Origin of the sequence: Shewanella sp. AC34-MNA-CIBAN-0136, assembly GCF_040309945.1 — a bacterium.
Taxonomy (GTDB): Bacteria; Pseudomonadota; Gammaproteobacteria; order Enterobacterales; family Shewanellaceae; genus Shewanella.
The window spans coordinates 1-57671 of sequence record NZ_JBEOPJ010000023.1; the positions used below are offsets into that span (position 1 = coordinate 1).

General features: G+C 41.8%; 61 protein-coding genes and 1 pseudogene (1 of these 62 running past the window's edge). 37 read left to right on the top strand and 25 right to left on the bottom strand.

The window, feature by feature from the left end:
- Positions 1 to 276 precede the first annotated feature (276 nt).
- The 14 genes from AAEY94_RS18350 to AAEY94_RS18415 form a co-directional block, all read right to left on the bottom strand.
- The gene (locus AAEY94_RS18350; protein ID WP_101085179.1) at positions 277 to 528 is read right to left on the bottom strand and encodes a transposase; all 252 of its coding nucleotides are present in this window, start codon (positions 526 to 528) and stop codon (positions 277 to 279) included.
- Between the two features lie 19 nt (positions 529 to 547).
- Positions 548 to 700, bottom strand: a complete 153-nt coding sequence (locus AAEY94_RS18355) for a hypothetical protein (RefSeq protein WP_157822764.1) — start codon at positions 698 to 700, stop codon at positions 548 to 550.
- 520 nt (positions 701 to 1220) lie between these two features.
- Entirely contained in the window at positions 1221 to 2585 is a 1365-nt protein-coding gene (gene mgtE, locus AAEY94_RS18360; protein ID WP_162023894.1) for a magnesium transporter, read from the bottom strand.
- A gap of 511 nt (positions 2586 to 3096) precedes the next feature.
- On the bottom strand, positions 3097 to 3372 hold the full coding sequence (locus tag AAEY94_RS18365) for an HPr family phosphocarrier protein (RefSeq protein ID WP_101085181.1): 276 nt from the start codon (positions 3370 to 3372) through the stop codon (positions 3097 to 3099).
- Positions 3373 to 3392: 20 nt separating this feature from the next.
- The gene (gene rapZ, locus AAEY94_RS18370; RefSeq protein ID WP_011638817.1) at positions 3393 to 4256 is read right to left on the bottom strand and encodes an RNase adapter RapZ; all 864 of its coding nucleotides are present in this window, start codon (positions 4254 to 4256) and stop codon (positions 3393 to 3395) included.
- Complete coding sequence (ptsN, locus tag AAEY94_RS18375) at positions 4253 to 4696, bottom strand: PTS IIA-like nitrogen regulatory protein PtsN (protein WP_011638816.1); 444 nt, start codon at positions 4694 to 4696, stop codon at positions 4253 to 4255. Before ptsN ends, rapZ begins: the two co-directional genes overlap by 4 nt.
- A gap of 2 nt (positions 4697 to 4698) precedes the next feature.
- Positions 4699 to 4986, bottom strand: a complete 288-nt coding sequence (gene hpf / locus AAEY94_RS18380) for a ribosome hibernation promoting factor (RefSeq protein ID WP_101085183.1) — start codon at positions 4984 to 4986, stop codon at positions 4699 to 4701.
- 25 nt (positions 4987 to 5011) lie between these two features.
- A complete protein-coding gene (locus tag AAEY94_RS18385) occupies positions 5012 to 6496 on the bottom strand; it encodes an RNA polymerase factor sigma-54 (RefSeq protein WP_059744680.1) in 1485 nt (494 codons plus the stop codon).
- 142 nt (positions 6497 to 6638) lie between these two features.
- The gene (lptB, locus tag AAEY94_RS18390; protein ID WP_011638813.1) at positions 6639 to 7370 is read right to left on the bottom strand and encodes an LPS export ABC transporter ATP-binding protein; all 732 of its coding nucleotides are present in this window, start codon (positions 7368 to 7370) and stop codon (positions 6639 to 6641) included.
- Positions 7367 to 7948: a lipopolysaccharide transport periplasmic protein LptA gene (gene lptA, locus AAEY94_RS18395; protein ID WP_101085184.1), complete on the bottom strand. Its 582-nt coding sequence runs from the start codon at positions 7946 to 7948 to the stop codon at positions 7367 to 7369. Before lptA ends, lptB begins: the two co-directional genes overlap by 4 nt.
- Positions 7935 to 8495, bottom strand: coding sequence for an LPS export ABC transporter periplasmic protein LptC (lptC, locus tag AAEY94_RS18400; protein WP_101085185.1), 561 nt, complete (start codon positions 8493 to 8495; stop codon positions 7935 to 7937). Before lptC ends, lptA begins: the two co-directional genes overlap by 14 nt.
- Positions 8492 to 9058, bottom strand: coding sequence for a 3-deoxy-manno-octulosonate-8-phosphatase KdsC (kdsC, locus tag AAEY94_RS18405; RefSeq protein WP_162023893.1), 567 nt, complete (start codon positions 9056 to 9058; stop codon positions 8492 to 8494). Before kdsC ends, lptC begins: the two co-directional genes overlap by 4 nt.
- A gap of 2 nt (positions 9059 to 9060) precedes the next feature.
- Complete coding sequence (locus tag AAEY94_RS18410) at positions 9061 to 10038, bottom strand: KpsF/GutQ family sugar-phosphate isomerase (RefSeq protein WP_101085187.1); 978 nt, start codon at positions 10036 to 10038, stop codon at positions 9061 to 9063.
- Positions 10039 to 10082: 44 nt separating this feature from the next.
- Positions 10083 to 11045, bottom strand: coding sequence for a calcium/sodium antiporter (locus AAEY94_RS18415; RefSeq protein ID WP_350979552.1), 963 nt, complete (start codon positions 11043 to 11045; stop codon positions 10083 to 10085).
- Between the two features lie 188 nt (positions 11046 to 11233).
- Here AAEY94_RS18415 and AAEY94_RS18420 point away from each other — a divergent pair, with 188 nt between their 5' ends.
- The 7 genes from AAEY94_RS18420 to murA are packed head-to-tail and all read left to right on the top strand — an operon-like array spanning position 11234 to position 15874.
- Positions 11234 to 12058 (top strand): ATP-binding cassette domain-containing protein, encoded by an 825-nt coding sequence (locus AAEY94_RS18420; RefSeq protein ID WP_350979554.1) that lies wholly within the window; start codon positions 11234 to 11236, stop codon positions 12056 to 12058.
- Entirely contained in the window at positions 11991 to 12830 is an 840-nt protein-coding gene (mlaE, locus tag AAEY94_RS18425; protein ID WP_194956033.1) for a lipid asymmetry maintenance ABC transporter permease subunit MlaE, read from the top strand. The genes AAEY94_RS18420 and mlaE overlap by 68 nt, the downstream gene beginning before the upstream one ends.
- A gap of 41 nt (positions 12831 to 12871) precedes the next feature.
- Entirely contained in the window at positions 12872 to 13345 is a 474-nt protein-coding gene (gene mlaD, locus AAEY94_RS18430; RefSeq protein WP_101085191.1) for an outer membrane lipid asymmetry maintenance protein MlaD, read from the top strand.
- A gap of 10 nt (positions 13346 to 13355) precedes the next feature.
- Positions 13356 to 14024 carry an MlaC/ttg2D family ABC transporter substrate-binding protein gene (locus AAEY94_RS18435; protein WP_194956034.1) on the top strand — a complete coding sequence of 223 codons (669 nt, stop codon included), beginning with the start codon at positions 13356 to 13358 and terminating at the stop codon, positions 14022 to 14024.
- Positions 14021 to 14320, top strand: a complete 300-nt coding sequence (locus tag AAEY94_RS18440; RefSeq protein WP_101085192.1) for an STAS domain-containing protein — start codon at positions 14021 to 14023, stop codon at positions 14318 to 14320. Before AAEY94_RS18435 ends, AAEY94_RS18440 begins: the two co-directional genes overlap by 4 nt.
- A gap of 27 nt (positions 14321 to 14347) precedes the next feature.
- The gene (locus AAEY94_RS18445) at positions 14348 to 14599 is read left to right on the top strand and encodes a BolA family protein (RefSeq protein WP_011638802.1); all 252 of its coding nucleotides are present in this window, start codon (positions 14348 to 14350) and stop codon (positions 14597 to 14599) included.
- A 15-nt stretch (positions 14600 to 14614) separates the two neighbouring features.
- The gene (murA, locus tag AAEY94_RS18450; RefSeq protein WP_101085193.1) at positions 14615 to 15874 is read left to right on the top strand and encodes a UDP-N-acetylglucosamine 1-carboxyvinyltransferase; all 1260 of its coding nucleotides are present in this window, start codon (positions 14615 to 14617) and stop codon (positions 15872 to 15874) included.
- Between the two features lie 113 nt (positions 15875 to 15987).
- On the opposite strand, the gene degS is transcribed toward murA, so the two are convergent.
- Entirely contained in the window at positions 15988 to 17067 is a 1080-nt protein-coding gene (gene degS, locus AAEY94_RS18455; protein WP_182743140.1) for an outer membrane-stress sensor serine endopeptidase DegS, read from the bottom strand.
- Positions 17068 to 17223: 156 nt separating this feature from the next.
- Entirely contained in the window at positions 17224 to 18573 is a 1350-nt protein-coding gene (degQ, locus tag AAEY94_RS18460; RefSeq protein ID WP_162023889.1) for a Do family serine endopeptidase DegQ, read from the bottom strand.
- 322 nt (positions 18574 to 18895) lie between these two features.
- Between degQ and zapE the strand changes: the two genes are divergently transcribed.
- From zapE to rlmB, 8 genes are all read left to right on the top strand, one after another.
- Positions 18896 to 20008 carry a cell division protein ZapE gene (gene zapE, locus AAEY94_RS18465; protein ID WP_182743142.1) on the top strand — a complete coding sequence of 371 codons (1113 nt, stop codon included), beginning with the start codon at positions 18896 to 18898 and terminating at the stop codon, positions 20006 to 20008.
- Between the two features lie 263 nt (positions 20009 to 20271).
- Positions 20272 to 20700, top strand: coding sequence for a 50S ribosomal protein L13 (gene rplM, locus AAEY94_RS18470; RefSeq protein WP_011638797.1), 429 nt, complete (start codon positions 20272 to 20274; stop codon positions 20698 to 20700).
- A 17-nt stretch (positions 20701 to 20717) separates the two neighbouring features.
- The gene (gene rpsI / locus AAEY94_RS18475) at positions 20718 to 21110 is read left to right on the top strand and encodes a 30S ribosomal protein S9 (RefSeq protein WP_011494965.1); all 393 of its coding nucleotides are present in this window, start codon (positions 20718 to 20720) and stop codon (positions 21108 to 21110) included.
- Between the two features lie 392 nt (positions 21111 to 21502).
- A complete protein-coding gene (locus AAEY94_RS18480) occupies positions 21503 to 21691 on the top strand; it encodes a DUF2065 domain-containing protein (protein ID WP_011638796.1) in 189 nt (62 codons plus the stop codon).
- Positions 21692 to 21760: 69 nt separating this feature from the next.
- Positions 21761 to 23056 (top strand): adenylosuccinate synthase, encoded by a 1296-nt coding sequence (locus tag AAEY94_RS18485; protein WP_350979561.1) that lies wholly within the window; start codon positions 21761 to 21763, stop codon positions 23054 to 23056.
- A gap of 122 nt (positions 23057 to 23178) precedes the next feature.
- Complete coding sequence (locus AAEY94_RS18490) at positions 23179 to 23796, top strand: tetratricopeptide repeat protein (protein WP_392341439.1); 618 nt, start codon at positions 23179 to 23181, stop codon at positions 23794 to 23796.
- A gap of 37 nt (positions 23797 to 23833) precedes the next feature.
- Positions 23834 to 26353, top strand: coding sequence for a ribonuclease R (gene rnr, locus AAEY94_RS18495; protein ID WP_350979563.1), 2520 nt, complete (start codon positions 23834 to 23836; stop codon positions 26351 to 26353).
- A 4-nt stretch (positions 26354 to 26357) separates the two neighbouring features.
- Positions 26358 to 27098 (top strand): 23S rRNA (guanosine(2251)-2'-O)-methyltransferase RlmB, encoded by a 741-nt coding sequence (rlmB, locus tag AAEY94_RS18500; protein WP_011638792.1) that lies wholly within the window; start codon positions 26358 to 26360, stop codon positions 27096 to 27098.
- Between the two features lie 215 nt (positions 27099 to 27313).
- Here rlmB and AAEY94_RS18505 read toward each other — a convergent pair whose 3' ends face one another.
- Both AAEY94_RS18505 and AAEY94_RS18510 read right to left on the bottom strand, forming a co-directional pair.
- Entirely contained in the window at positions 27314 to 28738 is a 1425-nt protein-coding gene (locus AAEY94_RS18505; protein ID WP_192114196.1) for an MFS transporter, read from the bottom strand.
- An 81-nt stretch (positions 28739 to 28819) separates the two neighbouring features.
- A complete protein-coding gene (locus AAEY94_RS18510; RefSeq protein ID WP_392341432.1) occupies positions 28820 to 29563 on the bottom strand; it encodes a DUF481 domain-containing protein in 744 nt (247 codons plus the stop codon).
- Positions 29564 to 29788: 225 nt separating this feature from the next.
- On the opposite strand from AAEY94_RS18510, the gene rpsF reads away from it, so the two are divergent.
- The 4 genes from rpsF to rplI are packed head-to-tail and all read left to right on the top strand — an operon-like array spanning position 29789 to position 31228.
- Positions 29789 to 30181, top strand: coding sequence for a 30S ribosomal protein S6 (rpsF, locus tag AAEY94_RS18515; RefSeq protein ID WP_011638789.1), 393 nt, complete (start codon positions 29789 to 29791; stop codon positions 30179 to 30181).
- Positions 30182 to 30202: 21 nt separating this feature from the next.
- Entirely contained in the window at positions 30203 to 30490 is a 288-nt protein-coding gene (gene priB / locus AAEY94_RS18520; protein ID WP_011638788.1) for a primosomal replication protein N, read from the top strand.
- A gap of 12 nt (positions 30491 to 30502) precedes the next feature.
- The gene (gene rpsR / locus AAEY94_RS18525) at positions 30503 to 30730 is read left to right on the top strand and encodes a 30S ribosomal protein S18 (protein WP_101085203.1); all 228 of its coding nucleotides are present in this window, start codon (positions 30503 to 30505) and stop codon (positions 30728 to 30730) included.
- A 45-nt stretch (positions 30731 to 30775) separates the two neighbouring features.
- Positions 30776 to 31228, top strand: coding sequence for a 50S ribosomal protein L9 (gene rplI / locus AAEY94_RS18530; protein WP_162023883.1), 453 nt, complete (start codon positions 30776 to 30778; stop codon positions 31226 to 31228).
- A 1033-nt stretch (positions 31229 to 32261) separates the two neighbouring features.
- On the opposite strand, the pseudogene AAEY94_RS18535 reads toward rplI, so the two are convergent.
- Positions 32262 to 34451 (bottom strand): annotated as a pseudogene (locus tag AAEY94_RS18535) (S46 family peptidase); the annotation flags it as partial.
- Between the two features lie 130 nt (positions 34452 to 34581).
- Between AAEY94_RS18535 and dnaB the strand changes: the two are divergent.
- Positions 34582 to 35988: a replicative DNA helicase gene (dnaB, locus tag AAEY94_RS18540; protein WP_101085206.1), complete on the top strand. Its 1407-nt coding sequence runs from the start codon at positions 34582 to 34584 to the stop codon at positions 35986 to 35988.
- A gap of 145 nt (positions 35989 to 36133) precedes the next feature.
- Complete coding sequence (gene alr, locus AAEY94_RS18545) at positions 36134 to 37252, top strand: alanine racemase (protein ID WP_101085207.1); 1119 nt, start codon at positions 36134 to 36136, stop codon at positions 37250 to 37252.
- A gap of 194 nt (positions 37253 to 37446) precedes the next feature.
- On the opposite strand, the gene AAEY94_RS18550 is transcribed toward alr, so the two are convergent.
- Positions 37447 to 37914 carry a chemotaxis protein CheX gene (locus AAEY94_RS18550; protein WP_101085209.1) on the bottom strand — a complete coding sequence of 156 codons (468 nt, stop codon included), beginning with the start codon at positions 37912 to 37914 and terminating at the stop codon, positions 37447 to 37449.
- A 341-nt stretch (positions 37915 to 38255) separates the two neighbouring features.
- On the opposite strand from AAEY94_RS18550, the gene AAEY94_RS18555 reads away from it, so the two are divergent.
- From AAEY94_RS18555 to AAEY94_RS18580, 6 genes are all read left to right on the top strand, one after another.
- The gene (locus tag AAEY94_RS18555; RefSeq protein WP_192114199.1) at positions 38256 to 38417 is read left to right on the top strand and encodes a hypothetical protein; all 162 of its coding nucleotides are present in this window, start codon (positions 38256 to 38258) and stop codon (positions 38415 to 38417) included.
- Positions 38418 to 38612: 195 nt separating this feature from the next.
- Positions 38613 to 39008: a cupin domain-containing protein gene (locus tag AAEY94_RS18560; RefSeq protein ID WP_182743147.1), complete on the top strand. Its 396-nt coding sequence runs from the start codon at positions 38613 to 38615 to the stop codon at positions 39006 to 39008.
- A gap of 245 nt (positions 39009 to 39253) precedes the next feature.
- Complete coding sequence (locus tag AAEY94_RS18565; RefSeq protein ID WP_350979569.1) at positions 39254 to 39769, top strand: hypothetical protein; 516 nt, start codon at positions 39254 to 39256, stop codon at positions 39767 to 39769.
- A 465-nt stretch (positions 39770 to 40234) separates the two neighbouring features.
- Entirely contained in the window at positions 40235 to 41284 is a 1050-nt protein-coding gene (dusA, locus tag AAEY94_RS18570; protein ID WP_162023880.1) for a tRNA dihydrouridine(20/20a) synthase DusA, read from the top strand.
- Between the two features lie 734 nt (positions 41285 to 42018).
- A complete protein-coding gene (locus tag AAEY94_RS18575; RefSeq protein ID WP_059744650.1) occupies positions 42019 to 42324 on the top strand; it encodes a hypothetical protein in 306 nt (101 codons plus the stop codon).
- Positions 42325 to 42505: 181 nt separating this feature from the next.
- Positions 42506 to 42706 carry a PspC domain-containing protein gene (locus AAEY94_RS18580; RefSeq protein WP_011638776.1) on the top strand — a complete coding sequence of 67 codons (201 nt, stop codon included), beginning with the start codon at positions 42506 to 42508 and terminating at the stop codon, positions 42704 to 42706.
- A 72-nt stretch (positions 42707 to 42778) separates the two neighbouring features.
- Here the strand turns inward: AAEY94_RS18580 and AAEY94_RS18585 are convergent, their stop codons facing one another.
- The gene (locus AAEY94_RS18585; protein ID WP_101085214.1) at positions 42779 to 43516 is read right to left on the bottom strand and encodes an enoyl-CoA hydratase-related protein; all 738 of its coding nucleotides are present in this window, start codon (positions 43514 to 43516) and stop codon (positions 42779 to 42781) included.
- Positions 43517 to 43551: 35 nt separating this feature from the next.
- Here AAEY94_RS18585 and AAEY94_RS18590 point away from each other — a divergent pair, with 35 nt between their 5' ends.
- The 3 genes from AAEY94_RS18590 to AAEY94_RS18600 are packed head-to-tail and all read left to right on the top strand — an operon-like array spanning position 43552 to position 45761.
- Entirely contained in the window at positions 43552 to 44040 is a 489-nt protein-coding gene (locus AAEY94_RS18590) for a copper chaperone PCu(A)C (RefSeq protein WP_011638774.1), read from the top strand.
- Between the two features lie 12 nt (positions 44041 to 44052).
- Positions 44053 to 45024 carry a DUF2333 family protein gene (locus AAEY94_RS18595; protein WP_350979573.1) on the top strand — a complete coding sequence of 324 codons (972 nt, stop codon included), beginning with the start codon at positions 44053 to 44055 and terminating at the stop codon, positions 45022 to 45024.
- Positions 45025 to 45026: 2 nt separating this feature from the next.
- Positions 45027 to 45761, top strand: a complete 735-nt coding sequence (locus AAEY94_RS18600) for a TIGR04219 family outer membrane beta-barrel protein (protein ID WP_350979575.1) — start codon at positions 45027 to 45029, stop codon at positions 45759 to 45761.
- A gap of 125 nt (positions 45762 to 45886) precedes the next feature.
- Here AAEY94_RS18600 and tolC read toward each other — a convergent pair whose 3' ends face one another.
- Complete coding sequence (gene tolC / locus AAEY94_RS18605) at positions 45887 to 47182, bottom strand: outer membrane channel protein TolC (protein WP_162023878.1); 1296 nt, start codon at positions 47180 to 47182, stop codon at positions 45887 to 45889.
- A gap of 424 nt (positions 47183 to 47606) precedes the next feature.
- Here tolC and nudF point away from each other — a divergent pair, with 424 nt between their 5' ends.
- The 7 genes from nudF to parC all read left to right on the top strand — a co-directional run bounded on the left by nudF (position 47607) and on the right by parC (position 55683).
- Positions 47607 to 48233 (top strand): ADP-ribose diphosphatase, encoded by a 627-nt coding sequence (gene nudF / locus AAEY94_RS18610; protein ID WP_101085219.1) that lies wholly within the window; start codon positions 47607 to 47609, stop codon positions 48231 to 48233.
- 39 nt (positions 48234 to 48272) lie between these two features.
- A complete protein-coding gene (locus AAEY94_RS18615) occupies positions 48273 to 48710 on the top strand; it encodes a DUF1249 domain-containing protein (protein ID WP_101085220.1) in 438 nt (145 codons plus the stop codon).
- 79 nt (positions 48711 to 48789) lie between these two features.
- Complete coding sequence (gene cpdA / locus AAEY94_RS18620; RefSeq protein ID WP_502959410.1) at positions 48790 to 49584, top strand: 3',5'-cyclic-AMP phosphodiesterase; 795 nt, start codon at positions 48790 to 48792, stop codon at positions 49582 to 49584.
- A gap of 64 nt (positions 49585 to 49648) precedes the next feature.
- A complete protein-coding gene (locus AAEY94_RS18625) occupies positions 49649 to 50221 on the top strand; it encodes a YqiA/YcfP family alpha/beta fold hydrolase (protein WP_162023876.1) in 573 nt (190 codons plus the stop codon).
- 70 nt (positions 50222 to 50291) lie between these two features.
- Complete coding sequence (gene parE, locus AAEY94_RS18630) at positions 50292 to 52178, top strand: DNA topoisomerase IV subunit B (protein WP_101085223.1); 1887 nt, start codon at positions 50292 to 50294, stop codon at positions 52176 to 52178.
- 108 nt (positions 52179 to 52286) lie between these two features.
- Positions 52287 to 53387: a PQQ-dependent sugar dehydrogenase gene (locus AAEY94_RS18635; protein WP_242445087.1), complete on the top strand. Its 1101-nt coding sequence runs from the start codon at positions 52287 to 52289 to the stop codon at positions 53385 to 53387.
- On the top strand, positions 53380 to 55683 hold the full coding sequence (gene parC / locus AAEY94_RS18640; protein ID WP_101085225.1) for a DNA topoisomerase IV subunit A: 2304 nt from the start codon (positions 53380 to 53382) through the stop codon (positions 55681 to 55683). The genes AAEY94_RS18635 and parC overlap by 8 nt, the downstream gene beginning before the upstream one ends.
- Before the next feature lie 93 nt (positions 55684 to 55776).
- Here the strand turns inward: parC and AAEY94_RS18645 are convergent, their stop codons facing one another.
- The 3 genes from AAEY94_RS18645 to AAEY94_RS18655 all read right to left on the bottom strand — a co-directional run.
- Positions 55777 to 55968: a bacterioferritin-associated ferredoxin gene (locus tag AAEY94_RS18645; protein ID WP_011638763.1), complete on the bottom strand. Its 192-nt coding sequence runs from the start codon at positions 55966 to 55968 to the stop codon at positions 55777 to 55779.
- A gap of 354 nt (positions 55969 to 56322) precedes the next feature.
- Positions 56323 to 57276, bottom strand: coding sequence for a D-2-hydroxyacid dehydrogenase (locus tag AAEY94_RS18650; protein WP_101085226.1), 954 nt, complete (start codon positions 57274 to 57276; stop codon positions 56323 to 56325).
- 33 nt (positions 57277 to 57309) lie between these two features.
- Positions 57310 to 57671, bottom strand: partial view of a glycerophosphodiester phosphodiesterase gene (locus AAEY94_RS18655; protein ID WP_101085227.1) — the final stretch only. The gene runs 373 nt beyond the window's last position; the window shows 362 of its 735 coding nt (coding positions 374–735); its start codon lies off the right edge, out of view — the gene reads right to left on this strand; it ends in the stop codon at positions 57310 to 57312.

Genomic DNA, 57671 nt, shown 5'->3' on the forward strand with positions numbered 1-57671 from the left:
GGTCAAACATCCTTGCCAAAACGGTTTTGATATTTAGATCCGTAAAACACCTTAATAAAAATGACGTTATTGGATTATAGAGTCTGGGGACCCAATAACGCCTGAACTGTTATGTTAGCTGTCTTCCTTAACGGCTAACGGTAGAGCGATAAAGCGGCAAGGATGCAAGATATTTTGCGCTTATTTTTTATTAGAATGTTTGTTGCTGTGTTATCAACTTGCTGGGGGACGAGTTGTTAATACGATCAAACATCCTTGCCAAAACGGTTAATGTTACTAACTTGCCATTGTTTGTAATTGTTGACTTAACTGGGCAATCTTTTGTTGTAAATAGGCTATTTCTGATACGATCGCGCCCTTGCTTTCAGTTTGGCGACTATCGTTACTTCTCACCCATTGATAAACCGTTTTAGCCGACACGCCATATTGTTTTGCTACGTCGGATAATAATCGATTATGGTTTTTAACCTCATTAATCACTTGTCTTTGTAAGTCGATTGGATACTGTCTTGCATTTGACATATTCATCAAATAATTTCCTTCCGATTTATCTATGTTTACCTGAGCGAGTTTCAACTTCATCCCACTGACTGCAACCGAGATGTGCTAAGAAAAAAATGTTTTGGCGGCATTGTGCAATGACATTATTGACCATGACATTTATCGATATAATGCTACGTGTTACGGTTATTTTATTCATCGCTATCTCCTACAATTACAATGGACTGCTTAAAAAATAAACTACTACTTAGTAGGTACGTATTTCTTATATGGAAAGCTTGTGCCAACTTTGATAAATATTTTTAGTTGTTATTTATCAGTACATTACCTATTACCTGTAGTTTTGTTATTTTTGCGTCGCCAACCAGATTGGTGCAATTGCACTAATGTGGTGAGCATGTGCTGCCGGCAACACATTACGGTTGTGATTGTCGTAGCGCAGTATGGATGACAAATATGGCAAAAAAAGGTCACCTTAATGACAAGATGAAGGCAAGGTTTTCACCGAATGAGTTGTTGCCAGTTGATGGTTTGAAAAACGTTAACAAAGTGAGGCTGCAGACATAGCTGCAAAAGTGATCAGAGTACTAAGCGCTTGGTAAATGAGCTTATGTGTGAAAAAGACTTATGTGTATAGAGACGCCGCCGACGTCCGTAAAATTGCACTAGATAGCGCAATTTCGTTGGACGACATGATATGTACGATTTAAATCAATGATTTAGTGCATTAAAAATAATGTGGCTAGGCCCAAAAATGCAAATAATCCAACGACATCTGTTACCGTCGTTAACACCATACCCCCCGCCAACGCAGGATCGATATTTAGCTTTTTTAACATTATGGGGATAGTGGCGCCAGCAAAGCCTGCTACCGTCATATTAATCAGCATGGCACTGCCAATTAATCCACCTAATGCGATGTCGTCTTTCCAAAGCCATACCGCAAAAAAGACCAATACAGACCACATTAAACCGTTCAATAATCCGATGCTTAATTCCTTACCAATTAACCATCGTGAGTTACTTTGGCCAATATGCCCAAGTGCAATCCCGCGGATGACGAGTGCTAGGGTTTGATTACCCGCAACACCTCCCATACTCGGTACAATGGTCATTAAAATTGCGATGGTGGCGAATTGCTCTAAGGTACCTTCAAACATGTTACTGACAGATGAGGCTAGTAATGCTGCAAATAGATTGATGGTTAGCCATAGAGAGCGTCTTAGAGTGCTTTTGAGCACTGGCCCAAAGGTATCTTCATCATCATCCATACCAGCCATTCCCATCATTGAATGTTCGGCATCCTCGCGGATGACATCAATAACGTCATCGATAGTAATTCGACCAAGCAATTTTGCTTGGCTGTCGACGACTGGGGCAGATATCCAATCCATCCGTTCAAATTTTTGCGCCACATCTTTATCGGACATCTCTACAGGAATACTTTCTAATTCTGTGTCCATAATACTGCGGACCGTTACGCTTGGATCGCATGTGAGTAAATCAGCTAATCTTACTCCGCCTAAAACATGATCATGGCGATCCACAACATATAAAGTATCAGTCGTATCAGGTAAATTTCCCCGTTGACGTAAATAGCGTAATACCACTTCGATATTGACATCTGGTCTTAGGGTGACGGTATCAGTATTCATGATACTGCCGGCAGTATCATCTGGGTAACGCAATGCTTGCTCTACCCTATCCCGGTCTTGGCTTCGCATTGATTTGAGCACTTTCTTGTAAACATCATCGGGTAAACTGCGAAGAATATAGGCCATGTCATCTGTATCCATGCCTATTGTGGCCTGGGCAAGCTTCTCTGGTGTCATGCTGCTAATAAGTGAATCTTTAAGCTCTTCACCTAATTCGTCAAGAATTTCCCCTGCATATTGTTGGTCAATGAGTTGCCATAACACCTGACGATTTTTGGGCGGTGATGATTCGAGAATAAGGGCGACATCGTTAGGTGACATGGTATGTAGCATGTTACGGGCATGGACAAACAGACCACTGTCTAGTGCTTGAACAAGTTGATTGAGACGTTGTTCTGTTATCTCATTGTCTAGGTACTCTTTACCCATATATCTACTTCCTATTCGTCATACTTATATTATTCAGTATGTCATTATTCTGGGTTTCTCAGGTTGTACAGTTCAAGGCGTATAAATGCAGAAATAGCTGTCTTTACGTAAGACAATGAAATGCAGAAATAGAATACTTAAATGACTTCTGCGGTGAAATTCTGCAGCAGCCAATGCTGCTTTACATACTATAGACGAACCACGTCACGGAAACAGAGTTGCACTGGATCCGTTGCTAGAAGCGGTAATGTCTTTATCATGTTAAACGCCAACTCCCGCAGAATGAACTGATACTAATGAGATTGGTATCAACTGCGAGAGATAAACCTAAGGGCTAATATTTTTGAGGGACTGATGTCTACTGGTGATCATCAATGTCGTGACAGTTTGGTTAGTATGGCCTAGTCATTTAGAGGCCGCATAAAATAAGGACGACGGTGGCTTAAAGCATGAGTAACTTGCAGCTATTCACACATTACAGGCTATTTATAAATTCAATGCGATTAAAAAATTAACAAGATTCATCAAATTTAGCATTAATGAGATCACACACTGCGTTTAATGCTACTTCAGCATCTGGGCCTTGAGCTGTCACCGTAATCATTTTACCGATACCACTTTCAAGCATTAATAGCCCAAGTACGCTAGCTGCGCTGGCGTTTTTTTCGCCTTGAGTTAAGGTGATGTTAGCATCAAAATCCGCCGCTAACATCGCGAGTTTTGTGGCGGCACGGGCGTGTAAGCCCAATTTATTTGAAATGGTCACTTGGCGTTCAAGTTTGATCATTGACGCGATCCTATGCTCACTTAGTTATTAGTATCACTGATATTTAATTCTCTGTGGCGAGCATTAACCGTGTGTTTACTGCCTTGTCGAAATCGTTTTGCTAATTGATCTGCAATATATACCGAACGGTGCTGACCACCAGTACAACCAATCGCGATGGTAAGGTAACTGCGATTGTTACGTTCTAAATGCGGCATCCAAGTTTCAAATAGGTTTTCAATTTGCCAAATAAATTTATTAACTAATGGCTGACGACCTAAAAATTCTTGTACGGGCTCGTCTAAACCCGTAAATGGACGCAGTTCTATTTCCCAATGTGGGTTGGGTAAAAAGCGTACATCAAACATAAAATCTGCTTCTGTCGGCATGCCGTGTTTAAAGCCAAAAGATTCAAAGTTAATCACTAACTCTTTATCAACACTGCCTAATAATATTTGCCTAACTTGGTCGCTTAATTCGTAGATATTTAGCGCAGAAGTGTCGATATAGTGATCAACAATTTTTGCGATAGGCTCAAGTAAACGGCCTTCTAGTTTTATCGCTTCTTGCAGTGAAATATGATTTTTAGATAACGGGTGTAATCGACGTGTTTCGCTGTAACGTTTAAGCAATACTTTGTCATTGGAATTTAAAAAGAAACTGATAATTTCAGTGTCATTCTCAAGTAGTGCCAATTGGTCTTGAAGCACTTTACCTTGTTCTGCAATGTTACGAACATCAACGCTAATCGCAACCAAATCATTACTGCCTTTAAGCTGGGCTAATAATGTGCCAATGAGTGGTAAAGGCAAATTATCAACACAATAATATCCTAGGTCTTCTAATACTCTCAGGGCAACGGATTTCCCTGAGCCTGAACGTCCCGATACTATAACTAGTTTCATGCAGTAATAACCTGATAAAGTTCTGTTGCGTCGTGAGTTTTACGAAGCTGTTTCAATATTTGCTTATCGCTTAACTTTTGGGCCATGCTCGATAACGTGCCTAAATGTTGTTGGCACTGGTCTGCAGGTACTAACAAAGCAAATAAAAGATCCACGGGTTGCTTATCGATTGCATCAAAGGCAATGGCTTCTTCACATTTAATAAATATCGCGATAGGGTGATCGATGGTCGTTAATCTACCATGAGGTATCGCAATGCCATTTCCTATACCTGTGCTACCCATTTTCTCTCTCGCTAACAGGCTTTCAAAAACCTCTTGCGAAGACAGGGTTGGGTACTGGGCAGCGACTAAATTGCTGATGAGTTCCAGTACTTTTTTCTTACTGCCCGGTGTGGCACAGGTAGTGCATTCCGGCTGCAGAATGGTACAAAGTTCCATCGTTAGTGTTTTGTATTCTTCTCTTTGTGTTTAATTACCTGACGGTCGAGTTTATCGATCAGGGCGTCTATTGCAGCATACATATCAGTACTTTCTGACATTGCAAAAATTTCTGCGCCATTAATGTTGATTTTGGCTTCTGCTTTTTGTTGTAATTTTTCTACATTGAGCACAACGTGTACATTATGGATCTGATCGAAGTGTCGTTCAAGCTTTGAAAATTTACTGTGGATGTATTCACGTAAAGATTCTGTTATTTCGACATGACGTCCAGTCAGACTTATTTGCATAAAAAATCCTCCATTGCCTAGTAGGTTATAAACTCTTACGTTGGTTTGAGGGCGGGATCATCATTGCTTCACGGTATTTTGCTATCGTACGACGAGCAACGTTTATGCCCTGTTCTGCCAGAAGCTGAGCCATTTTACTGTCACTCAGTGGTTTTTTCTGGTTTTCTGCGGCAACCAGCTTTTTGATAAAAGCACGAATGGCCGTTGATGAGCATTCCCCGCCATCGTCAGTACTGACATGGCTAGAGAAGAAGTATTTTAGTTCAAATAAACCTCGAGGGGTGTGCATATATTTTTGTGTGGTGACTCGTGAAATGGTCGATTCATGCATTTCTACAGCTTCAGCGATATCATTGAGCACCATAGGCTTCATGGCTTCTTCGCCATATTCAAAAAAGCCTTGCTGAAATTGCACAATGCAATTTGCCACTTTAAGTAAAGTATCATTACGGCTTTCAATACTTTTAATAAACCATTTAGCCTCTTGCAGATGGCCTCGAATAAATTGACTATCCGACGGGTTTTTACTGCCTCTAGCCATGGCTGCATATTGCTGATTAACACCAATTTTAGGCATGTTGTCTGGGTTTAACTCTACTACCCAACGGCCATTTTTCTTTAATACTGTGACATCGGGAATCACGTATTCATCATCCATGGGGGTAATTAATAAGCCCGGACGAGGATTGAGTGTCTGGATTAGAGTGATTGCGTCACGTAACTCATTTTCTTTTAGTTTTGTTTTTCGCATCAATAATCTGAAATCACGGCCAGCAATTAACTCTAAATAGCCTTTAATTAACAAACGGGCATTATCGATATGGGGTGTGTCGTTAGAGTATTGCGCTAATTGAATAAATAGGCATTCACTTAAATCACGTGCAGCAACACCCACAGGGTCAAAGTGTTGAACGCGTTTTAATACCGCTTCAACCTCATCGAGTTCCACATTTTCATCACCCATGGCTTCGAGAATATCTTCGGTACTTTGGGTTAGATAACCGCGTTCATCAATGGCATCAATAATGGCGGTGGCAATGGCGAGATCTGTGTCTGAAAATGGAGTGAGATTTTTTTGCCATTCTAAGTGTTCGTACAAACCTTCAGTAGTTTCACCTTGAAAGGGCATGTCGTCATCGCGCATGCTTGCACTGCCTGAACCTGACATAGGTGAGGCTGTGTATACTTCATCCCATGTGGTATCCATGGCTAAATCATCCATGGTTTCTTTGGTCATGGATTCTGCTATGTCGACGGTGGAAGTGTCTTTTTCGACATTAACAATACTGTTGTCACTAAAGTCTGTATCCGCTTGGTCGCGGTTTTCTTTTAAGGAGTCTTTTGCTTCAGAAAACTCATCTTCTATTTCAAGCAATGGATTTGAATCTAATGCTTGTTGGATTTCCTGCTGTAGCTCCAATGACGATAATTGCAGTAAGCGAATGGCTTGCTGCAATTGTGGGGTCATGGTTAAGTGTTGACCCATTTTAAGTTGGAGTGACGCTTTCATTTACCGCTTATCCCTAGATGATTTTCCATAAAAATGACAATCTCGAACTGTAATAGATTGCCATAAACATCAATGACATTTAACGTTGTTTAGGTATCGTTCAATGAAATGAGTTAGCTAGACTAAAAGGCCAGTAAAGTAACTATAGCTTGAATTGTTCACCTAAGTACACAGCTCGAACTTGTTGATTACTTAATATCTCATCTGGTGTGCCTTCGGCAATTAAATTACCCTGGCTAACGATATAGGCTCGCTCACAAACGTCTAGCGTTTCACGTACGTTATGGTCGGTAATTAATACCCCTAAACCGCGGTTTTTAAGTTGTTGGATGATTTTTTTAATGTCGATGACCGAAATAGGATCAACACCAGCAAAGGGCTCATCAAGCAAAATAAATTTTGGATTAGCAGCTAAAGCGCGCGCAATTTCAACACGACGACGTTCACCACCCGATAACGACATGCCTTGGCTGTCGCGTATGTGAGTAATGTGGAACTCTTCGAGTAGGTGCTCAAGCTGTTCAATACGTTGGTCTGTGCTGAGCTCTTTGCGAGTTTGCAGTACGGCCATTATGTTGTCGTAAACGGTGAGCTTGCGGAAAATACTGGCTTCTTGTGGTAAGTAACCTATACCTTTGCGGGCGCGCAAATGCATAGGATCGGCAGTAAGGTCGTCATCGTCAATCAATATTCGGCCTTTATCGCTTTTTACTAAGCCGACAACCATATAAAAGGTGGTGGTTTTGCCTGCACCATTGGGGCCTAAAAGACCGACAATTTGGCCGGTTTTAACCGTTAAACTCACATCTTTAACAACTTGACGAGCTTTATAGCTTTTAGCTAGATTTTCAGCGGTTAAGGTAATTTGGGTCATGGTTTGATCTGCTTGTTAACAGGAATTTCAGGGAGTTTTTGCTTTGGCGCCGACTCGTCTTGGAAATTCTCTGGTTGAATGATGGTGATTACCCGATCTTGCCCTGTACCAGTACTTTCGGCAATCAGCTCTTGAGCACTGATGTTGTACTTGATTTTATTACCGGTAACCTGGCTACCTGATTGATCCAATTTGGCGTTGCCAGTCAATGTGAGTGTAGTGGTGGCAAGGTCATAGCTAATTTCGTTAGCACTTGCGGTACCAATTTTACCGTCATCTAATTCTTGTGAAAATGTAGCCGGGGTGCCAGTAGCAATTAATCTCTTACTGGTGGTGTTTTCAGGGGTAAACGCCCGTAACTGATCTGCATTGATATTAATCGTGCCTTGGACAATCGTTACCGGACCATTAAAAACAATTTGATTATTCTTAATGTCGGCAGACTGACTGACTGAAGCGATTTTCAATTCTTGTTTCAGATCCCCTTGTTTCGCTATGGCAGGCAAACTCAATATACAAAGTATGCTACTTAATAACATAACATTGGCGCGAGTGTGGAGACGATTAATGTGGCTCATATGTTCCTTCTACCTGGCTTAGTAGCGATAATTTTTGCGAATTCAAGTCAGCATGTAGGCCTAAACCTTGAATAATAAACCCTTTACCTTTGATGTACACCATCTCTTGTGAGGATCCTATCATAGTGGTTAAATCCACCGTAATAGCTTGGGTACTCAGTGACTGCAGGGGTTCTTCTATATCAATGGCATCAATAATAACATTATTTTCTAATGTGACTTTGCTGGTATTTTTATTCAATTGCCCACGGTCTGCACTTAATTGCCATTGTGCTTTACCGTTTTCAGGGTAAATGAGGTAAATCGGTTTGGTAAAGTGAGTGATGTCACTTGAGGCGTAATGCTCCATGTGTTCGGCGCTGACTCGACTTTCGACGAAACCTAGTTGATTGAATTCTGTAGTGCGTAGGTTATCTGCAACAAAATCTGGGCGCTCAATACCGCGTATTTGTACCGCGTCCATTTCACTGCGTTTTACTTGTGCTTGCCAGTACAATATAAAAGCAAGCCCAAAAAAAGCAATAATACCTAGCGTGACTCTACTCATATACTCATACCATGAGCACTGGCAAATTTATCTTGGCTTAATAGTAATAAATCGGTGAGTTCACGCAGTGCGCCGTGGCCACCATTGAGGGTGGTTGTCATATGGCACTGTTGTTTGACAAACGGATGACCATCACCGACACAAACGGCTAGTCCTACGGCTTTCATTACAGGTAGGTCTACCATGTCATCGCCAATGTAAGCCACTTCATCAGCAGTCACATTATAGAGCGACAATAATTGCTCAAAAGGCTCAAATTTATTATCAATACCTTGATAAATATGTGTTACACCTAATGCCGTCATGCGGTTTTCAACAATCTTGGATTTACGTCCTGTTATCACGGCAACATGGATACCACTGGTAAGCAAAGAACGCACACCATAACCGTCACGAGTATGGAACGCTTTGAGTTCTTCACCTGCATTACTGAGGTAAATACGTCCATCTGAAAATACTCCATCGACATCACAGATTAACAGTTTGATTTTTTGAGCTCGTTGCCAAATATCATTGCTGACAGGGCCGTAAAATCCTTGGTGAAACGAGGTTGATTCTGACATGATTAAATGACTCCAGCTTTAACCATATCGAGCATGTTTAATGCTCCGATCGGTTGATGTTTTTCATTAACGACAATCAGTCCGTTGATGCTCTTTTCATCCATGATTTGCAGTGCTTGTGCGGCTAAAATCCCTGCAGGGCAGGTCACACAATTTTCGGTCATAACCTGGGCAATAGGAGTGATTCGAAGATTCACGTCTGCATCGATAACCCGGCGTAAATCACCATCGGTAAAAATGCCCACAAGTTTATTGGCATGGTCGACTACTGCCGTCATGCCAAGGCCCTTTTTAGATATTTCATAAAGTGCCTCAGTAATACAAATATCATCATTGACGATCGGTAAATCATCGTCTTTATGCATGACATCGTCGACTTTTAGAAGTAATTTTCTTCCAAGAGAGCCACCAGGGTGTGATAAGGCAAAGTCATCACGAGTAAAACCTTTTGCTTGTAATAAAGCAATGGCTAATGCATCGCCCATAGCAAGTGTTGCAGTGGTGCTGGAAGTGGGTGCTAATCCTAATGGACATGCTTCTTCTTGCACTTGAATGCATAAATGGATTTTGGATAAACGCGCCATATTGGAGTCTGGTTTACCGGTCACCGCAATCACTGGTACACCCATACGCTGGATAACAGGCATTAATGTCAGTATTTCGCTTGATTCACCAGAGTTGGAAATGGCGAGTACAATGTCATTTTTGGCTAATGCGCCCAAATCACCATGACTGGCTTCACCAGGGTGAACAAAAAATGCCGGTGTGCCGGTGCTGGCAAAGGTCGCGGATATTTTGTTACCAATATGACCGGATTTGCCCATCCCCATGACAATCACTTTACCTTTACACTGCATGATCAATTGACATGCTTGGTCAAACTCAACCGAGTCTACATATTGATATAAATTATCTAAGGCAGCTTTTTCTATATCAATGACTTTACGACCCCATTGACGAAATTGAGTGTGATTTACCATGCGACTCTCTCTGTTAGCTTAATACTTTACCTTCATGCTCCAATCTAATGCGACTGAAAGACAACAATTTGGTACGCAATAAAGGTGATTAATAATAGTGCGCCATGCCAGCGAGTAAGTTGTTGCTTAGCGCCACTGGATAATACTAAAACGGCTAATGCTGCACTGGTGCCTAATACCATATAGAAGTCTCTTCCACTGGCTGAAGCATCTATTTCACCAGGGGAGATCAATCCTGGTAGTGCCAGTACCGCAAGAATGTTAAACAAGTTAGACCCAACAATGTTACCAATGACAAGGTCGTGTTCTTTTTTTAATACACCAGCAATACAGGCCGCTAATTCTGGTAGGCTGGTTCCTACTGCGATAATGGTTAAGCCAATCACAAGATCTGACAACCCATAAAACTTTGCAATACCTACAGCGCCATCGACCATCCAACTTGCTGATAGCGGGAGCAATATAATACCGACGACCAGCCAAATGATAGCATGAAAGGTTGGCACATTTTTAGGGATCTCAGATTCAAGTTTATCATCTAAGCTGTCTGGGGTTTTGTCCTGAGTAGCTTGCCAAATGAAATATCCCATCAACAACAAAAGCAATGCAACAAGCATGATACCTTCTGTTTGTGTCAACACATTATCATGCAAGGTGTAACCGGCAAATACCGTCGCAGCTAACATGATAGGTATTTCGCGTTTTAAGGTCTTCGAATCTAAGCTAATGGCACCTAGTAAGGCTGTTAATCCTAAAATTAAGGTAATGTTAGCAATGTTTGAGCCCAATACGTTACCAATGGCGGTATCACGCATGCCATCCATTGATGCGGTGGCCGCAACAAACATTTCAGGTGCAGAGCTACCCATAGCAACAATGGTGAGTCCAATTAACATCGGAGGTAAGCCTAAGTTGCGGGCAAATGCCGCCGCTCCATAGACAAATCTATCCGCACTCCAAACTAAAACAGCAAGGCCAACAACTAACATTAGGATATTAACTAGCATGTGATTCCGATAGTAGTATTTAATTAGCGACTATTTTCGCTGGATTTTTATCAAATTGAAAGCATTGCACAGTAATTGCTCCGGTAATGAAGCGTGTTGATATGGATATAGTTGTCGCTTAATCGACAATTACAGTACAATTTGCGCTTCAACTTAAAGCAAGGAAGGCTGTTATCTCCTCAACGCCAATGTCTGATATGAGCAAATCAAGTAATAAACCTTTGGTCGAAGTTAACCATTTAGCGTTTAGCCATGGTTCACACGTGATTTATGAAGATATTTCTTTATCGATTCCCAAAGGTAAAGTAACCGCTATCATGGGTCCCAGCGGTATCGGTAAAACCACCCTATTAAAATTGATTGGCGGACAGTTAACCCCCAACAGTGGGCAAGTTTTATTCGATGGCCATGATATACATAAGCTTAAACGCAAAGATCTGTTTGAGTTGCGTAAGCGCATGAGTATGCTATTTCAAAGTGGTGCAATGTTTACCGACCTTAATGTTTTCGATAATGTCGCGTTTGCATTAAGAGAGCATTCTGGATTACCTGAAGAGATTATCCGCTCCATTGTATTGATGAAGCTGCAAGCTGTCGGACTTCGCGGTGCCGCGTATATGATGCCTAATGAGTTATCTGGTGGTATGCAGCGTCGAGCCGCATTGGCGCGAGCGATTGCACTTGAACCTGAGATGGTGCTGTACGATGAGCCCTTTGCCGGACAAGATCCTATTTCAATGGGCATGCTAGTAAAACTTATTCGTGAGTTGTCGGATTCATTAAAACTCACTTCAGTAGTGGTTTCTCATGATGTAGATGAAGTATTAGGTATTGCAGATTATGTCTATGTGATAGCCGATAAAAAAGTCATTGCACATGGAACACCAGAGCAATTACGTCAATCTGACAATCCACAACTGGTCCAGTTTATCAAAGGCGCGCCAGATGGCCCTGTGCCATTCCATTATCCTGCAGAGGATTATCAAGAGGAGCTACTTCGTGGGCGTAATTGATTATATTGCCGACACCGGCAAATATGCACTGAGATTGGTGCAGGGTTATGGTCGAGCGGGCATCATGTTATGGCGCGCGATTGCGCATTTTCCTAACATCAAAAAAGGTACCCCATTACTGATTAAGCAAGTTTATGTGCTTGGTGTTCGTTCAATGGTCATCATTTTAGTGTCCGGTTTGTTTATTGGCATGGTATTGGCTCTGCAGGGATATAATATTTTAGTTGGGTTTGGCACTGAAGAAAGCTTAGGCCCAATGGTAGCGTTAAGCTTATTACGCGAACTTGGGCCTGTCGTTGCTGCATTATTATTTGCCGGACGAGCAGGTTCAGCGTTAACCGCCGAAATAGGCTTAATGAAATCGACAGAGCAATTGTCGAGTTTAGAGATGATGGCGATAGACCCATTAAGGCAAATCATCGCACCGCGTTTTTGGGCGGGTGTCATTAGCATGCCATTACTGGCGTTAATGTTTAGTCTAGTGGGTATTTTAGGCGGGCACTTAGTCGGTGTTGAATGGAAGGGCATTGATAGTGGTGCGTTTTGGTCTATTCTTCAAGCATCGGTTGAGTGGCGACAAGATATTGTTAACTGTTTGATAAAAAGTGCTATTTTTGGTGTGGTGGTGACATGGATAGCCTTGTACCGAGGTTATGAAGTTCAACCCAATCCAGAAGGCATCAGTCGTGCGACAACCTCAACGGTTGTGCAGGCAAGCTTAGCTGTTTTAGCGCTGGACTTTTTGCTTACGGCAATCATGTTTGGAAATTAAGATTTTTTCATTGTTTAGATTAATTTAAGTGGTTTAATAGTATGTTGACACGGAAAATAGAGTTATTAGTAGGTGTATTTTTATTGTCAGGTTTGTTGGCATTTTGCGTATTAGTATTCAACGTTGCTAATGTGAAAGTAAAATCCAATGCCCAGACTTATACCTTGGTGGCTGAGTTTAATAATATCGGTGGCCTAAAAGTACGTTCGCCGGTAAAAGTTGGCGGAGTCGTTGTCGGACGCGTGACTGATGTTACCCTTGATAGTCATAAATTAGTGCCTGTTGTGACGTTAACAATGGATAAGCGTTTTGATAAATTCCCCGAAACCAGCAGTTTGGCCATTTTGACTTCAGGGTTACTTGGGGAGCAGTTTATTGGTCTAACACCTGGATTTATGGACGATGATATTTCGATGCTTGCCGATGGCGATAAAGTACATGACACGCGTGGTGCATTGATTTTAGAAGATTTAATTGGTCAGCTGTTATACAGCATGTCATCTAAAGATAAATAGGATCCCTATTATGAAAACGTTTTTTAGTCGTGTTATAGCTTTATGCCTAGTGGGTAGCGCTGTTATCAGCCAAGGTGCTACGGCTGCTAATGATGAGGTGAATACTAGTGATCCTTATGAGATGATCAAACAAGTAGCCAATATGACCTTTGATCGGTTTAAATCAGATAAAGAATTAATTAATGCCGATTTAAGTCATTTAAAAGTGATTGTACGTGAAGAGCTTATGCCTTACGTCGATTATAAATACGCTGCATATAAAGTCATGGGGCAGTATTTAAGTGATACCACCGTAGATCAACGTAACCGTTTTGTTGAGGCTTTCGAAGGCTATTTGGTCGCAACTTATGCTCAAGCATTAACAGAATATACCGATCAAAAAGTGGCCTTTGATCCGCCGAGTGATTTTAGCGACGAAAAAATAGTTGAAGTGAACGTGCAGATTATCGAAAAAGGTCGTCCACCGATTAAAATTCAATTTAAGGCGCGTCGTCTGAAAGATAACACTTGGAAAGCATTTGATTTAGTGGCAGAAGGGGTGAGTTTACTCGCCTCTAAACAGTCTGAAATTTCAAACTTAATCCGTCAGCAAGGTATTGAAGCGGTGATTACAATGTTGAATGATAAAACCCAACAGAATATTGATCGCCAACCAGCAAAAGAAGCAGCCGCTGCGTGATTACCTTTAATCAACAAGAGCAACGTTGCATTGTCAGCGGTCGGTTAACACAAGATGATGTAAAACAATTGTGGCCTAAACGCCATGAATTGTTTACTGCATCTACTCAAGTGGTAGACTTATCAGCATTGGAATACGTCGACAGTGCGGGTGTTGCATTGTTATTAGCGTTTATCAAACTACATGCTTCAAGTAGCCAAGAAACAAGTGTGTCACGTCAATTGGTTAATCCAAGTGATCAGCTCAAGAAAATGATTGAGCTTTATGATTTAGACGCTTTTTTCAGCCAAATATAGTCTCAAATAGTAAAGGTAATTGATTTCATGGAATGCAAGGTTATTGAACAGATTTTAACAGAGGCGTTGTCGCTAACAGAAGCACATGTGACCTCTGATGGCAGCCATTACAAAGTGGTCGCCGTGGGTGAATGCTTCGAAGGCATGAGTCGTGTAAAACAGCAGCAGGCGATTTATACTCCTTTAGCTGAGCAAATTGCCAGTGGTGAATTGCACGCGTTAACGATTAAAACTTTTACGCCTACCCAGTGGAAGCGTGAAAAACTTTTCAATATGTAACAACTGAGACTCACAGTGGATAAATTAACTATTAAAGCCAGCAAACCTTTAGCTGGCGAAGTCGTGATCTCTGGTGCAAAAAACGCAGCATTGCCAATTTTAATGGCTGGCGTATTAGCTGAAACAGATTTTATTGTCTCAAATGTGCCGAACTTACGTGACGTGATCACCAGCTGTGAACTACTACGCTGTTTAGGTGCAGAGGTTGAAGACTTAGGCGGTAGCCGCATTCGTATTTCAACCACCAATTTAAATGAATACTGCGCCCCTTATGATTTAGTCAAAACAATGCGCGCTTCTATTCTTATTTTAGGTCCATTGCTTGCCCGTTATGGTACTGCAGATGTTTCTTTGCCTGGTGGTTGTGCTATTGGCGCACGTCCGGTGAATCTGCATTTACATGGTTTAGAGTTAATGGGAGCTAAGATTGAAGTCAAAGAAGGCTACATCAAAGCGCGCGTAGATGGTCGTTTAAAAGGCGCACATATCTTTATGGATATGGTCAGTGTCGGCGCAACTGAAAACTTGCTTATGGCCGCTGCGTTAGCGGATGGCACCACAGTGATTGAAAATGCTGCCCGTGAGCCTGAAGTCACTGATTTAGCACATTGCTTAATTGCTATGGGTGCAAAGATTACTGGTGTAGGCACTGCGACCTTAAAGATTGAAGGGGTTGAGCGTTTATCGGGTTGCGAATATCGTGTTATGCCTGATCGCATCGAGACCGGTTCCTTCCTGGTTGCCGCAGCGGTAACACGTGGCAAAATTCGCTGTGTATCTGCAGACCCTAGTGCATTAGAAGCGGTGTTATCAAAGCTTGAAGATGCCGGTGCTGAGATCACGACCGGCGAGGACTGGATTGAGCTTGATATGAAAGGCCAACGTCCAAAATCAGTCAATATTAAAACTGCACCTTATCCTGCGTTTCCAACCGATATGCAAGCGCAATTTTGTGTGTTGAATGCTCTTGCCGAAGGCACTGGCCGTGTTACAGAGACGATTTTCGAGAATCGTTTTATGCATGTACCAGAGCTGAGCCGCATGGGTGCTAATCTAGAGCTTGAAGGCAACACTTGCATTATTCATGGTATTGAACGGTTAAATGGCGCCCAAGTTATGGCGACAGATTTACGTGCATCTGCCAGCTTAGTCATTGCAGGCTTAATGGCTGAAGGAACGACAACAGTAGATCGTATCTACCATTTAGATCGTGGTTACGAGCACATTGAAGCTAAGTTCCAAGGCTTAGGTGCTGAAGTCGTCAGGGTGAAATAGCTGGTGTGAAATAGATCAAGTGCAGTCGTCATAAACATTACTGCTGACGCATAAAAAAAACCATTCATTTGAATGGTTTTTTTGTCGAAATACATTGTGAATATTTGCGTCTGCTACTCTGCTGCAGTGATCTTTTCTGAAATAATCACCGGTAGTGTTTGCTTTTTACCTTCACGAATAATGGTCATGTTGACTTTAGTACCCGGGGTAGTTTCTGCAATTCTGTCCATTAACATTTCAACACCTGGAACATCTTCGTCATTATATTGAGTAATAACATCTCTAGGAGATAAACGTGCACGTGCTGCTGGTCCGCCAGGATCAATACCTGTAACCAACACACCTTTTAAATCAGGTAAGTTGAGTATCTGGGCCATTACGGGATTAAGTGGTTCACCAGAAATGCCTAATGCACCGCGGATAACTCGACCATGCTTAATCAATTTGTCCATGATACTGTGAGCTAACTTTATCGGAATCGCGAAACTAATCCCATTACCCCCATTATCACCACCCACTTGGAATGCGGCAGTATTGATACCAATTAATTCACCACTGGTGTCGATTAATGCTCCACCAGAATTGCCAGCATTAATGGCGGCATCAGTTTGTAGGAAGTCTAAGTAACCTGAACTTAAGCCGTTACGTCCTGTTGCACTGATAATCCCTTGGGTAATGGTTTGGCCTATATTATAAGGATTGCCAATGGCCAATACCACATCGCCTACTTGGGCGAGCTTATTAAGATTAATCGGTACGATAGGTAAAGTGTCACCTTCAATTTTGAGTACTGCTAAATCAGTTTCGGGATCGGAACCAACCACTTCGGCGGTAAATTTACGCCCATCTTGCAGCGCAATCACAATCTCATCGGCTTTTTTTATCACATGGTAATTGGTTAATACGTAACCTTCTTTACTCATTATTACTCCAGAGCCGAGACCTTGAAGTGAACTTGAATTGAGTGGGTTATGTTGATCAATACTAAGGCTATAAATATTAGCAACGGCAGGGGCGGCACGGCGGACCGCTTTAGCAAAAGATAATTCTGAGCCATTATTGCTGACATTCGTTAAGCTATGGTTGAGCGAGGAGTTTTGGAGCAAGGAGGTTATGGCTAAAAAAACTGCTGCCATGATCAGACCAAATACCACAGCTTTAGTTATATAGATGCAAGTGTCTTTTAGGTTCATGGCATGAATAATTGTTAAAAAAAATGGCTGTTATATTAACATAGCTCAAAAAATTAAGCATCGACCAAACGGTTGTCGATGCTTAATTCCTTAACTGAAGTCACACTCAATAAACTCATGGTTGTTATCGAGTGCGATTCTAGTGGTTTGACAATATTAACGTAAAACTAGGTAGAGCAAGTTGTTGTCACGTAATATTTTTAGCGCTACAGAGCTTTGATTGTCTTTCAACATTTCTTTTAATGTTTTAAGACTGGTCACTTTGTTGCGGTTAAGTCCCACAATTAAGTCTCCTTTTTGCAAACCGCTCATTGCAGCTGGTGAGCCTTGAGCAATCTCAGTGATCTGGATGCCTTTCTTGCTGTCTTCTAACGTTGCGCCTTGTAACATAGGGTGGACGTTACCCGCTTCAGCTTCGACTTTATCCGCTTCGCCTAAGGTCGCTTTGATGGTCTTTTTATCACCGTCACGAATAATCCCAAACTCTACTTCTGCACCCGCGCCCATAGTGGCAACTTTTGCGCGCAGTTCTTGGAAAGTCTTAATGCTGCGGCCATTCAGGCTGGTAATAATGTCACCCGCTTTTAGTCCGGCTTTGTCAGCTGAACTTTTTGGCATAACTTCATTCACAAAGCCACCATGCTGAGTGTCTAAACCAAAGGCTTTAGCAAGTTCATTGTCAAGGTCTCGTCCTGATACTCCTAGTACGCCACGTCTTACTTCACCGTGTTCAATAATTTGATCAACAAGGTTATTAACCATATTGGCAGGAATCGCGAAACCAATACCGACGTTACCACCATTAGGGGCCACGATTGCGGTGTTAATTCCGATGAGTTCACCTTTTAAGTTAACTAATGCACCGCCCGAGTTACCACTATTTATAGCGGCATCGGTTTGGATAAAGTTTTCTAGCATTTCAATGCCTAAACCACTGCGGCCTAGTGCGCTGACTATCCCTGACGTGACGGTTTGTCCAAGACCAAATGGGTTACCAATGGCCACAGCAAAATCACCGACGCGAATTTCGTCAGAATCAGTTTGTTTAATAGCAATTAAGTTTTTTGCTTCAATTTGAAGCAGGGCAATGTCTGATTCTTTATCTGCACCGATTAGCTTAGCTGTAACTTCACGACCGTCGTGTAAGCCGATTTGAATGTCGTCAGCGCCATTAATGACATGGTTATTGGTTATGATGTAGCCTTTGTCGGCATCAATAATAACCCCTGAACCTAAACCTCTAAAAGGACGTTCCTGAACTTGTTCTTGTGGTGCATTTGGACCGAAGAAGTAACGAAACACATCTGGTACGCGTTGCTTGGAAACTTGGGTACCCGATACTGCTACCGACACAACAGCTGGCGTTGTCCGTTCTAACATTGGCGCTAAGCTAGGAATGGCTTGCCCGTCGACAGCTTGTGGAATGGCAGCAAATGATAGCGTGGGTGTCATGGCTAACGATGCAGTTAATAACGCGGCAGAAAGTAAGCTTAATTTGGTTTTCATCTATGGATAGCTCCTGTATGCATTCAAGCTTGATAACATAAAATATGTGGCTTGATGGCATGATTTCAAAGTTAAATATCGTTAATCATTTTTGTTAGTGTGTAGTCGTGAGCTTGTTTAATGATGTTCTACAATGGCGAGCAAGTCAGCACAACGATAAGCAAACAATTAACAAATTTACGTTAATCAATCAGAGTAACGATCATCGTGTTAGTTCCATTTTTATTAACAAAGGTTAATTTGATCCGTTGAAGCCATTACTCGTATTTATTAATTAATGTTATTATTCGCAGCAATTATTTGATGCAAGAGAGTCGTAATCGTGTCGCAGTTAACCCCTTGGCAGCATTATCAGCAAGACCTTACCCGAGATGATTTTTCACATGATGCCGCACAAGAACAAGCGGTTAAGTCACTACAGCGAGTCTATGATGAATTGATTGTCGCTGCTAAACCGGCATCTGGCGTCAGTAAATTGTTTAGCGCAATAGGGATTAAGTCTACACCTCCACCAGTAAAAGGTTTGTATCTTTGGGGTGGGGTTGGCCGGGGTAAAACCTATCTAATGGACACCTTTTTTGATGCCTTGCCTACAGAGCTAAAATTACGCGCTCATTTCCATCGATTCATGCATCAAATTCATCATGACTTAGGTGAACTCAAAGGCGTACAAGATCCTCTGCTTACTATCGCTAAAAAGATGGCGTCACAATATCAAATCATCTGTTTCGATGAATTCTTTGTATCGGATATCACCGATGCCATGCTGTTAGGGACGTTATTTCAAGCATTATTTAAAGAAGGGGTTGCCCTCGTGGCCACCTCAAACATCATTCCTGATGAATTATATAAAAATGGCTTACAACGAGTGCGTTTTTTACCTGCCATTGCCTTGATTAATCAGCACTGTGAAATCTTAAATGTCGATTCTGGAATTGATTACCGTTTGCGAACTTTAGAGCAGGCGGAGATTTATCATTATCCCCTCGATGAACAAGCTGACATCAATCTAATACATTATTTTGACCAACTGGCACCGGAATCTGAAAAGCTTACCACTTCTATAGAAGTTGATGGGCGTGCAATTCGTATTCGTCAACAGTCACAAGGAGTACTATTAATAAACTTCCGTGATTTATGTGATGGGCCTCGCTCGCAACGTGACTACATGGAAATGGCTTGCCTCTATCATACCGTGCTGGTGAGTGGTTTAGAGCAAATGGGATCACAGCAAACGGGTGATGATATTGCCAGACGCTTCTTAGCCATGGTCGATGAATTCTACGAAAGAAATGTCAAATTGATTATTTCAGCCCAAGTCGAATTGGAACATATTTATACCGATGGCCAGCTAAATTTTGAGTTCAGACGCTGCCGTTCAAGGCTGATTGAAATGCAATCAAGAGAGTATCTGGCGCTGGAACATTTACCTTAAGCCTGCAAACGGTACTTTTTGAAAACTCGAGCATATTTTGTTCAGCACTCATTGAGTAGTTTATTTGAAATATTATCAGAAAGCAGGTGATCTTTGCTGTGGCTTTGCGTATAATCTGCGACCTGCCCGCGTTAATCCGCCAATTTGGGCGGAAGTTGTAAGCCAATATTCATGTTCGAAGGGGCAAGAATCGGTAATTTTGTGTTGATTGCAACCTGCAGTCAGCATGTGAGACAGAAAATTAACTTTGGGTTTTTGTAATAATGAAGACTTTTACTGCTACACCAGAAACTGTAACTCGTGACTGGTTTGTTGTTGACGCTGAAGGCAAAACTTTAGGCCGTATCGCAACTGAAATCGCAACTCGCTTACGTGGCAAGCATAAGCCAGAATACACTCCACACGTTGACACTGGTGATTATATCATCGTTATCAATGCTGAAAAAGTGACTGTAACTGGTAATAAAGCTGCTGGTAAGATTTACTACTCTCATTCAGGCTTCATTGGTGGCATTAAGCAAATCAGCTTTGAGAAGCTTCAAGCTCATAAGCCTGAAATGATCATCGAGAAAGCAGTTAAGGGTATGTTACCAAAAGGTCCTTTGGGCCGTGCCATGTTCCGTAAGCTTAAAGTTTACGCTGGCACAGAACATAACCACGCTGCACAACAACCACAAGTTCTTGATATCTAAACGGGAGGAGTAAGCAAATGTCTGCAACTCAGTACTACGGCACTGGCCGTCGCAAAACATCTACAGCTCGCGTTTTCGCTAAAGCAGGTAGTGGCAATATCGTTGTAAACCAACGTCCTTTGGATGTATATTTTGGTCGTGAAACTGCTCGTATGGTTGTTCGTCAACCATTAGAATTAGTTGAAATGACTGATAAGTTAGACATCTATGTAACTGTAAAGGGCGGTGGTACTACTGGCCAAGCTGGTGCAATTCGTCACGGTATTACCCGTGCATTATTGCAACTAGATGAAGCTTTACGTCCTACTCTACGTAGCGCTGGTTTTGTTACCCGTGATGCACGTAAAGTTGAACGTAAGAAAGTTGGTCTACGTAAAGCACGTCGTAAGCCACAGTTCTCTAAGCGTTAATTCGTTTTTTGGATTCAAAAAACCCAGCATTTGCTGGGTTTTTTATTGTCTAAAATTTATCGTGTAAAATGTGCTGTGTGGATTAACGATGTTGTATAGCATCAATGTGAATAGGCCAGAAACATCGGCTGAAAGGTACTTAGCCTGAACTTGAGATAACAAACGCCTCGCAAGCAGCCCTTTGTCTTGCTAACTGCGTTATTCTTTACACAAGCAGACTTACAATAGGCCAGCTATTGACGCGTCAATTTGCCTTGTTAGTAAAATAAATGACAAGTTTGATAGTGGCTAATGACTAAGCTTTAATTTTTATAATGATGTAACCTCATTTATATGCCGAGTTGAGGTTACATAATTAATGGAATTGGTATCAGTTAAAAAGAGGCTAAAACATGAATTTACCATTGTTAATGACCGCATTTGGCTTAGTTTTAATTATTGAAGGGCTTGGTCCGTTACTTTTTCCTAACAAGTGGCAAAAATATTTATTAGAGCTTTCTACACAAAAGCAAAATGTTCTCAGACGCTTAGGTGGATGTTTAGTTACTGCAGGAATTGTTTTATTGATCATTTTTCAATAAAACACTTGCCTATAACCCCCTAAAATCTGTTAAAATTCTATTTTATACCACAAGACGTTGCAGCTAATAATGGGCAAAAATGTAGTCGTACTCGGCACTCAATGGGGTGACGAAGGCAAAGGTAAGATTGTCGACCTTTTAACAGAACAGGCAAAATACGTAGTTCGTTACCAAGGCGGTCATAATGCCGGTCATACTTTGGTAATTGATGGTGAAAAAACCGTTCTTCATCTTATTCCGTCAGGCATTTTACGTGATAACGTAAAATGTATTATCGGTAATGGTGTGGTTGTTGCTCCTGATGCGTTGATGAAAGAAATCAACATGCTAAAAGGACGCGGCGTACCTGTCGAAGAGCGTTTATTAATTTCTGAAGCATGTCCGCTTATCCTTCCATTCCATTGTGCATTGGATGTTGCTCGCGAGAAAGCTCGCGGTAATAAAGCCATTGGTACAACTGGTCGTGGTATTGGTCCTGCATATGAAGACAAAGTTTCTCGTCGCGGTTTACGCATCGGTGATTTGTTTAATGCAGAACTTTTTGCGACTAAGTTACAAGAAGTGATGAAATATCATAACTTCATGCTAACTGAGTACTACAAAGTTGAAGCCGTTGATTACCAGCAAACACTTGATGATGCATTAGCGATTGCTGATTATCTAAAAAGCATGTGTACTGATGTTAGCGAAATGCTTGATGTTGCGCGTAAAGCGGGTGAGCCAATTCTTTTTGAAGGCGCTCAAGGCACATTATTGGATATCGACCACGGTACTTATCCATTTGTGACTTCATCAAACACGACAGCTGGTGGTGTTGCGACCGGTTCAGGTTTTGGTCCTCGTCATTTAGACTATGTTTTAGGCATCATGAAAGCTTATACGACTCGCGTCGGTGCTGGTCCTTTTCCAACAGAATTAGCCAATGAAATTGGTGATTATATTGGTGAGAAAGGCCAAGAGTTTGGTGCAACAACTGGTCGTAAGCGTCGTCCAGGTTGGTTAGATGCTGTGGCAATGCGCCGCGCAGTTCAAATCAACAGTGTTAGTGGTTTTTGTTTAACTAAATTAGACGTTTTAGACGGCCTAAAAGAAGTTAAAATTTGTGTTGGCTATCAATATGCTGATGGAACAGTTTCAAAGGTTACGCCTTTGGCTGCTGAAGGTTATGATTTAGTTACCCCAATATACGAAACCATGCCTGGTTGGAGTGAAACCACTTTTGGTTCCACAACAATCGAGCAATTGCCTCCAGCGGCAATAAATTATATCAAGCGTATCGAAGAGTTATTAGAAACTCCTATTGATATTATCTCTACGGGGCCGGACAGAAATGAAACCATGATTTTGGTGAGTCCGTTCAAGTAAACCAAAAAGGCCGCGATAAGCGGCCTTTTTAATGGATGCTATTAACGGTTGTAACAGTTTCTATTCAAGAAATACGCTATACTGCCGATGGATAAGTCATGAAAGTGCCATTGAGAATCCTTATGTTGCGTATCTGTTTATTGTTGTTGAGTGTGGTTTCGATCAATGTATTTGCGGTGACAGAAGCCGTCGATATCTATAGCGATCAACAATTGATTTCGCTCATCCGCTCAAATCAATATTTACAACGCGTAAAAGCAGACGACTGTCAGCTGGTTCAAGACATTGAAGCCCGTGCTGAAGTATTACAGCAACCCATGTACCAATTTTTATGGGCTGAAATGCTTAATAACGGTGTTTGTGTCAAGGCTCATCCTTCTCGCGGCATGGCGCTGCTGCAAACCTCTGCTGAGCAGGGTAGCGCTGAAGCGATGGTAAAATTGGCAGATTATTATTATCGCGGTAAACTAGTGGTTAAAGATCCCAATCGTGCAGTGCAATATGTATTGCCTGCGGCAGCTAATGGGGATTTAACCGCAAGAATGACACTGGTTCATTTATTTGGTGAAGGCTACGGAAGTCCTGCCGATTATGAACTGGGCTATCATTGGTTATATAACAGTATATTTGATGACGACGCCCAACAGAAAAAGGCCTCGTCTTTACTGCAGATGCTCGCTGCAAAAATGCCCGCCAGTATTGTGGCCAGGGCACAGCAGCCTCAGCTGTACACACGTTAAAGGCTCCAAAATATGGAGCGAATTATTTGGAAATTGAATGATCAACGATCCTCATTTTGAGAGAGAACAAGACAAGTACGACAATCCTATTCCTAGCCGTGAGTATATTTTAGAATACTTGCGCGCCCAAAAGTCTCCTGTTTCCCGCGATAAAATAGCTGAAGCATTATCCATTACAGATGAAGTGCCATTAGAAGCCCTCCGCCGTCGTTTACGTGCAATGGAGCGTGATGGCCAGCTAGTCTTTACCCGCGGACAAAGCTATGGCTTACCTGAACGGATGGATTTATTGTCTGGTACCGTTTTAGGCCATCGCGATGGATTCGGCTTTTTTAAGCCAGATGAAGGCGGTGACGATTTATTTATTAATAATCGCGATATGCTGATGTATTTCCATGGCGATAAAGTGCTTGCTCAAAAAGCAGGTACTGATCGTCGTGGTCGTCGCGAAGCACGAATTGTGCGCTTAGTTCATGAGCGAACAGCTGCATTAGTTGGCCGTTATCACGTCGACGGCGGCATGGGTTTTGTTATTGCTGATGACAGACGCATCACCCAAGAAATATTAATTGCCAGCGAAGATACACTAGGCGCGCGCGCCGGTGATGTTGTCGTGGTTGAGTTAACCCGTCGCCCTGGTCGTTTTGTTAAAGCGGCAGCGAAAGTGACCGAAGTCTTGGGTAAGACAATGGCACCGGGTATGGAAATTGAAATTGCGTTACGTAATTATGATTTACCACATACTTGGTCAGCGATTATTGAGAAAAAACTCAAACGTATTCCTGACGAAGTCACCGAAGAAGATAAATTAGGTCGCGTCGATTTACGTCATTTACCGTTAGTCACTATTGATGGCGAAGATGCCCGTGATTTTGATGACGCGGTGTATGCTGAAGCAAAACCAAGTGGTGGCTGGCGTTTATGGGTAGCAATTGCTGATGTGAGTCATTATGTACGCACTGATTCAGCATTAGATACTGAAGCGCGCTCACGTGGTAACTCGGTATATTTCCCATCGCAAGTTATCCCAATGTTGCCTGAGAAAATATCTAATGGCTTGTGTTCATTAAAGCCAAAAGTCGACCGTTTATGTATGGTTGCTGAAATGACCATTTCTGCAGCGGGTAAGTTATCGGGTACTAAGTTTTATCCCGCGGTAATGCACTCTCATGCACGTTTTACCTACACCCAAGTTGCCGACATGCTAGAAGGTGGTGCAATTGCCCCTGAGCATGAAGCATTATTCCCGCATTTATTGTGTTTGCAGTCGTTATATCTGATCTTAGATGAGCGCCGTGCAGAGCGTGGGGCGATTGCTTTTGAAACGCTAGAAACGCAATTCATTTTTAATGAACAACGTAAAATTGATAAAATTGTCCCTAGAGGTCGCAATCAAGCGCATAAAATCATTGAAGAATGTATGATTTTAGCCAACGTGGCGTCGGCGAAATTTGTTAAAAAGCACAAAGGTGAAGTGTTATATCGTGTTCACGAAGCACCATCAGAGCAAAAACTGGCTAATTTTAAAGAGTTTCTTGCTGAGCGTGGTTTAAGCATGGATGGCGGATTAGAGCCGACCCCGACTGACTATCAAAATCTGATGTTAAAAATTGCTGACCGTCCTGACTTTGAGTTAATTCAAGTGATGTTATTGCGCTCAATGCGCCAGGCCGTTTACAGCCCAGACAACGAAGGTCACTTTGGTTTGGCATTAGAAGCTTATTCGCATTTTACGTCGCCAATTCGTCGTTATCCTGACTTAGTTTTGCACCGAGTGATTAAATATTTACTCGCAAAAGAGCAGGACAATGTTAACGATAAATGGACTCAAGATGGTGGTTATCTCTACCAGATTGAAGAGTTAGATGCATTAGGTGAAGAATGTTCCACCACTGAGCGTCGTGCAGATGAAGCTACCCGTGATGTGAGTGATTGGCTTAAATGTGAATATATGCAAGATCACGTCGGCGACACTTTCGATGCGGTTATTGCCTCAGTCACTAGCTTTGGGTTATTTGTCAGATTAAACGAATTATTTATTGATGGGCTGGTACATATTTCAAGTCTTGCCAGTGACTATTATCAATTTGATCCAATGCGCCAACGGTTAATTGGTGAAAATTCTCGCCAAGTATATCAAGTAGGCGATCCTGTGACGGTTAAAGTTGCGGCGGTGAATCTTGATGATCGTCAAATTGATTTATTGATGGTGGGTGACAACACTAAAGGTGCGGGTAAAACAGCGCGTAAAGGCAGTAAGCCAACAACAGCGCGCCAACGAGTGAATGCTGAAGGCGCTAAGTCAGCACGAGGTAAGTCATCTGCAAAGTCTGATAAACCTAAATTAGATAAGCCTAAGTCTGATAAACCTAAATCAGATAAGCCTAAGTCTGATAAGCCTAAAGCCAGCAAGCGTCGTTCAAGCGGAAAAGCTTCATCTCCAGCAGCAAAACCAGCGGCGGTGAAAAAACCTTCTGCAGTTGCACAAAAAACGGATGCAGCAAAACCAGATTCTAGCGTTAAGAAAAACCCTGCCAAGCGCAGCAAGAGAAAGTAATTAAATGAAAAAACAAGATACCATTTTTGGCATTCACGCCGTTCAAGCTTTGTTAGATAACAGCCCTGAACGTGTCATTGAACTTTGGCTATTACAAGGCCGTGATGACGAACGCTTAACCCCGTTAATTAATCTAGCGTCAACCTTTGGTACAACACTACAACGTGCAGCACGTAAAGTGTTAGATGATAAAGCGGGTAGCTCACAACACCAAGGTATTGTGGCTCGCGTCAAAGCTGTTAAGCCGTTGACTGAAAAAGATTTAGATGAGTTACTTGATAAAACTGCAGTGCCTTTCTTATTAATTTTAGACGGTGTAACTGATCCACATAACCTTGGCGCATGTTTACGTAATGCTGATGCTGCTGGGGTACATGCGGTTATCGTACCAAAAGATAACTCAGTAGGGTTAACCTCAACCGTAAGCAAAGTTGCCTGTGGCGCAGCAGAAACCATACCGTTATTTCAAGTGACTAACCTTGCTCGTACTATGCGTCACTTGCAAGATAAAGGTGTTTGGATTGTAGGTACTGCAGGCGAAGCCGAAGGTAATGTATACCAAGCTGACCTCAAAGGGCCGCTAGCGATTGCTATGGGCGCGGAAGATAAAGGTTTACGTCGTTTATCACGCGAAGGTTGTGATTCACTTGTATCAATTCCAATGTCTGGAAGCGTGTCGAGTCTCAACGTGTCTGTTGCCACTGGTGTTTGCTTATTTGAAGCGGTTAGACAGCGTTTAGGTTAATCACCTATCCATTAGCGTTGTTGCTAGCGAAAATAGCAAAGAATGCGATCAAAAAACGGCGATATTAATCGCCGTTTTTATTATCTCGAGCTCAGGATATTGAGTGTTTTACATACTGCTTTAACGTTTTTATTAATTCAAAACGGCTAATGCGTTCAGTTTAAACAAGTGCACTTTAAATAAATACACTTTATATATGCAATTTATGACATCAATTAACGTCTACCGATCTCATTATCGACATCTTCGTCATCCAATTCCTCATGCCCCAAACTATCATCGTTTACTACGCTAGCATAAGCAGTATTATAACCGGCTTGCTCATCGGCATCTTCAAGCTCATCGTCGGTTGAATCTGGCACGCTATCAAATGCATCCTCGGCAGGATTGATCATTTGCTCGTTGACCATTTCTATATCCACACGTGGATCGAATGATGCTGCCAACGGCGAGCTGACTAAATCACCACCTGCCATTATGTAATCTCCAGTGGCAGTCTGTTCGGCTTTTTGGCGTAAATTAATCCACAGTAGTCTTACTAATAAGGTAAACGAACATATTGCCATAAACCCATACAGCATTTGGTCACCTAAGACCTGCATTAAACCAGAAGCGACTAAGGGGCCAATACTTGCTCCAATACCAAAGGTCACTAATATGGTGGCAGACAGTCCTACTCGTTCGTGTTGATCTACGCGTGAGTTTGCTAATGCGGTTGCTAATGGGTATAAGGTGAACGCCAAAATACCAAATAAACTGGTTAATATTAATGAATACACTGAATGGAATGGAACGACCGTAATAATTAATACAATAACTCCCAATAACGTACAGTTAATGCGAATTAATAAGCTACGAGAAATAATGTCAGATAATTTACCCATTGGCCATTGGGCTAACAACCCGGCAAAAATGGTACAAGACATGTAGAGTGCAACATGTTCAGGATCAATACCTTTGGCAGTCGCATAAGATGGCGCTAAACCATAAAAACAACCTACAATCATGCTTCCTAACGCTATTGTCGTTAAGGCTTGAGGGGCTCGTTTCCAATACAGACCCATTTGTAATGGTGCCGGCGTTAACGGTTCTGGGTGAATTCTTCGAGTGATTGAAATAGGCACAATGCATAATGCAAAACATATGGCGATTAACAGCAGTGGTTCTATGCCCAAATCAGGATATAAGCTAATGGCTCCCTGGCCAGCCATTAACCCTAAATAAGATACAATCATGTAACTGGCAAATACGGTGCCGCGTTGATTATTTTCGGCCTGTTCATTGAGCCAGCTTTCTAACACCATATATTGGCACATCATTCCCATACCAACGGCAAGGCGCAATACTAACCATATGGTTAAGTTGTCGATGAGGGCATGACCCAGTGCTGATGCGGTGACGATTCCAGCACAGGCAACAAAAGCACGAATATGGCCAACTTGAGCGATAAGTTTATGGCCAACTTTGGAACCGCACACAAGACCAATATAGTAGGCAGACATCATGCCACCAATCCATATTTGTGGCACTTGCATGGTGGTCAGGCTTAAGCCCAGGTAGGTTGTCAGTAGACCTGCAGCAAGTACCATTAAAAAAGTGGTGCTATATAAGGATGCAAAACTGCGAAGCGGGCTGTCCATAACTGCGCCTTTATTGGTTCAGTAAGGCTACGTTAGCCCTACTGATTGATTGTCTTGTTACGCTTCATTTACGATCAATAATTATTGAAACGTGTACAACAAGTTGAATGTGGTGACTGTATCGGTGTTTTTACTTTCATCAGGCACCACTTCAGTGTACTTGATGTTCATACCGATTTTAAATGCCCAATCTTGAATAAATGTATTTTTATAACTCATATCAAGGGTTAACGTGTTGTTGTCTAAACCTGTTTCGGCTGTTACGTCGGCGTTGAAGCTAGTATATTCTTGCAATTTTACCGTATATTTAGCCGCTGAACGTAATATTACATCACGATTTTCATCAGGGTTTGGTTCAGCAATACTGGCTTGCGGTTGGTCGTAACGATAACCAGGGCCGGCTTCAAGGCTCAATTTGGTTTTATAGTTTTTAATTAAGTCAAAACCGTAACCAGTAGAAATAGTAGAAATACGGGTATAAGAACCAAACTCGTTCCAGGTAAATTCGCCACGACCAAATACATAACCACGCTCTAATTTATAGTTAGACTGTAAAAACAATTCGTACTTTTCCGCAGTAGACTCATTTCCATCAGAGGCATAATAAGCCTTTAATGTCGCTTCTTGTTTGGTGCTCGGCGAGTCGTAAGTTAAATAAGTACGGCCGTTGAAGTTTTTAGTTTCGTTGTTACCACTGTTTAGCTGTAAACCAGCTTCAACTTCAGCATTAAAATTACTAGGCGGTTCTTGATAATCTGGTGGTACTAACGCCCATGCCGGAGCAGACAATAAAAAGAGGCAGCATGTTGTGGCTATGTTTTTCATGGTTATCATTAGACTGTTTTATTCTTGACGGCGTAAACGCGGTATTTTGGACTGTCGCCATCATACCTGTATTCAAGATTGCTGAAAAGAGTGAGTTAGTGCTTGAGTTTATAGCGTACTTTATGTATCATCGCGCGCTCAAATCAGTCACTTTAATTCGTTCCTTGCCTCCACATTGGTCTGACTGAGCCAGAAAAGAGGCTACTTAACCGTAAGGAGCAATAAATGCGTCATTATGAAATCGTATTTATGGTTCACCCAGATCAAAGTGAACAAGTCCCTGGTATGATTGAGCGTTACACCGGTGTTATCACCGCTGCTAATGGTACAGTCCACCGTTTAGAAGATTGGGGCCGTCGTCAATTGGCTTACCCGATCCAAGACCTACATAAAGCTCACTATGTTCTTTTGAACGTAGAAGCATCTGCAGAGTCTATCGAAGAACTAGAAACAGCTTTCCGTTTCAACGACGCTGTTCTGCGTAACATGGTAATGCGCACTAAAGCTGCAGTTACTGAAGCTTCTCCTATGGCAAAAGCAAGAGACGAACGTGATTCACGTCGTTCACCTTCTGATGACCGTAATGTAGAAGAAAGCGCTGAAGAAAACGCTGAATAATTTTTTGTGAATAATCACTTAATGTTGTCTGGAACGATAACTCGTTCAAGGCGATTAGATAGCCCTAGCGGTATAGCCCATGTGGTCATAACGGTAGAGCATAAATCACAAAGACAAGAAGTAGAAATGTTGAGAAACGTCTACTGTTTGATTCAAGTGGTATTAAGTGGTCCGCGCTTTGATAGCGTAGCAAATAAATTACAAGCAGGTGTGCAAGTTGATGTTGAAGGGTTTCTTTCACTACAACAAGGGCGAAATGGACAAAACCGTTTAGTCTTGCATGCTGAAAATGTCGAATTGAAAACTTAGGAGACTGTCAAAATGGCACGTTATTTCCGTCGTCGCAAGTTCTGTCGCTTCACCGCTGAAGGTGTTGTCGAGATTGATTACAAAGATATCGTTACTTTAAAGAACTACATCACTGAAAGCGGCAAGATTGTTCCTAGCCGTATCACTGGTACCAGTGCTAGATATCAACGCCAACTAGCTCGCGCTATCAAGCGTGCTCGTTATCTTTCTCTACTGCCATATACTGATTTACATCAGTAATATTGCAGTATTAATTATTCCTAACAGAATATTGAGGATTTGATAATGAACGTTATTTTGCTAGATAAAGTTGCAAACTTAGGTAGCTTAGGCGACCAAGTTTCTGTTAAAGCTGGTTATGCTCGTAACTTCCTTTTACCTTATGGTAAAGCAGTTGTAGCAAACACAGCAAACACTGAAGTATTTGAAGCTCGTCGTGCTGAATTAGAAGCTAAATTAGCTGCTGAATTAGCTACTGCGACAGCTCGTGCTGATAAATTAACTGCATTAGAAGCTGTTGTTATTGCTTCTAAAGCAGGTGATGAAGGTAAATTATTCGGATCAATTGGCAACCGTGATATCGCTGATGCAGTTACTGCAGCTGGCGTAGCACTTGCTAAATCTGAAGTTCGTTTACCTTTAGGTGCTTTACGCACTACTGGTAGCTTCGAAATTGAAGTTCAAGTACACGCTGAAGTTAAAGCTGTAGTTAAGATTGCTATTGTAGCAGAAGCTTAATTACTGTTTAGCTCCATAAAAAACACCGCCTCCTGGCGGTGTTTTTTTATGTCTGCGATTTAATCACTAGCCTTGTTAACACCATCTGTTTAGGCCGCATGGCCAGCTGTTTAGGATCTTTCAATGCCAGAGAATATTCCAGTGAACCTCTATTTGATGGTCACTGGAATATTGTTTACCAGGGCTAGTTTAGTTCTTTTTTAGTCGCTGCTTCAGGCGCTACTACAACAGTCGCTTTGGCCGGTGCTTTGGTTGCAACTTCGGCAGCTGCTTCAGGGGCTACTACAACTGCCGCTTTGGCTTGTACTTTGGTTGTAATTTCTGCAGGGGCTTCTGGTACTACTACAACTCCGGCTTTAGCAGATGCTTTGGTTGCAACTTCGGCAGCTGCTTCAGGGGCTACAGCAACTGCTGGTTTGACTTGTACTTTAGTTGCAACTTCTGCAGCGGCTTCTGGTACTACTACAACTGCCGCTTCGGCTTGTACTTTGGTTGCAACTTCTGCAGCGGCTTCTGGTACGACTACAACTCCGGCTTTAGCAGATGCTTTGGTTGTAACTTCGAGGGCTACTTCAGGCGTTACTGCAACTGCTGGTTTGACTGGTATTTCAGTTGTAACTTCGGCAGCTGCTTCTGGTGTTACTGCAACCACTGCATTGGTAGGAACTTCAGTCGCTGCTTTTATTGCAACATCGGGTGCAACATCGGGTGCAACTTCAATTGCCGCTTCTGCAGGTATTTCAGTTGCAGTTTCTATTGCAACATCAGGCGCTACTTCAGTTACCGCTTTGGCTGGTGCCTCAGTTGCCACTTTGGCTGGTGCCTCAGTTGCAACATCAGGCGCTACTTCAGTTGCCACTTTGGCTGGTGCCTCAGTTGCCGCTTTGGCTGGTGTCTCAGTTGCCACTTTGGTTGGTGTCTCAGTTGCCACTTCGGGTGTGACGACTGTTACTGCTTCAGTTGCAATTTCAGGCAATATTTCGGTTGTTGCTATGGCAGTAACTTCAGTTGCTACCTTTGCTTCTCCTTCAACCTTGGTCACTAAGGTTAACTCTTTTATCAAATTATCAGCGTGATCGACCTTGTCCATCATCCACAAAATGTAGCGAATATCGACATGTACGGCACGGGTAATCGTTGGGTTAAAGAACCAGTCTTTAGTGATGGCTTCATAAGTTGAGTCGAAGTTAAGACCAACTAACTCACCTTTACCATTTAACACTGGTGAGCCTGAGTTACCACCAGTAGTGTCAGCACTTGATAAAAAGTTAACCGGTACAGAGTTAAAATCGGCGGGCTTGTCTAAACAAGACATAAATTGACAACTGCTTTGCTGCTTATATACCGATGTGACGCGATGTTTACCTAAGTCGTCAGCTTTAATTGCCGCTAACAGTTTCGCGGGAGCATTATACGGTGCTTCACCGGTGTTTTTGGCTAGGATGCCAGCTAAGCGAGTAAATGGCTGCTTGTATAATGCATCTTTAGATTGATAGCCATCAACCATACCGTAGGTAATACGTAATGTGCGGTTAGCATCAGGGTATACAGGCCAGTTATTTGATTTGTAATAATCAATAATCGCCTTCATATATTCAGGACGAACAGATGATAATTTACCTGCAAGTAGCTTTTCGCTCTTTTCCAATGCCATATTGGTGTCATGAATGGCCACCGCTAAACGAATAAATGGGTCATCGCTAATCTCAAAATCTTCAGCTCTTTTACTCATCCACGCTAGGCGTTTAGCTTGGTCGGTGAGCTCTGTTAATGCATACAAACCTTCCACTTTAGACTCTAGCTGTTCAAAATTGTCTGAACTGCTTAAGGCGTTATCAAACACTTCAGTTTTTAACGGTTGTCTTACATAGGCTTGTAAGTCTTGTAACCATAAAATTTTATCGACCACGGGATCGAAGCTGCTATCGATACGTTTAAGTGCTGCTTTAAACATTTTCATATCACGCAGCTGAAACCCTGACTCACGTTGGTCATTGGGTTTCTTCCTTTCTTTAGCTAAACGGTACAGTTTGCTAGCAGCCTGAAGCATTTCGCTTGATTGGGCATTTTTAAAGAAATAATTGGTTTGCATTTGCTGATGTTTTTCAGCAAGTAGTGCTTCAAGATCACTGATGAGATTTTGGTTAGCACCAGGATCTTTTTTAAGCCAAGCGAGAAAGTCATTCTCACGTTGCTGTTTAATACCAACAATATCAGTGGCGTTAAAGCCATCTAATAAGCCATTAAGCTTTTTCATCCGGTTAGCCATTGAGGCCATAGTGCCGGCATATTTAAGCGCGATATCTTTATCTACATCGCCCATTAAGGTAATGGTATCAATTTGCAACTGGTAGCGTTTTGCGTAGGTTGGATATATCCAATCACTGGCAAACTGTAACTCACTGGTTAAGTTGTAACGGCTGGTAGAACCTGGATAACCGGCCACAAAAATACCATCGCCTGCTTTTACACCGTCTGCGTTCACTTTTAAGTAGCTTTTAGGCTGATATGGCACATTGCCTTTTTTAAACGTTGCAGGCTTACCGTCTTTACCCACATAGGCGCGTAAAAAGGTAAAATCGCCAGAATGACGAGGGTATTCATAATTGTCGATATCGCCGCCAAAGCCGCCAATACTTTTAGGTGGCGCATACACCAAGCGTACATCTCGAATGATTAACTGTTTCGTCAGATAATATTCTAAGCCGTGGTGAAAACTGTTAACTGAGCAACGGTAGTTGTCATCTGATTCGCAGATTTTAATTAATGCTTTTTTATTCGCTTGGATATCTTCAAAGCGTACCAAAGGTTCGGTGCTTAAGTTAGCCATAACGCTATCGGTCACGTTGGTAACTTCCTCGGTAATGTATAAGCGTTCGTTTGGCCCAGCAGAAGGTTCTTCCGCTTGGGTGTTTGCTAAAAAGCCATCTGCGAGGTAATTATGTTCTTTTTTGCTGTTATATTGTATGCCGCGATAAGCACAATGATGGTTTGTGACAACTAGGCCTTGGGGGGATACAAAACTGGCGGTACAATACCCCAAACTGACGACAGCATTCATTGGGTACTGTCCCAAATCTGCCAGTTGTGATGCGGGAATATCAATACCACGTTGCAGGAGTTTGTCGGCAATGGATGGCATTTGATACGGTTGCCACTGGCCTTCATCGGCAAAGGCAAAACCAGATGTCAGCACAAGTGCTGCAACAAGTGCTATACGCATGTATTTTCCTTAAATAATTATTTTATTTCCGTTTGACGGAGCTGTTATTCTAATCGGTCATGACGGCAAATTAAGCTAGACCACGGTGTTATACCATATTTTATAAAGTCGTTGGAAATTGGGAGTGTTAATGTCACAGCAAGGTGCTTTTAAAGCAAGAAACAGGCAAAGAGATGTAGAAGTTAATGCATTAAAATTGCCTCCTCATTCAATAGAAGCAGAACAATCCGTTTTAGGTGGATTGATGCTAGATGCTGAAGCGTGGGATCGTGTTTCTGAAGCGGTTGTGCCAGAAGATTTTTATTCTCGTTCTCATCGAATGATTTTCACGGCTATGCAACGTTTAATGGAATCGGGCCAACCGCTGGATTTAATTACCGTATCCGAACAGCTCGAAATTGAAGATCAATTAGACGATGCTGGCGGCTTTGCTTACTTAGGCGAAATTGCCAAAAATACCCCCAGCGCCGGTAATATTTTATCTTACGCAGACATTGTGCGTGAACGTGCCGTAGTACGTGACATGATTGCCGTTGCCCACGAAATTGCCGATGCGGGTTATAACCCAGAAGGCCGTGATTCAAGTGCATTATTAGATTTGGCTGAAACCAAAGTCTTTAAAATCGCAGAAATGCGTACCAATGCCAATGAAGGCCCGGAAAACATTAAAAGCATTCTTGAAAAAACCGTCGATAGAATTGAGCAGCTTTATAACAATCCCCATAACGGTGTGACAGGTGTTTCAAGTGGTTTTAATGATTTAGATAAAATGACCGCAGGTTTTCAGTCTGGCGACTTAATTATTGTAGCCGCGCGTCCTTCTATGGGTAAAACCACCTTCGCGATGAACTTGTGTGAACAAGCCGCCATGAATGAAGACAAGCCAGTACTTATTTTCAGTCTCGAGATGCCGTCAGAACAGATTATGATGCGTATGTTAGCCTCGCTTGGCCGTGTAGACCAAACCAAAATTCGTACAGGTCAATTAGACGATGAAGATTGGGCGCGCGTGTCTTCAACCATGGGTATCATGCTTGAACAAGGTAAAATGTACATCGATGATGGCTCAGGGTTAACCCCAACCGAAGTGCGCAGTCGTGCCAGACGTATTGCGCGTGAGCATGGCGGGTTATCAATGATCATGATCGATTACCTGCAATTAATGCAGGTACCGTCGTTAAAAGATAATCGTACCTTAGAAATTTCAGAGATCTCTCGTTCATTAAAAGCCTTAGCCAAAGAATTAGAAGTACCTGTTATTGCATTGTCGCAGCTTAACCGCTCGCTAGAGCAACGAGCCGATAAACGCCCAATTAACTCTGACTTACGTGAATCGGGTGCGATTGAGCAGGATGCCGATTTAATTATGTTCATCTATCGCGACGAAGTGTATAACGACAGCTCTGAAGATAAAGGCACCGCAGAAATCATTATCGGTAAGCAACGTAACGGACCTATTGGGCGTATTCGTCTGGTATTCCAAGGTCAATTCTCTCGCTTTGATAACTATGCTGGGCCGCAATTTGAAGAAGATTAATCATTGATTAGACTGTATTTGTGTTTTTAGTATCGTTATTTATGATATTAGTTTATCTCTGTTAATGAGGTTGCATTCATGGCCCTAAACCTCTTAACAGACAGCAAGCCGCGCCATGTTATTTATTGTTAATTAAGGCAACCTATTGAAACCTTTTCCTCGTGCAGAAATCAGTCGTTACGCATTGCAAAGTAACTTGGCACAATTGCGCCTTATTGCGCCCAATAGCAAAATTATGGCAGTGGTTAAAGCCAATGGTTATGGCCATGGGTTATTAAATGTGGCTGAAAGTGTCGGCTTATTAAATTATGTAGAAAGTGTCGGCAAGTATCATGGCGGCGCAGATGGGTTTGGTTTGGCAAGGCTTGAAGAAGCATTGCAACTCAGAGAAGGCGGCGTAAAAGGTAAGCTTTTATTATTAGAGGGTTTTTTCCGTCAGTCAGATTTACCCACACTAGTTAGTCATAATATCGATACTGTGGTTCATCATGAATCGCAATTGCAAATGCTTGAAACTATCACGCTAGATAAGCCTGTCACCGTATGGATAAAAATTGATACTGGCATGCATCGTATTGGCTTTAGTCTTGAGCAGTTCGACAGTATTTATCAGCGTTTGCTGGCTTGTCCGCAAGTGGCTAAGCCGATTCATTTAATGACTCACTTTGCCTGCGCCGACGAACCCGATAATATCCTTACTCAAACGCAAATGAATGCCTTTGAGCAATTGATTAGTGGATTAGAAGGCGATCGCACCTTAGCAAATTCTGCAGGTACCTTATTTTGGCCAACAAGCCAAGCCGACTGGATAAGACCCGGCATTGCGCTTTATGGTGTATCTCCGGTGGTGGGTGATAGGGGCGTTAATCATCGATTAATTCCGGCGATGGAATTAGTATCCAATCTGATAGCTGTGCGCGAACATAAAGCCGGCGATAGTGTCGGCTACGGTGCAACTTGGACCGCTAAAAAAGACACTCGCTTAGGGGTTGTTGCCATTGGTTATGGTGATGGTTACCCACGTAATGCGCCAGAAGGCACACCGGTATGGATTAACGGCCGCCGAGTACCGATAGTCGGTCGAGTGTCTATGGACATGTTAACCGTAGACCTAGGTGCCGATGCACAAGATAACGTCGGCGATAGTGTTCAGCTGTGGGGTAAAGCACTTGCAGTAGAAGAAGTGGCCGAACACATTGGTACCATTGCTTATGAATTAGTCACTAAGCTTACGCCACGAGTGTTGGTTGAACTGCTCGATTGAGCATGAGATTGATATAAACAATGCCCAATACGTAGATAATGTGTTGGGCATTGTTGTTTTAGATACTTTTTTAGGTGCTGTAGTTTTAGATACTGTTGTTTTAGGTGCTGTAGTTTTGAGGCTCTGTTTTTTTAAGAATTGGGTGCCAGCGTTAGATTCAGTTTTTCACTTTGGCGTTAACTTCTAATGTTTGATTAAGAATCCTCAAAGCAAATTTCAATAAAAGCGTTACCGAATTCGTGGCTAAAAGGCATCATGATTTTTTTACCGCGCGCTTTATGAGAAATAGTATGGTTTTTACCAGACACCACAGCCGGTGTTGCCATATCAAAGTCGTAACCTTTTTCGCTGAGTAAGTTTTTGGCACCGCCAGTCACCATGTTAGTTATTTCACCCACTAAATCAGTTACTTCATCATTAATAACCCCCGGTTTTTCACCAAGCATTTTATTCATAATTTCAAGGATAAGTGATTGCTCAAAAGTAATCGACAGCGAACCGCGAGTTTTAGGACCCACCATACCAATCAAGCCAGATACGTCACCTTTTGCAAGGTCATGGTTTTTTAATTGAGGTTTACCAGGCTTAAGATCCATTGTTGCCATGGTAGAGATTACATTGATTAAAGACACAAGAAATGGGTTGATGAATTCAACGTTCATAGGCAAAGCAATCCTTCTACATTTTAAAGGGTGGCATAGTATATAGAGAGGGCATAAAGAGTGCGTAACGCTACACGGCCCTATCATTATAGTAGCTGACTAACACAAATACTGACTATATCAGCAAAGTAAAATACAGGTTTAAGCTTAGAGCACAAAAAGGAAATTGATAGTGGCATTAACGGTAAAAATATTTTTATACAGTTAATTCATGTAACAAAAATCTAGAATGAGCCATTAATTTACTATGGTCGGTCTAACGCTACAAGGGCTGAGCTGAGCATCAATTGATTGCGCTACTGACTAAGGTGGTTTCTAGTTGGAGCTAATATTGATTACCCATGCACTTAAAAGTAATTAGCGCGACAGCGAAGACTGCAAACGTTGATTATCCAATGATGATAAATTCGGTTAATGCCACATCAAAGCGAGGCTCACCAACGGATAAGCACAGCAATAGCTATGCTCGTGCGCTTCTTTTCCATTATACCGATGTTGGATAGTTCATTATGTTAAGTCGCTGACTGTAATTGTAATGATTCAGTTTGGAATTTCTATTAGCTAGTTCATGTTTTTAACGCTGTGTTGGCTACCTGAAAAGCTAAGATGATTTAATCGCTTTACATCAATAAGATGGCAAATGTAGGATAAATCAATAACGCAATGACTAAACGTCATGTACCACAAGGATCGAGCAAGTGTCGAAATCTGTAGCAATCACAATAAATGATCAATTTTCACGAGTTGATTTTCTGAAACATAGAACGCCAGAAACCACTAATGAACAAGCAAAAAATGCTTTTGCGCTATTATCTGAATATAGAGACGGTGGAATATATATCGCTCATTATTCCGGTTTTAGTGAGTGGGAGAAACACCCAAAAGGTGATGAGTTCGTTCAGATTTTAGGTGGAGAAACGACATTAGTCCTTCTAGTTGATAACGTAGAGCAACGTTACCCTTTATCGACGGGGCAAATGTTGGTTATCCCCCAAGATGTTTGGCACCGTTTTGAATCACCAGAAGGTGTTAAAATTATGACAATAACACCGCAACCAACAGAGCATAGTATCGAGAAGCCAAACGGAACATAACAAATAACGATAGGTCGGCTGAAGCCGTATTAAGTACCCATTAGCGCGAGCAGCCCGATTCGGATAAGCAAACATGCTGTCGTGAAAAGTGCCGTTGTGCAATGTGCCGTTGTGAAAGGTAGTAAGAAGATAAACCTTGGATTACTCTGCATTTTTAAACTTTAAGCTATTGTTTTAGATTGTTTTTTAATTTAATGAGAAATCATATCGTTGTACAATAAAAATAACTAAATAAGAGGTGTTCTATGGATGGAAAATCATTAATCGTTATTTTAATAATGGTGTCAGCTTCAGCTTCAGCTTCAGCAGAAGTCTATAAGTGTGCAGATGGTAAGTATCAAGCAGACCCGTGCGACGACCAAAGCGAACTGTTAGATTTAAGTAATGTAGGCAGCGTGGTTGCACCATCGAGAGGTTACCCTGAAAGTCTAACTAACGAGACCATAGATGCAAGGCAGCTGGATAGTGCTGTTAATGCGCGTGATAAAAAAGCTGAAATCGCTCAATACTTACGTAAACAAAAAATTGAACGTGACATTAGAAACCTCGAAAAAGAAAGGAAAAAAGCGTTCAAAGATCGTGATGATAAAATCGATCAATTGCGTACCACTGGTAAGCGAGCTAACAATAATTTAGCGGGTGCAACTTGGCAGCAAAGTCTAGCGCAAGAAATGACCGCAGTTATGCAACAGGGCAGTACCGAAGTCGAATCAATTGATCGTCAAATATCTGCACTTAGGTCTGAATTAAAACAACTGTAAACCAAATAAACTAATCAATAACCGTGGCTACCAATTGGTGGCCTTTCTTTACGCGAATTAAGCAACGGTACTTACATGCACCATCAGCTTTATCATGTTTATGAATGCTATAAGACGCCATAATTTTGGTTCCCCACTTTTATTTGCCCAATTCATTATGGTTCCCCTGGCCTCTAAAAACGTGTAAAAGCGTCTTAAAATGTGTGAAAAACTCAAAAACGTGAGAGGTGTTAATTCAGTGAATACAACGTCAAAGCTAGCCATACCAACGTATACACTCTATCGCACCGTGATCTTTCCCTAAATCAGTAGACACTTGCTTCTCGATGATGGGTTAATGATATAATTAGCCATTACTTAGGGCAGCCCAGTTGTTTTAGCCTAATTTATGACTTTTTTACTGGCTCCTTGTGCAACAACGATTACCCAAAATGCAGCTAAAAAGGTGCATCAATACCGCAAATTATGAGTATAAAGAATTCAGTGAATACAACACCAAAGCTAGTCATACCAACAGATACGCTTGATCGCACCTTTTCCATTGCGCCGATGCTGGATTGGACTGACCGCCACTATCGTTACTTTGCACGCCTTATGTCGAGCAAAGCCTTGTTGTATACCGAGATGATCACCACGGGTGCTATATTACAAGGTAAGGGCGACTATTTAGCTTATAACGAGCAAGAGCATCCTGTAGCGTTACAGTTGGGTGGCTCTAACGCTGTGGATTTAGCGGCGTGTGCCAAATTGGCTGCTGAGCGCGGTTATGATGAAGTGAACCTCAATGTAGGGTGTCCGTCTGATAGAGTGCAGAATGGTCGCTTTGGTGCGTGTTTAATGGCTGAACCTGCGTTAGTAGCGCAATGTGTTGATGCGATGAAGCAGGTAACCGATATGCCGATCACGGTAAAAACCCGTATTGGGATTGATGAGCAAGACAGTTATCAGTTTTTAACGGATTTTATTGAAACCGTGAGCGCTCAAGGTTGTAGTGCATTTACTATTCATGCGCGTAAAGCCTGGTTACAAGGGTTAAGCCCGAAAGAAAACCGTGAAATTCCGCCGCTAGATTATGATCGGGTTTACCAGTTAAAGCGTGATTATCCACACTTGAACATCAGCATTAACGGTGGCATTAAAACCCTTGAAGAATCTAAGCTGCATCTAACCCAGCTAGATGGAGTGATGGTGGGGCGTGAAGCTTATCAAAACCCCTATATATTGGCGCAAGTTGATCAGCAATTGTGTGGACTCGATACCGTGGTGATTACTCGTCAGCAAGTGATTGAGCAAATGTTGCCGTATATTGAGGCTCATTTAGCCCAAGGCGGTCGGTTAAACCACATTACTCGTCATATGATTGGTTTATTTCAAGGATTGCCGGGTTCACGTGGCTGGCGTCGTCATTTAAGTGAGAATGCTCATAAGCCTAATGCTGATATTGGGGTAGTGCTTAAAGCCGCTGAGTTTGTTGATGCCGAAGCATTGGCCAGTGACGAATCGACTTTGATATAACACTTTATATTAATAGGTTATATCGAGAAGTTATATCGCGAGGTATTTCAATAGAATACGTTGTCAAATAAACGCCCAGACGGTTATATTAACAATAGCCGTTAGCATATCAAAAGCGTCTTTTATTAGGCGCTTTTTGATTTTTTAACTCGCTTGTAAAATCAGCTCGAGAATCCATAAAGCCTGCTAGACAAAAGTGGCCAAGACAATTACCTATGATAAGACCTAGAAAGGCTAGACCGTCAGTAACTATTGTCAGTAACTATTGTCACGAATCCAGTTACTAAACCTGTCACTCACGCAATCATTTTCTCAATTATTAACTCATCCATTATCTCAATCATTAACTCTGTCAGCGTAACCATCACATTCATCAACTATTAATCTCGCCGTTAATTTAACCTCTACTTCAGCCACTCATCTAAGCACTTACTTCGCTGTAGCTTTTCGGTGGGTGGTAATATTGGGCTATTTCTGACGACGTTTTAGTCTTGCTAAGATGCTTAATAAAAATCACTGGTCATTTTCACTAACTATATGGTTAATTTTACTACCTGTTGGTTTTTTGCTCACGACTTTAGTTCAGTTATATAAACTATAATTAATTTATTTGGTTTACAAATTAAGTGGTTAGAGTGGTTTTTGAAAGTTGGCACGCAGCTTGTAATACCTATTGTGTAATCAACTAGACGGGTGTTTAGTTGCCATTAACCAACACAAGAAAGGATGCCATTATGTCTACATTAACTTCAACCAACGTGATTCGCCGTAGTGTTCAACTATCAATTGCTGCAGCATTATTGGTTACCGCCAGTGTTTCGGCACAAGCAGATGAAATTTCAATCTCTAATACAGTCGCTGCGCTAGAACAGAATATGACGCAAGCGAGCCAAGAGATGATTTCAAATGTGAAGCAAGAGTTAATGCTGTCGTTGCAAACTCAAATTGCTGAACAAGTTTTTGAAATTAATTCAGCTTTAGAGTTTGCTAGCTTTGAACAACCACAAGTGAGTACCGCTGTAGCTGCTGAGAATAAGTAATGGATGGGGCGATGAATATAGGCTTGGTGCTGCCATTAATGTCGTTATTGTTATTGCCAGTTATCAGTTTTGCATTGTGTGCGATGTTAGTCAGCTGGCTGTTTTGGCCAAGCATTAATGACCAAGCTTAATCTTAACTCATTGCTTTTAGAATAAACCTTATTAAGTACGAGAGGATAATATGAACCGTTTAATCAATAGATTACAAGATGAAACTCGAATTGTATGTGGCGTATCTGCGAAGTTAGCAAAACAATATGGCTGGTCATTACTTTGGACTCGTATTGTGACAGTAGGATTAGTGCTAACCAATCCAAGTATTAGTTTACTTGCGTACTTTGTGATTGCAGTGGTGATGAGTCAAAAAACATCTCGATTTTAAGGCTTGCCCAGTAATGAGTAAGCGGGGGAAGTTTAATTACCCCGCAGATAGGTTATGCATTGATGTATGTGGTTATTTTTTTAAGAAAGCTTGGAAGCGTTGTTTTGCTTCGTTACTTTGTAAGCGTTCAGCAAACTCAACTAATTCTAATTTCATCTGAGCTTTAACTTCTGCCTGGTTATGACGTAAAAGCCGTTTTGATGCTTGCATAGATAATGGTGGCAGAGCTGCCAATTTTTTTGCTTGCGCTAGACTGAAGCTAATGAGCTCGTCTTGCGCAACCACGCGGTTAATAATGGTTAATTTTTCAGCCGTCTCTGCATCAAAGGCTTCGCCCAGTAAAATCAGTTCAGCCGCTTTTTGTTGGCCAACAATTAAGGGTAACAAGATGCTTGAGGCTGCTTCTGGTACTAGCGCTAAATTGACAAATGGCATTTGGAATTTAGCCTGATTGTCGGCGTACACTAAGTCGCAATGCAATAGTAGAGTTGTTCCTATTCCCACAGCCGCTCCGGTTACCGCTGCAACCACAGGCTTTTTAAGATCTAACAAACAAAACAAGAATTTAACGGTTGGATGATTGTCATCTAAGGCACCACTTTGCAGAAAATCGACGATATCATTGCCAGAGGTAAAACAGTTTTCGGTACCATGGAACAGAAAGGCACGAATATCATTGTCGGCTTCACCTTGGATCAGGTATTCTGTGAATTGCTGATACATTTCTAGATTAAAGGCATTGCGCTTTTCTGGACGATTAAAACTGATGATACGCACGCCTTGATCATCTCTTACCTGAATATGACTCATTCGTAGCTTCCTGTTGTGAACGCGAGTGGGATTACATGGAGTTTAAGACATTGAAAGCAATATTCAAACATCTGTTTAACTTTTTAGTGTTATCATCATTATCATTCGCAGCCACTGCTAACGTTGTCTTGGTCGATGGACATGTTAGAGCTATGCCTGCGAGTGTGCCCAATACCGCCGCTTATTTTACGTTAGAAAATCATAACAACAGTGATGTTAAGTTAGTTGAAGTGAAGACGAGTGTGGCAAAAGTAGCGCAGTTGCATACAATTTTAGAAGAAGATGGCATGGTTAAAATGCGTCAAGTCGAAGGGTTTACCATACCGTCTCACGGTTCGTTAACACTTCAACCTACTGGCGACCATGTGATGTTGTTGTCGTTAACTGCGCCATTGGTTATTGATGACAAAGTGCCTTTAGAATTAATTTTTGAAGATGGTCAGCATCTTATGATTGAGCTTACTGTGCTTAAACAAGCCGCGGCTCAACATGATGAACATGCAGAACATCATCACCATCATTAAGGAGCAATATTGATGCAAGTAACAAGGAATAAAATTTTAGCCGTTTTTGGTGTGCTGGGTTTAGTACTTTACTTTGTTAGCGTGTGGTGGAGCGTTGAGCCGAATCCAATTAAGCCGGTATCGTCGCAAACTGATAACGGTAAGTTAATTGTGGGTTATGCCACAACAACTGCATTAATTGACACAATGGAAACCTTGCTGGCTAAACCAGGTGGTTGGCTGTCTAATGATATTATGCCTCCGTCGGTAATGATGGATAACATGCCTGCATTTGAATTTGGTGCATTAGAACAAGTGCGTGATTTAGCACTGACTATGCGTAAAGAGTTTAGTCGTTCACAGTCGCAGTCTACTGCGGATACTGATTTGTTAGGCGCTCATTCGAAGTTAAACATCGATAACACCAGTTGGTTAGTACCAAGCGCCGAAGGTGAATATCGTGATGCTATCAAATTATTGAAACTTTACCGTGCTAAAATCAACGACGCTGATAACAATAATGCTCAGTTTTATGCTCGTGCAGATAATCTCAATGAATGGCTTAAAGAAGTTCAGAAACGTTTAGGCAGTATGTCGCAACACTTATCTGCCAGTGTGGGCCAAGAACGATTAAATACTGATTTAGCAGGTGATTCGTCTGCGCGTCAATCTACACCTGGTTTATCAAGTAATGAAATTAAAACCAGCTGGTGGAAAATTGATGATGTATTTTATGAAAGCCGTGGTTCAGCTTGGGCATTATTGAATTTTATGCGGGCAATTGAAGTTGATTTTGCCGATGTGTTAGAAAAGAAAAACGCTGAGGTCAGTTTACGTCAAATTATTCGTGAACTTGAAGCAACTCAGCAAACAGTTTGGAGCCCTTTGGTTCTTAATGGAAATGGTTTTGGTTTAGTGGCTAATCACTCGTTGGTGATGGCTAATTATATTTCGCGTGCAAATGCCGCGGTAATTGATTTAACTAATTTACTCTCACAAGGATAATGATGAAAAAGACTCTTCTTGCCACAGCTGTAGTGGGCCTTTTAAGTGTGTCATCGGCTCATGCGGCAACTGTATTGGGTTTTAAAGTAGGCGCTGATTATTGGCAGGCAGACACCACAAATGCATTTAATGATGATAGTGGTGTTGCTCACAGCTTTAATGATGATTCTTCACAGGGTAGCTTGTGGATTGCTGTTGAGCATCCATTGCCGTTTGTGCCTAATGTTAAAATTCGTGAAAACCGTCTTGAGTCGAGCACGAGTCTTGCTAATGCCGACTTTAACTTTAACGGTCACAATTTTACTGGCGCAACATCGGTGACGAATGACTTAAGCAATACTGACTTTGTATTGTATTACGAAATTCTTGATAACGATTTAGTGTCAGTTGATTTAGGTGCGGCATACAAGTTAATGAGTGGTTCATTACGTGTTGCTGATGCAGGTCACCCAGAAGAGGTGGATATCGATAGCGGTATCGTGATGGGATACGCCAGTGCACAAGTCGGCATGATTGGTTTAGGTTTGTTTGGCTTTGCTGATGTAATGATCGGTGTAGATGAATCTAATGTATATGACTACGGTGCAGGTTTAGGATGGCAGTTTGACGGATTAGCTGTCGATACTTCTATCCGTGTTGGTTACCGCGAGTTCAATTTTGATGTAAGCAACTTCTCTGGTGTTTCTCAGAATACTGACTTTAGTGGTGCATTTGCTGGTGTTGAATTAGTTTTCTAATTCGGTATCGAGCTTAACGATTATATAAATAATTGTAATGCCTATAAAAAAACCGCCAATTGGCGGTTTTTTTGTGGGAGCTTATTTTTGTGTAAGCTTAGTGCTTAGTGCTTAGTGACTAGTGCTTATTGAGCAATAAGTCCGCTGTTAATCGAGATAACATCATCTTCGTTCAACGTACCCGCAGCCTGTTTAAGCGCTAATATAGAGTTAATATAACCATAACGAGCTTCAGATAGTTGACGCTTTGAATCATATAAGTCGCGTGTACGGTTTAGCACATCAACAATTGTACGCGTACCCACTTCAAAACCAGCTTGGGTTGCTTTTAGCGCGCTTTCAGATGAAATAACTGATTGCTCATACGCTTTGATTGAACTGATAGACGCATTCACGTTGTTAAAGTTATTACGCACGTTTTTGGTAACGCTACGATGAGTTTGCTCTAATTTCTCGCTAGCTTCCACATATCGGAATTGCGCTTGCTTCACTTGAGAGGTGACTTTAAAGCCTTCAAAAATTGGAATGCTTAACGTGATACCAACATTGCTGTTGTCATAATCTGGACCAGGCGTTTGATCAACGCCTTTGTTGTAACCAGCATTGAAGTTCAATGAAGGCATATGGCCAGCTTTGTACAATTTAATGGTTTCATTGGCGATATCTTTAGCGATACGTTGAGTCATTAAATCGATACTATTGGTTTCGGCCATTTTTAACCAAGCAGCAGACGATGCTGGGGCAGGTGTAACGGCTGAAAAACGGTTAGTATCAAGAATATCAATTGATTTATGATCTATACCAGTAATTTCACGTAATGTTTCGTAGCTATTGTCTAGGGTATTTTGAGCCAAAATTTCTAATGCTGATGCTAAGTCATATTGTGCTTGAGCTTCATGTACATCAGTAATTGCGGTTAGGCCGACTGCAAAACGTTGCTTAGTTTGTTCAAGCTGACGTTCAATGGCGGCTTTTTCTGCACCTTGGAACTCGTAGTTATCTTTAGCCGTTAATACGTCAAAGTACGCTTTAGTTACGCGAGTGATTAACGATTGTAATGACGATGCATAAGTTGAGTCGGCTTGAGATGCTGCCATTTCAGCAAGATCTAAACCAACCCATGCACTATGATCGTATATAACTTGAGTTAAGCTAACACCACCCGTTAAACCGTCGGTGTCTGCTAAAGGATCGTTCCACGCTTTGGCATAACCAACGTTTGCGCTGATGGTTGGTAATAACGGTGCACGGTTTTCTTGAATACTCTCGTATAACGCATCACGTTGTGCTTTGGCTTGTAAAACGATAGGGTCGCTAGTGAGTGCTTGCTGATATATTTGAAGTAAATCGTCAGCTTGTACTGCTGGTGCTGCAATAGCAAATGCTAATGCTGCGTATAATGAACCAATTTTGAATTTCATTTGCTGCCCTTTTTAGACAATTCCTCGGTAATTTGAGGTGTTGATTAACTTATAATTTGGTCATGCTCTTGGTTAAGTGAATGATTTATCATCATTTAATCTTAACTCGGCAATCAGTGTTAACTCACTTGCTTAATGAATATGCACAATAATTTACAGATGATAGCGTCGTTCAATGTCGACATTTCATTGTTGATTACATATTGCTCACAATATATCGATTATGTCATGTCGATTACTACATATTGTGCACTACTTAATAGTAGTGATTTTTTCATTTTCAAGTCAAATTTGAAGTGTAACAGATTTTATTTTAATTAGACCCGTTTTTGCTTTTTCAAGCTCAAATGCTTAGTTCTTAATTATGTTAATTTAAACTGTTAAAATGACCCGTTAGTTTATGTTTTGATAGACAAGGATAAATATGTCTGAGCAATCGGTGTTAACAACCTTTGACGCAGAGTCAGGTTTTAGTTTGATATCTAAAAAAGTGTTGTATAAAGGTTTCTTCCAGTTGGACGAATACACCTTTAAGCATAAGTTGTTTAAAGGTGGCTGGAGTGGTGAGATTACCCGTGAGGTTTTTGAGCGCGGTAATGCGGTGGTTGTACTGCCTTATGACCCGGTTCGTGATGAAATTGTATTAATCGAACAAATTAGGGTACCTGCATTAGCAACTACTAAATCAATCTGGCTTCTTGAGTTAGTGGCAGGTATGATTGAGCCCGGCGAATTTCCAGAACAAGTTGCAGAGCGAGAATTGGCCGAAGAAGCTGGATTAAGTCTATTAGGTTTAACACGCATAAACAGTTACTTAGTCAGTCCTGGTGGCACTTCAGAGCGTTTTCATTTGTTTTGGGGGCAGGTTGATACGACCAAAGCTGGCGGAATACACGGACTTGAACATGAAAATGAAGATATTCGTGTGCATGTTGTTAGCCGTGAACAAGCCTATGAGTGGATTAATAATGGTCGCATTGACAATGCATCGACGGTATTAGGCATCCAATGGTTGATGCTAAACTACCAACAGATTCGTGACGCACTTTAGTTTATTGAACATGGTGATAAGCAAGATAGGAATGATTGAGTGGCAGAGTTTAACCAGAGACAGAAGCAAAAATATCAACCCAATATCAGCGCATTTTTAGCGGTATGTGGTCGAAATTATGCACATATTTTAAAATGGTTACCCGATCAAATTACGGTCAATGTGCCTTGGCAGGTTGAAGGTGAGTTTGGCCAGTTGTCGATCAATCTTCTTGAGAATACTAAATATACTCAGTTAATCGAAATATCGCGCCCTATACCAAATGGACATTTTTTTAAATCTCCAAACGCAATTGTTCGTGTCTATCATGATGCTCAATTAGCAGAAGTGTTAACTAGCCAACAGATTTATCGCTTAAAGCCAGTGTATGATTACCCGAATATACATATGCATCATAGCGATGAAAAATTTCAGGTGAATGCATTCCTTGAGGAGCTGTTGAAGATTGGGTCTCTGAGAGTGACTTGCCAATCGTAGCTTTTTTCTTCTTTTTACCATGTTAGGAATATTTTGTGCTTAAAGACGCAGTGCATATTCTGTTGCTGAAAATGAGCCTGTGCGATTAGTACAAGTGACGGATCCGCATCTTTTTGCTGATCCTGAAGGTCAATTGCTTGGTGTTAATACGGCACAAAGTCTTCAAGCCGTGTTGAATACGTTTATTGCAACCCAATATCCCGCCAATATTTTATTGGCTACGGGAGATATTAGCCAAGATTATTCACCTGAGTCTTATCAGCACTTTGTGCAGAAGATTGAGATGTTAGATCTGCCTTGTCATTACTTACCCGGAAACCACGATGATCCTCGCTTAATGAGTCTGCGTATGCAGGGTGAAAAAGTGTTTGGTCAACAACGGATAATTATTGGTAACTGGCTAATATTAATGCTTGATTCAACTGTTCGTGGTAAGCCTGGTGGCTATATGGGCGAACAGCAGTTTGCATTGATCGAGGCTTCAATTAAGGCGACACCAGATAAACATGTGTTATTAGTGATGCACCATAATCCTATTTTAATGCAGTGCGCTTGGTTAGATCAGCATTGCATGATGAATGGCGAAGACTTTTTGCAACGAACAAGTCGCTACCCGCAAGTGAAAGGCGTTCTTTGGGGGCACGTACACCAACAAGTCGATAATATTCATCGTGGACCGCATGGTCCTATTCCACTAATGGCGACACCATCGACGTGTATTCAGTTTAAACCATTATCCTCCTATTTCGCCTTAGATCATCGTCAACCGGGTTATCGTTTGCTGGAGTTGGCAGGCGATGGTAGCATTCGTACTAATGTGTATCGCGTGCCTGGAAATCGATTTGCACCCGATAATGAGGCCAGCGGATACTAGTTTAGTGCGTCATCTTATGTTACTAAGGGACGTTAAGTATTGATTAACCGTCTCGCGAGGGAATATGCTGCTTTATATACATGGTTTTAATAGTTCTCCTCAGTCGGATAAGGCCGTTCAAACCGCACACTATATTCAGCAACATTATCCACAAGTCGACTTTCACCAACCACAATTACCTTCATCACCCTCTGCTGCTATGGCTTTATTGTGCAACATCGCTGAGCAAGCGAAACGGCAAGGGCAGATATTGCGCTTTATTGGCTCGTCGTTAGGTGGCTATTTTGCCAGTTATTTAACCGAAACGTATGGTGGCAGAGCTGTTTTGATTAATCCGGCGGTAAAACCGTTCGAATTATTTGAAGAGTTTATCGGGCCTCAATATAATCCTTATACCAATGAGCATTATCAAGTGTTGCCGCAGCATCAAGATGATGTCGCCCTGTATAATACTCACGTGATCCGGCACCCGGATCGTTTTCTGGTGCTGTTGCAAACTGGTGACGAAGTGTTAGATTATCGACAAGCATTACATAAGTACCATAGCTGTGAATTACATTTAGAGCCTAATGGCGACCACAGTTTTGTCGGCTATGAACAACAATTAGACAAAATATGTAAATTTATTCAGTTGTAACTTTCTACCGTTACAAACAACGATCAATTTGAGCTAACTTTGGCTCTATTTAACTCCAAATGTGTGGATTATGAGCAACCAATATACTTCTGACGCTATTGAGGTCCTTAATGGACTTGACCCGGTAAAACGCCGTCCAGGTATGTATACCGACACCTCTAGACCAAATCATCTTGGGCAAGAAGTCATTGATAACAGTGTTGATGAAGCTCTGGCAGGACACGCGACTAAAATTGAAGTTGTACTCCATACTGATAATTCCCTTGAAGTGACCGATGATGGCCGCGGTATGCCGGTGGATATTCACGCTGAAGAAGGCATTCCTGGGGTTGAACTGATCCTAACTAAATTGCACGCTGGCGGTAAGTTTTCCAATAAAAACTACCAATTCTCGGGCGGTTTACACGGGGTTGGTATTTCTGTTGTTAACGCCTTATCCACCCGAGTTGAAATCAGCGTTCGCCGTGATGCACAAATATACGAAATGGCCTTTGAGAATGGTTTTAAGGTCGAAGAGTTGGTGGTGACGGGTACTTGTGGACGTCGCAATACCGGGACCCGAGTGCATTTTTGGCCCGATGTAAGTTATTTTGATTCACCTAATTTCTCGGTCAGTAAATTAATTTATATTCTGCGAGCTAAAGCGGTATTGTGCCCTGGTTTGCGGATTAAATTCACCAATAAACAAAATGGTGATGTGCATGAATGGTTTTATGAAAGTGGCTTAACTGATTACCTCAAAGAAGCGATAAAAGACTCGGTTTTATTACCTGAAGAGCCTTTTGTTGGCAGCTTTAAAGGCAAATTAGAAGCTGCTGAGTGGGCTATTACATGGTTACCAGAAGGTGGCGAAAGTTTAAGTGAAAGCTACGTTAACTTAATTCCGACACCATTAGGTGGTACTCATGTGAATGGGTTTAGACAAGGTTTGCTTGAGTCTATGCGTGAGTTTTGTGAATTTCGCAATCTTGTTCCTCGGGGAATTAAGTTGTCGCCCGAAGACATTTGGGACCGTGCGGCGTTTATTTTATCGATAAAAATGCAAGATCCACAATTTGCTGGGCAAACCAAAGAAAAATTATCGAGCCGTCAAAGCTCTGCATTTGTTTCTGGTATTGCTCGTGATGCCTTTTCGTTGTGGTTAAATTCTAATACTGAGTTAGCAGAGCAGTTGGCAGAATTGTGTATTGGCAATGCATTGCGGCGCTTAAAGGCAGCCAAAAAAGTCGCGCGTAAAAAAGTCACTTCTGGACCTGCGTTACCGGGCAAGTTAACCGATTGTAGTGGCCAAGACCCAATGCGAGGAGAGTTGTTTTTAGTAGAGGGTGATTCTGCTGGTGGTAGCGCTAAACAAGCTCGAGACCGCGAGTTTCAAGCGATTATGCCGCTAAGAGGTAAGATTTTAAATACCTGGGAAGTTGATTCCGGACAAGTGTTAGCGTCGCAAGAGGTACATAATATTTCGATTGCGATTGGTTGCGATCCTGACAGTGATGATATTTCAGAATTACGTTATGGTAAAATTTGTATCTTAGCCGATGCGGATTCTGATGGGCTGCATATTGCGACATTGTTGTGTGCGTTGTTTTTAAAGCATTATCGTGTATTAGTTAACAATGGTCATGTGTATATTGCAATGCCACCGTTATTTCGTATTGATATCGGTAAAGAGGTTTTTTACGCTTTGGATGAAGCGGAAAAAACCGGTATTTTAGACCGTATAGCGGCAGAAAATAAAAAAGGTAAAGTGCAAGTGACTCGTTTTAAAGGTCTGGGTGAAATGAACCCGTTGCAGCTACGTGAAACCACTATGGATCCCAATACTAGACGCTTAGTGCAATTAACCATTGATGATGCCGATGAGACCGTGGCATTAATGGATATGTTACTTGCCAAAAAGCGTGCACCGGATCGTAAAAGTTGGTTAGAAACCAAAGGTGACCTAGCGTTACTTTAGCCGTGTTTCTTAGTGCCAATAATAATGTATAACATAAGGCAAAAGATAATTAGCATGCAATATATTAGATTACGATCTTACGTAAATTTGGGCGGTAAATTCGCCTTCATGGGGGTTATGTTTTTAGCCCTGACGCCTATTTTAGCCTCTGCTGCGCAATCGGTGATGATTACCGTTACCAAAGGTTTTGGATTAAGTTTATATGCTTCCGATTTAGGTGATATTAAGCAATTAACTGTAGGCGATGAGGGCACTCTTTTTGTAGGCTCTCAAAAAAGTGGCACTGTTTATGCGCTAGTTGATAGCGATCAAAATGGCCAAGTTGATAAACGTTATCTTATTGCCAGAGGCCTCGATTATCCTGAAGCGTTAGCCTTTCATGATGGTTCATTATACGTCACTGAAGACGATCGCATTATCCGTTTTGAAGAGATTGAGTCTCGCTTGCGTCGTCCTAGCCGTGCGCGTGAAGTGTATTCAAATTTACCAAGCTTAGACAAAAAGTATTCGCGTTCGATGCATTTTGGACCCGACGGACGTTTGTACATTGCCATCGGCTCGCCTTGTAATGTGTGCGAGGCTGCTTCGCCATTTGGCAGTATATTAGCGATTAATGTCGATACCGGTGCTAGTGAGCAAGTAGCTTCTGGGCTTCGCAGTGTTATTGGCTTTGATTGGTCACCCGATACTAACAAGTTATGGTTTGCTGATTTAGGCCGAGATTGGATGGGCGATAATATTCCCGCTGATGAGATAAACCGTTTAGACGTTAAAGGCAGCCATTTTGGCTTTCCTTATTTGCACGGTAAAGATGTTATTGAACCCGCCTATGATAAACCGGAAAATTTAAACATCACCCTGCCCGAATTTGAATTACCAGCCCATGTTGCTGCAACGGGATTAAGCTTTTACCGAGGCGAGCAATTTCCTGAACGTTATCGCAAACAGATTTTTGTGGCTGAAAATGGTTCGTGGAACCGTTCAAGTAAAGTCGGTTATCAAATTGTGATGCTTGAAATGGAAGATAACAAAATTATTAAACGTGAAACCGTGGTGAGTTTTCTGGATGGAGAATTTCCGGTAGCACGTCCATTTGATGTAATTAATGCGCCTGATGGTGCAATGTACATTTCAGATGATCTAAAAGGTAATATTTACCGCTTGTTTTATAATGCACCCGAACAATCACAGGAAACGAATAATGAGTGATGCGATTGAATTAAGCCTTGATGGTGTAGAGCAAATGCCGCTGAGGCGCTTTACCGAAGGGGCTTATTTAAATTATTCCATGTACGTGATTATGGATCGCGCCCTACCGCACATTGGTGATGGTCTAAAACCTGTCCAACGCCGCATTATCTATGCAATGAGCGAATTAGGCTTATCAGCGCAATCTAAACACAAAAAATCAGCCCGTACTGTCGGCGACGTGTTAGGTAAATATCACCCGCACGGTGATAGTGCGTGTTACGAAGCTATGGTGTTAATGGCGCAGCCATTTTCCTATCGATATCCGCTGGTTGACGGCCAAGGTAACTGGGGTGCGCCAGATGACCCTAAGTCATTTGCTGCAATGCGTTATACCGAAGCTAGATTATCAAAGTTTTCTGAAGTGTTATTGTCGGAATTAGGGCAGGGTACCGTAGATTGGAGCCCTAACTTTGATGGCACCATGAAAGAGCCTGTAACCTTACCAGCACGATTACCGCATATATTATTGAATGGTATTACCGGTATCGCAGTGGGCATGGCAACGGATATTCCGCCGCATAACGTGCGTGAATTAGTAGGCGCCTGTATAGAGCTAATCGATAATCCTAAAGCTGATTTAGCCCGCCTAATGGAGTTTGTTCCTGGTCCTGATTATCCAACAGAAGCCGAAATTATTACTCCTAGAGCTGATATTGAGCGGATTTATGAAACTGGTAAAGGCTCAATCAGAGCGCGTGCAGTTTACAGTGAAGAGCAGGGCGAGATTGTCATTACGTCATTACCGCATCAAGCCAGTAGCGGTAAAATTTTAGAGCAAATCGCCAATCAAATGCAGGCTAAAAAGCTGCCGATGGTGTCTGATTTACGTGACGAGTCTGATCATGAAAACCCAGTGCGATTAGTGATTGTACCTCGTTCAAATCGCATTGATTGTGATCAGCTAATGACCCATTTATTTGCGACGACAGATCTTGAAAAAAGCTTTCGAGTTAACCTAAATGTGTTGGGACTGGACGGTCGTCCGAAAGTAAAAGGTCTGAAACAACTGTTAACCGAGTGGTTGGAGTTCCGCCTTACAACGGTCACTCGCCGCTTGCAATATCGACTTGATAAAGTATTAGCCCGGTTACATATTTTAGAAGCGTTGATGGTTGCGTTTTTAAACATTGATGAAGTGATTGAAATTATTCGTTATAACGACGAACCTAAAGCCGAGTTGATGGCACGCTTTAACTTGTCAGATAAACAAGCTGAATCAATTTTAGAGTTAAAATTACGTCATTTAGCCAAGCTTGAAGAATTTAAAATTAAAGGTGAGCAAGATGAGCTTGCGGCAGAACGTGACAAATTAGAGTTATTGTTAAGCTCAGAACGTCGCATGAAAACCTTAGTGAAAAAAGAATTAATCCAAGATGGTGAGACTTATGGTGATAATCGTCGCTCGCCAATTATTGAACGTTTAGATGCCAAAGCGCTGACTGAGCAAGAGTTAACGCCAACTGAGTCTGTCACAGTTGTATTGTCTGATAAAGGCTGGGTACGTTGTGCTAAAGGCCATGATGTCGATGTAGAAGGCTTATCGTATAAGTCTGGTGACAGTTATCTTTGTAGCGTGATGGGCAAGAGTAACCAAGCTGCGGTGTTTATAGATTCGACTGGACGTGCATTTGCCACAGACAGTCATACGTTGCCTTCGGCGCGCAGCCAAGGCGAGCCAATTACCACACGCTTTAATATGGCTCCTGGCGCGACGATGCAACATGTACTCATGGGCGAAGATGAACAGTTCTTCTTGTTGGCAACCGATGCTGGTTATGGCTTTATTTGTGCTTACCCAGATTTGGTTAGCCGCAATAAAGCCGGTAAGGCACTACTCAGTCTGCCAACCAATGCGTTAGCTCTACAGCCAAAGTTAATCAATAAAACGGCAGAGCAATCGTTGTTAGCCATTACCTCTGAAGGCCGTATGTTGATGTTTAGCTTAGATGCATTGCCACAGCTATCAAAAGGTAAAGGCAATAAGATTATTGGTATTCCAACCGATCGCGCTAAAAATCGTGAAGAGTTACTTTTGCACTTAAATGTAGTGCCGCATAATACCGCAGTAACCTTGTGGGCCGGTAAGCGCAAGCTAACATTGAAACCAAGCGATTTAGAGCACTATCGTGGTGAGCGAGGTCGACGTGGTGCTAAGTTACCGAGAGGATTACAACGCGTAGACAGTGTTGATGTCGAAATGGGACCATTGGCAGAAGACGGCTTGCAAGACGATAATCTGGATATAAACGAGTAAGAATGCTGGATTGTAGAATAAAAAAATGCTGCTCATATGTCATATGAGCAGCATTTTTTTATGGAAGCAGAGTCGACTTATATATTAATGCGACTAGGCAACTTCATAGAAATTAGGTTCGTACTCAAGCTGTGTTTGAATTATTTGACTAGCCATGCGGGCACATTTGCCGCATTGGTCTGCAACGCCAAGACGTTTCTTTACATCAGCTAACGAACTGTCACCTAAGCTAACAGCTGCTTTGATTTGAGTGTCGGTAATCGCATGACAAAGACAAACGAACATAGGGAAAGCCTCTTCATTCAAAAAAATGGTCTGAGCTAGAAAGTAATCTAATTCTAAATGAAAACAGTTATCATTGGCAATAACTATTTTGCTTATGTAGCGATCATTTTTAATACAGTTTGATCTGGCTCACCTTTTTCCGATAAACCAGCACCGCGATATTAGTCCCGGCATAAACCAGTTGTTAATTAACGTATTGATATAAATGAATTTAGTTCGATGAGTGAAGAGAACTGTGAAAGTGGTTAATGTTAGATGCTAGCTGGATTAGATTAAGTACATGCTTGATGTTATACACCAAAGTGATCAAAATCTCCGCAAGCCTTCCCTGTTAATCCTAAATTGATTGCAGCTTTAGTAACCTTGTTTAACGTCGACCACATATTGTAATGGTTTAGATTGTTGCCATAGTTGATAGTTGTGGCTGAAAATTTGTGTTACTTGTTCAGGGAAGCTTGGTGCAGCGATATGCGGTGTGATAGTGACGTTATGGTAATGCCATAGTGGATGATCAGCAGGTAAGGGCTCTTGTTCGAATACATCTAATATGGCTTGACGTTGTGGTTGTAAGGTTAATTCAGCTTGTAACGCATCTAATTCAATGGCGTTACCTCGGCCAATATTAAATAACATGGCATCTGCTTTTAATAACGACAGATTAGCCGCATTTAATATGTGCTTGGTTTGAGGTGTATTGGGCAATACGCTAACAATCACATCTGCTAGAGGCAAATAGTCGGCTAATTTATCAATGGTGTCGATGTTATCAAAGCCACTAACAGGAGCACCTTTTCGATTAAGCCCGCTGACAGTCATACCAAAATGATGGGCTGTTTTTGCAAGGTGCTGTGCGATAGAGCCGGTGCCTAATATTAATAGTTTGACTCCTTGCAAAGTACCATAACTACCCGGTAACCAACGCTGCTGTTGTTGCTGTTGAGTGTACGCATTATGGTGGCGATAATGGCTTAGCAGGTAACCAAAAACATATTCACTCATAAGCGGGCCAAATACACCGCGAATGTTGGTGAGTAAATAATCATGTGGTAACGATGGATGCATTAATGCATCGATACCGGCAAAGGTAGATTGTAACCATTTTGGTGCTGTTGCATGCGGCAATAATGAAGCCGCTAGATGAGGTTCTGCTAACCAAATATCGGCATCGTTAATATTGCCGCCGGTGTAATGGCCAGAATCATCAACCATCAGATCGTCAACAATTTCGAGGTTCGGCAGGCAAAGTTTTGTTAATAGTTGCCTATATTGATCGTTTTCTCTGGTGAGTAATAACAGTTTATGTGCCACATTAACCTCATTGTCGAACGTTGGATAACTAGATTATTCAAACCAAGCGCTATAATCGGTTGTTATCGGCATCATTGCAGCAGCGATGGCTTTATCTGGGTAATTACTGAATATACCGTCCACGCCCATCGCTTTTAACGCTTGAATATCTTGTGGGTTATCAACCGTATAAACAAACACTTTGCCGCCTCGCTGGTGGGCATCATCAACAATGGCTTGATTAATAAAACCAACATCAAGGTTAATTGAATAGGCATTAAGTGTGGTCATTATTGTAGCTAGATCGAGCGGAATGCCTGCTAATAATGGTGCGATCACCGCGTGCGGAAAAGACTGTTTTATCTGCGCCAAATAAGGATGGTTAAAGGATGATATTAACAGTTGTTCTGGGGTGA

Bases quoted from the DNA above. Each gene is read 5' to 3' on its own strand.
- AAEY94_RS18565 (WP_350979569.1), top strand. From the start codon at position 39,254: ATGGATGGAAAATCATTAATCGTTATTTTAATAATGGTGTCAGCTTCA.
- tolC (WP_162023878.1), bottom strand. From the start codon at position 47,182: ATGAAATTCAAAATTGGTTCATTATACGCAGCATTAGCATTTGCTATT.
- AAEY94_RS18510 (WP_392341432.1), bottom strand. From the start codon at position 29,563: ATGAAAAACATAGCCACAACATGCTGCCTCTTTTTATTGTCTGCTCCG.
- AAEY94_RS18550 (WP_101085209.1), bottom strand. From the start codon at position 37,914: ATGAACGTTGAATTCATCAACCCATTTCTTGTGTCTTTAATCAATGTA.
- AAEY94_RS18445 (WP_011638802.1), top strand. From the start codon at position 14,348: ATGGAATGCAAGGTTATTGAACAGATTTTAACAGAGGCGTTGTCGCTA.
- rpsF (WP_011638789.1), top strand. From the start codon at position 29,789: ATGCGTCATTATGAAATCGTATTTATGGTTCACCCAGATCAAAGTGAA.
- priB (WP_011638788.1), top strand. From the start codon at position 30,203: ATGTTGTCTGGAACGATAACTCGTTCAAGGCGATTAGATAGCCCTAGC.
- AAEY94_RS18355 (WP_157822764.1), bottom strand. From the start codon at position 700: ATGAATAAAATAACCGTAACACGTAGCATTATATCGATAAATGTCATG.
- degS (WP_182743140.1), bottom strand. From the start codon at position 17,067: ATGAACCTAAAAGACACTTGCATCTATATAACTAAAGCTGTGGTATTT.
- AAEY94_RS18350 (WP_101085179.1), bottom strand. From the start codon at position 528: ATGAATATGTCAAATGCAAGACAGTATCCAATCGACTTACAAAGACAA.
- AAEY94_RS18385 (WP_059744680.1), bottom strand. From the start codon at position 6,496: ATGAAAGCGTCACTCCAACTTAAAATGGGTCAACACTTAACCATGACC.
- AAEY94_RS18485 (WP_350979561.1), top strand. From the start codon at position 21,761: ATGGGCAAAAATGTAGTCGTACTCGGCACTCAATGGGGTGACGAAGGC.
- AAEY94_RS18580 (WP_011638776.1), top strand. From the start codon at position 42,506: ATGAACCGTTTAATCAATAGATTACAAGATGAAACTCGAATTGTATGT.
- AAEY94_RS18505 (WP_192114196.1), bottom strand. From the start codon at position 28,738: ATGGACAGCCCGCTTCGCAGTTTTGCATCCTTATATAGCACCACTTTT.
- AAEY94_RS18415 (WP_350979552.1), bottom strand. From the start codon at position 11,045: ATGCTAGTTAATATCCTAATGTTAGTTGTTGGCCTTGCTGTTTTAGTT.
- kdsC (WP_162023893.1), bottom strand. From the start codon at position 9,058: ATGTCAGAATCAACCTCGTTTCACCAAGGATTTTACGGCCCTGTCAGC.
- AAEY94_RS18625 (WP_162023876.1), top strand. From the start codon at position 49,649: ATGCTGCTTTATATACATGGTTTTAATAGTTCTCCTCAGTCGGATAAG.
- mgtE (WP_162023894.1), bottom strand. From the start codon at position 2,585: ATGGGTAAAGAGTACCTAGACAATGAGATAACAGAACAACGTCTCAAT.
- lptA (WP_101085184.1), bottom strand. From the start codon at position 7,948: ATGAGCCACATTAATCGTCTCCACACTCGCGCCAATGTTATGTTATTA.
- AAEY94_RS18480 (WP_011638796.1), top strand. From the start codon at position 21,503: ATGAATTTACCATTGTTAATGACCGCATTTGGCTTAGTTTTAATTATT.
- AAEY94_RS18590 (WP_011638774.1), top strand. From the start codon at position 43,552: ATGGAGTTTAAGACATTGAAAGCAATATTCAAACATCTGTTTAACTTT.
- mlaE (WP_194956033.1), top strand. From the start codon at position 11,991: ATGGCCCTGTGCCATTCCATTATCCTGCAGAGGATTATCAAGAGGAGC.
- rnr (WP_350979563.1), top strand. From the start codon at position 23,834: ATGATCAACGATCCTCATTTTGAGAGAGAACAAGACAAGTACGACAAT.
- rlmB (WP_011638792.1), top strand. From the start codon at position 26,358: ATGAAAAAACAAGATACCATTTTTGGCATTCACGCCGTTCAAGCTTTG.
- parE (WP_101085223.1), top strand. From the start codon at position 50,292: ATGAGCAACCAATATACTTCTGACGCTATTGAGGTCCTTAATGGACTT.
- AAEY94_RS18575 (WP_059744650.1), top strand. From the start codon at position 42,019: ATGTCTACATTAACTTCAACCAACGTGATTCGCCGTAGTGTTCAACTA.
- lptC (WP_101085185.1), bottom strand. From the start codon at position 8,495: ATGAGTAGAGTCACGCTAGGTATTATTGCTTTTTTTGGGCTTGCTTTT.
- AAEY94_RS18600 (WP_350979575.1), top strand. From the start codon at position 45,027: ATGAAAAAGACTCTTCTTGCCACAGCTGTAGTGGGCCTTTTAAGTGTG.
- rplM (WP_011638797.1), top strand. From the start codon at position 20,272: ATGAAGACTTTTACTGCTACACCAGAAACTGTAACTCGTGACTGGTTT.
- AAEY94_RS18365 (WP_101085181.1), bottom strand. From the start codon at position 3,372: ATGATCAAACTTGAACGCCAAGTGACCATTTCAAATAAATTGGGCTTA.
- AAEY94_RS18595 (WP_350979573.1), top strand. From the start codon at position 44,053: ATGCAAGTAACAAGGAATAAAATTTTAGCCGTTTTTGGTGTGCTGGGT.
- AAEY94_RS18645 (WP_011638763.1), bottom strand. From the start codon at position 55,968: ATGTTCGTTTGTCTTTGTCATGCGATTACCGACACTCAAATCAAAGCA.
- parC (WP_101085225.1), top strand. From the start codon at position 53,380: ATGAGTGATGCGATTGAATTAAGCCTTGATGGTGTAGAGCAAATGCCG.
- degQ (WP_162023889.1), bottom strand. From the start codon at position 18,573: ATGAAAACCAAATTAAGCTTACTTTCTGCCGCGTTATTAACTGCATCG.
- rpsI (WP_011494965.1), top strand. From the start codon at position 20,718: ATGTCTGCAACTCAGTACTACGGCACTGGCCGTCGCAAAACATCTACA.
- ptsN (WP_011638816.1), bottom strand. From the start codon at position 4,696: ATGGAACTTTGTACCATTCTGCAGCCGGAATGCACTACCTGTGCCACA.
- hpf (WP_101085183.1), bottom strand. From the start codon at position 4,986: ATGCAAATAAGTCTGACTGGACGTCATGTCGAAATAACAGAATCTTTA.
- AAEY94_RS18555 (WP_192114199.1), top strand. From the start codon at position 38,256: ATGCACTTAAAAGTAATTAGCGCGACAGCGAAGACTGCAAACGTTGAT.
- AAEY94_RS18435 (WP_194956034.1), top strand. From the start codon at position 13,356: ATGAAAACGTTTTTTAGTCGTGTTATAGCTTTATGCCTAGTGGGTAGC.
- rpsR (WP_101085203.1), top strand. From the start codon at position 30,503: ATGGCACGTTATTTCCGTCGTCGCAAGTTCTGTCGCTTCACCGCTGAA.
- AAEY94_RS18410 (WP_101085187.1), bottom strand. From the start codon at position 10,038: ATGGTAAATCACACTCAATTTCGTCAATGGGGTCGTAAAGTCATTGAT.
- dusA (WP_162023880.1), top strand. From the start codon at position 40,235: ATGAGTATAAAGAATTCAGTGAATACAACACCAAAGCTAGTCATACCA.
- AAEY94_RS18490 (WP_392341439.1), top strand. From the start codon at position 23,179: ATGTTGCGTATCTGTTTATTGTTGTTGAGTGTGGTTTCGATCAATGTA.
- AAEY94_RS18585 (WP_101085214.1), bottom strand. From the start codon at position 43,516: ATGAGTCATATTCAGGTAAGAGATGATCAAGGCGTGCGTATCATCAGT.
- rplI (WP_162023883.1), top strand. From the start codon at position 30,776: ATGAACGTTATTTTGCTAGATAAAGTTGCAAACTTAGGTAGCTTAGGC.
- lptB (WP_011638813.1), bottom strand. From the start codon at position 7,370: ATGACCCAAATTACCTTAACCGCTGAAAATCTAGCTAAAAGCTATAAA.
- nudF (WP_101085219.1), top strand. From the start codon at position 47,607: ATGTCTGAGCAATCGGTGTTAACAACCTTTGACGCAGAGTCAGGTTTT.
- rapZ (WP_011638817.1), bottom strand. From the start codon at position 4,256: ATGAAACTAGTTATAGTATCGGGACGTTCAGGCTCAGGGAAATCCGTT.
- AAEY94_RS18635 (WP_242445087.1), top strand. From the start codon at position 52,287: ATGGGGGTTATGTTTTTAGCCCTGACGCCTATTTTAGCCTCTGCTGCG.
- AAEY94_RS18420 (WP_350979554.1), top strand. From the start codon at position 11,234: ATGTCTGATATGAGCAAATCAAGTAATAAACCTTTGGTCGAAGTTAAC.
- mlaD (WP_101085191.1), top strand. From the start codon at position 12,872: ATGTTGACACGGAAAATAGAGTTATTAGTAGGTGTATTTTTATTGTCA.
- dnaB (WP_101085206.1), top strand. From the start codon at position 34,582: ATGTCACAGCAAGGTGCTTTTAAAGCAAGAAACAGGCAAAGAGATGTA.